The organism is Pseudomonas fluorescens (assembly GCF_000802965.1).
GTDB lineage: Bacteria > Pseudomonadota > Gammaproteobacteria > Pseudomonadales > Pseudomonadaceae > Aquipseudomonas > Aquipseudomonas fluorescens_A.
Genome location: NZ_JSAK01000005.1, coordinates 56,224 through 112,337, shown reverse-complemented (window position 1 = coordinate 112,337; position 56,114 = coordinate 56,224). Strand labels below are relative to the sequence as shown.

The 56,114-nt window shown below is 58.7% G+C and carries 56 protein-coding genes and 1 pseudogene (2 of these 57 only partly in view); 32 read left to right on the top strand and 25 right to left on the bottom strand.

From position 1 onward, the window contains the following. From NL64_RS05215 to hisC, 7 genes are all read left to right on the top strand, one after another. A protein-coding gene (locus tag NL64_RS05215) for an MlaC/ttg2D family ABC transporter substrate-binding protein (protein ID WP_034147090.1) crosses the window boundary here: on the top strand, positions 1-51 show its 3' end. It extends 603 nt beyond the left edge of the window; only the last 51 of its 654 coding nucleotides appear in the window; its start codon lies beyond the left edge, outside the window; it ends in the stop codon at positions 49-51. Beyond that, positions 48-353, top strand: coding sequence for an STAS domain-containing protein (locus NL64_RS05210; RefSeq protein WP_034147089.1), 306 nt, complete (start codon positions 48-50; stop codon positions 351-353). Before NL64_RS05215 ends, NL64_RS05210 begins: the two co-directional genes overlap by 4 nt. Positions 354-467: 114 nt before the next feature. Next, positions 468-707: a BolA family protein gene (locus NL64_RS05205; RefSeq protein ID WP_007901566.1), complete on the top strand. Its 240-nt coding sequence runs from the start codon at positions 468-470 to the stop codon at positions 705-707. Positions 708-729: 22 nt separating this feature from the next. Continuing rightward, on the top strand, positions 730-1,995 hold the full coding sequence (murA, locus tag NL64_RS05200) for a UDP-N-acetylglucosamine 1-carboxyvinyltransferase (protein ID WP_034147088.1): 1,266 nt from the start codon (positions 730-732) through the stop codon (positions 1,993-1,995). 128 nt (positions 1,996-2,123) lie between these two features. Then, positions 2,124-2,759: an ATP phosphoribosyltransferase gene (gene hisG / locus NL64_RS05195; protein WP_034147087.1), complete on the top strand. Its 636-nt coding sequence runs from the start codon at positions 2,124-2,126 to the stop codon at positions 2,757-2,759. 125 nt (positions 2,760-2,884) lie between these two features. Continuing rightward, the gene (hisD, locus tag NL64_RS05190) at positions 2,885-4,210 is read left to right on the top strand and encodes a histidinol dehydrogenase (RefSeq protein WP_034147086.1); all 1,326 of its coding nucleotides are present in this window, start codon (positions 2,885-2,887) and stop codon (positions 4,208-4,210) included. 1 nt (position 4,211) lies between these two features. Next, on the top strand, positions 4,212-5,264 hold the full coding sequence (gene hisC / locus NL64_RS05185) for a histidinol-phosphate transaminase (RefSeq protein WP_034147085.1): 1,053 nt from the start codon (positions 4,212-4,214) through the stop codon (positions 5,262-5,264). Between the two features lie 113 nt (positions 5,265-5,377). Here the strand turns inward: hisC and NL64_RS05180 are convergent, their stop codons facing one another. The 3 genes from NL64_RS05180 to algW all read right to left on the bottom strand — a co-directional run bounded on the left by NL64_RS05180 (position 5,378) and on the right by algW (position 9,506). Further along, on the bottom strand, positions 5,378-6,097 hold the full coding sequence (locus tag NL64_RS05180) for a DUF4198 domain-containing protein (protein WP_034147084.1): 720 nt from the start codon (positions 6,095-6,097) through the stop codon (positions 5,378-5,380). 12 nt (positions 6,098-6,109) lie between these two features. Then, on the bottom strand, positions 6,110-8,215 hold the full coding sequence (locus tag NL64_RS05175; protein WP_034147083.1) for a TonB-dependent siderophore receptor: 2,106 nt from the start codon (positions 8,213-8,215) through the stop codon (positions 6,110-6,112). A 130-nt stretch (positions 8,216-8,345) separates the two neighbouring features. Next, on the bottom strand, positions 8,346-9,506 hold the full coding sequence (gene algW / locus NL64_RS05170; protein ID WP_034147082.1) for a Do family serine endopeptidase AlgW: 1,161 nt from the start codon (positions 9,504-9,506) through the stop codon (positions 8,346-8,348). A gap of 103 nt (positions 9,507-9,609) precedes the next feature. Here algW and NL64_RS05165 point away from each other — a divergent pair, with 103 nt between their 5' ends. The 3 genes from NL64_RS05165 to cysN all read left to right on the top strand — a co-directional run bounded on the left by NL64_RS05165 (position 9,610) and on the right by cysN (position 13,456). Beyond that, positions 9,610-10,368, top strand: a complete 759-nt coding sequence (locus tag NL64_RS05165; RefSeq protein WP_034147081.1) for a Nif3-like dinuclear metal center hexameric protein — start codon at positions 9,610-9,612, stop codon at positions 10,366-10,368. A 262-nt stretch (positions 10,369-10,630) separates the two neighbouring features. Further along, positions 10,631-11,548 (top strand): sulfate adenylyltransferase subunit CysD, encoded by a 918-nt coding sequence (gene cysD, locus NL64_RS05160; protein ID WP_034147080.1) that lies wholly within the window; start codon positions 10,631-10,633, stop codon positions 11,546-11,548. Between the two features lie 9 nt (positions 11,549-11,557). After that, positions 11,558-13,456, top strand: coding sequence for a sulfate adenylyltransferase subunit CysN (cysN, locus tag NL64_RS05155; protein WP_034147079.1), 1,899 nt, complete (start codon positions 11,558-11,560; stop codon positions 13,454-13,456). A gap of 160 nt (positions 13,457-13,616) precedes the next feature. Here the strand turns inward: cysN and NL64_RS05150 are convergent, their stop codons facing one another. From NL64_RS05150 to NL64_RS05140, 3 genes are read right to left on the bottom strand one after another with little or no spacing between them, the layout of a single operon-like run. Continuing rightward, a complete protein-coding gene (locus NL64_RS05150; RefSeq protein ID WP_034147078.1) occupies positions 13,617-14,522 on the bottom strand; it encodes an acyltransferase in 906 nt (301 codons plus the stop codon). Next, complete coding sequence (gene pta / locus NL64_RS05145; protein ID WP_034147077.1) at positions 14,523-16,622, bottom strand: phosphate acetyltransferase; 2,100 nt, start codon at positions 16,620-16,622, stop codon at positions 14,523-14,525. Positions 16,623-16,682: 60 nt separating this feature from the next. Further along, a complete protein-coding gene (locus NL64_RS05140; protein ID WP_034147114.1) occupies positions 16,683-17,009 on the bottom strand; it encodes a DUF3565 domain-containing protein in 327 nt (108 codons plus the stop codon). On the opposite strand from NL64_RS05140, the gene NL64_RS05135 reads away from it, so the two are divergent. From NL64_RS05135 to NL64_RS05125, 3 genes are all read left to right on the top strand, one after another. Next, the gene (locus NL64_RS05135) at positions 16,978-17,463 is read left to right on the top strand and encodes an FKBP-type peptidyl-prolyl cis-trans isomerase (RefSeq protein ID WP_008054392.1); all 486 of its coding nucleotides are present in this window, start codon (positions 16,978-16,980) and stop codon (positions 17,461-17,463) included. The two genes, NL64_RS05140 and NL64_RS05135, sit on opposite strands and share 32 nt — an antisense overlap. A gap of 122 nt (positions 17,464-17,585) precedes the next feature. Further along, a complete protein-coding gene (locus NL64_RS05130) occupies positions 17,586-18,068 on the top strand; it encodes a glutathione peroxidase (protein WP_034147076.1) in 483 nt (160 codons plus the stop codon). A 202-nt stretch (positions 18,069-18,270) separates the two neighbouring features. Beyond that, a complete protein-coding gene (locus tag NL64_RS05125; RefSeq protein ID WP_034147075.1) occupies positions 18,271-19,374 on the top strand; it encodes an NADH:flavin oxidoreductase in 1,104 nt (367 codons plus the stop codon). Positions 19,375-19,488: 114 nt separating this feature from the next. On the opposite strand, the gene NL64_RS05120 is transcribed toward NL64_RS05125, so the two are convergent. Both NL64_RS05120 and cysZ read right to left on the bottom strand, forming a co-directional pair. Then, positions 19,489-20,688, bottom strand: coding sequence for a glycosyltransferase family 4 protein (locus NL64_RS05120; RefSeq protein ID WP_034147074.1), 1,200 nt, complete (start codon positions 20,686-20,688; stop codon positions 19,489-19,491). Between the two features lie 40 nt (positions 20,689-20,728). Next, the gene (cysZ, locus tag NL64_RS05115; protein WP_034147073.1) at positions 20,729-21,481 is read right to left on the bottom strand and encodes a sulfate transporter CysZ; all 753 of its coding nucleotides are present in this window, start codon (positions 21,479-21,481) and stop codon (positions 20,729-20,731) included. Positions 21,482-21,796: 315 nt separating this feature from the next. Between cysZ and trxB the strand changes: the two genes are divergently transcribed. Next, entirely contained in the window at positions 21,797-22,753 is a 957-nt protein-coding gene (gene trxB / locus NL64_RS05110; RefSeq protein ID WP_034147072.1) for a thioredoxin-disulfide reductase, read from the top strand. A gap of 141 nt (positions 22,754-22,894) precedes the next feature. Here trxB and NL64_RS05105 read toward each other — a convergent pair whose 3' ends face one another. The 7 genes from NL64_RS05105 to NL64_RS05075 all read right to left on the bottom strand — a co-directional run bounded on the left by NL64_RS05105 (position 22,895) and on the right by NL64_RS05075 (position 27,493). Further along, the gene (locus tag NL64_RS05105) at positions 22,895-24,148 is read right to left on the bottom strand and encodes a 2-aminoadipate transaminase (RefSeq protein ID WP_034147071.1); all 1,254 of its coding nucleotides are present in this window, start codon (positions 24,146-24,148) and stop codon (positions 22,895-22,897) included. A 237-nt stretch (positions 24,149-24,385) separates the two neighbouring features. Then, positions 24,386-24,724 (bottom strand): HopJ type III effector protein, encoded by a 339-nt coding sequence (locus tag NL64_RS05100; RefSeq protein WP_034147070.1) that lies wholly within the window; start codon positions 24,722-24,724, stop codon positions 24,386-24,388. Beyond that, complete coding sequence (locus tag NL64_RS05095) at positions 24,717-25,013, bottom strand: DUF1244 domain-containing protein (protein ID WP_034147069.1); 297 nt, start codon at positions 25,011-25,013, stop codon at positions 24,717-24,719. Before NL64_RS05095 ends, NL64_RS05100 begins: the two co-directional genes overlap by 8 nt. A gap of 94 nt (positions 25,014-25,107) precedes the next feature. Further along, positions 25,108-25,479, bottom strand: a complete 372-nt coding sequence (folX, locus tag NL64_RS05090) for a dihydroneopterin triphosphate 2'-epimerase (RefSeq protein ID WP_008026970.1) — start codon at positions 25,477-25,479, stop codon at positions 25,108-25,110. Beyond that, complete coding sequence (gene folE, locus NL64_RS05085; protein WP_034147068.1) at positions 25,479-26,057, bottom strand: GTP cyclohydrolase I FolE; 579 nt, start codon at positions 26,055-26,057, stop codon at positions 25,479-25,481. The genes folX and folE overlap by 1 nt, the downstream gene beginning before the upstream one ends. A gap of 20 nt (positions 26,058-26,077) precedes the next feature. After that, the gene (folM, locus tag NL64_RS05080) at positions 26,078-26,788 is read right to left on the bottom strand and encodes a dihydromonapterin reductase (protein WP_034147067.1); all 711 of its coding nucleotides are present in this window, start codon (positions 26,786-26,788) and stop codon (positions 26,078-26,080) included. Positions 26,789-26,923: 135 nt separating this feature from the next. Further along, a complete protein-coding gene (locus NL64_RS05075) occupies positions 26,924-27,493 on the bottom strand; it encodes an antibiotic biosynthesis monooxygenase (RefSeq protein ID WP_034147066.1) in 570 nt (189 codons plus the stop codon). Positions 27,494-27,713: 220 nt separating this feature from the next. Between NL64_RS05075 and NL64_RS05070 the strand changes: the two genes are divergently transcribed. Beyond that, positions 27,714-28,673, top strand: a complete 960-nt coding sequence (locus NL64_RS05070; RefSeq protein ID WP_034147113.1) for a MerR family transcriptional regulator — start codon at positions 27,714-27,716, stop codon at positions 28,671-28,673. Positions 28,674-28,676: 3 nt separating this feature from the next. Here NL64_RS05070 and NL64_RS05065 read toward each other — a convergent pair whose 3' ends face one another. Together NL64_RS05065 and NL64_RS05060 are read right to left on the bottom strand one after the other, a co-directional pair. Further along, on the bottom strand, positions 28,677-29,282 hold the full coding sequence (locus NL64_RS05065) for a hypothetical protein (protein ID WP_034147065.1): 606 nt from the start codon (positions 29,280-29,282) through the stop codon (positions 28,677-28,679). A gap of 54 nt (positions 29,283-29,336) precedes the next feature. Beyond that, on the bottom strand, positions 29,337-29,813 hold the full coding sequence (locus tag NL64_RS05060) for a PAS domain-containing protein (protein WP_034147064.1): 477 nt from the start codon (positions 29,811-29,813) through the stop codon (positions 29,337-29,339). 103 nt (positions 29,814-29,916) lie between these two features. On the opposite strand from NL64_RS05060, the gene NL64_RS05055 reads away from it, so the two are divergent. The 4 genes from NL64_RS05055 to NL64_RS05040 all read left to right on the top strand — a co-directional run bounded on the left by NL64_RS05055 (position 29,917) and on the right by NL64_RS05040 (position 33,451). After that, the gene (locus NL64_RS05055; protein WP_034147063.1) at positions 29,917-30,372 is read left to right on the top strand and encodes a flavodoxin; all 456 of its coding nucleotides are present in this window, start codon (positions 29,917-29,919) and stop codon (positions 30,370-30,372) included. A gap of 221 nt (positions 30,373-30,593) precedes the next feature. After that, the gene (locus tag NL64_RS05050) at positions 30,594-31,376 is read left to right on the top strand and encodes a class II aldolase/adducin family protein (protein ID WP_034147062.1); all 783 of its coding nucleotides are present in this window, start codon (positions 30,594-30,596) and stop codon (positions 31,374-31,376) included. Continuing rightward, the gene (locus tag NL64_RS05045) at positions 31,376-32,278 is read left to right on the top strand and encodes an alpha/beta fold hydrolase (protein ID WP_034147061.1); all 903 of its coding nucleotides are present in this window, start codon (positions 31,376-31,378) and stop codon (positions 32,276-32,278) included. The genes NL64_RS05050 and NL64_RS05045 overlap by 1 nt, the downstream gene beginning before the upstream one ends. A gap of 261 nt (positions 32,279-32,539) precedes the next feature. Then, positions 32,540-33,451, top strand: a complete 912-nt coding sequence (locus NL64_RS05040; RefSeq protein WP_034147060.1) for an SDR family oxidoreductase — start codon at positions 32,540-32,542, stop codon at positions 33,449-33,451. Between the two features lie 47 nt (positions 33,452-33,498). Here the strand turns inward: NL64_RS05040 and NL64_RS05035 are convergent, their stop codons facing one another. The 3 genes from NL64_RS05035 to NL64_RS05030 are packed head-to-tail and all read right to left on the bottom strand — an operon-like array spanning position 33,499 to position 35,957. Beyond that, positions 33,499-33,762 (bottom strand): bacteriocin immunity protein, encoded by a 264-nt coding sequence (locus tag NL64_RS05035; protein WP_034147059.1) that lies wholly within the window; start codon positions 33,760-33,762, stop codon positions 33,499-33,501. Positions 33,763-33,796: 34 nt separating this feature from the next. Then, positions 33,797-34,060, bottom strand: a complete 264-nt coding sequence (locus NL64_RS29350; protein WP_080757861.1) for a bacteriocin immunity protein — start codon at positions 34,058-34,060, stop codon at positions 33,797-33,799. Further along, entirely contained in the window at positions 34,044-35,957 is a 1,914-nt protein-coding gene (locus tag NL64_RS05030) for an S-type pyocin domain-containing protein (protein ID WP_253277056.1), read from the bottom strand. The genes NL64_RS29350 and NL64_RS05030 overlap by 17 nt, the downstream gene beginning before the upstream one ends. Before the next feature lie 1,045 nt (positions 35,958-37,002). Between NL64_RS05030 and NL64_RS05025 the strand changes: the two genes are divergently transcribed. From NL64_RS05025 to NL64_RS05010, 4 genes are all read left to right on the top strand, one after another. Continuing rightward, a complete protein-coding gene (locus tag NL64_RS05025; RefSeq protein WP_034147058.1) occupies positions 37,003-38,796 on the top strand; it encodes a DUF1302 domain-containing protein in 1,794 nt (597 codons plus the stop codon). A gap of 23 nt (positions 38,797-38,819) precedes the next feature. Further along, positions 38,820-40,190 (top strand): DUF1329 domain-containing protein, encoded by a 1,371-nt coding sequence (locus NL64_RS05020; RefSeq protein WP_034147057.1) that lies wholly within the window; start codon positions 38,820-38,822, stop codon positions 40,188-40,190. Positions 40,191-40,330: 140 nt separating this feature from the next. Further along, positions 40,331-42,877, top strand: coding sequence for a LuxR C-terminal-related transcriptional regulator (locus tag NL64_RS05015; protein ID WP_034147056.1), 2,547 nt, complete (start codon positions 40,331-40,333; stop codon positions 42,875-42,877). 236 nt (positions 42,878-43,113) lie between these two features. Continuing rightward, positions 43,114-43,803, top strand: a complete 690-nt coding sequence (locus NL64_RS05010) for a hypothetical protein (protein WP_034147055.1) — start codon at positions 43,114-43,116, stop codon at positions 43,801-43,803. A 3-nt stretch (positions 43,804-43,806) separates the two neighbouring features. Here the strand turns inward: NL64_RS05010 and NL64_RS05005 are convergent, their stop codons facing one another. Further along, positions 43,807-44,589 (bottom strand): IclR family transcriptional regulator, encoded by a 783-nt coding sequence (locus NL64_RS05005; protein ID WP_034147054.1) that lies wholly within the window; start codon positions 44,587-44,589, stop codon positions 43,807-43,809. Between the two features lie 165 nt (positions 44,590-44,754). Between NL64_RS05005 and hmgA the strand changes: the two genes are divergently transcribed. The 3 genes from hmgA to maiA are packed head-to-tail and all read left to right on the top strand — an operon-like array spanning position 44,755 to position 48,016. Further along, complete coding sequence (gene hmgA, locus NL64_RS05000) at positions 44,755-46,059, top strand: homogentisate 1,2-dioxygenase (RefSeq protein WP_034147053.1); 1,305 nt, start codon at positions 44,755-44,757, stop codon at positions 46,057-46,059. 3 nt (positions 46,060-46,062) lie between these two features. Then, positions 46,063-47,367 (top strand): fumarylacetoacetase, encoded by a 1,305-nt coding sequence (gene fahA, locus NL64_RS04995; protein ID WP_034147052.1) that lies wholly within the window; start codon positions 46,063-46,065, stop codon positions 47,365-47,367. Between the two features lie 13 nt (positions 47,368-47,380). Next, the gene (maiA, locus tag NL64_RS04990) at positions 47,381-48,016 is read left to right on the top strand and encodes a maleylacetoacetate isomerase (RefSeq protein ID WP_034147051.1); all 636 of its coding nucleotides are present in this window, start codon (positions 47,381-47,383) and stop codon (positions 48,014-48,016) included. A gap of 85 nt (positions 48,017-48,101) precedes the next feature. Here the strand turns inward: maiA and NL64_RS04985 are convergent, their stop codons facing one another. Next, entirely contained in the window at positions 48,102-48,905 is an 804-nt protein-coding gene (locus tag NL64_RS04985; protein ID WP_034147050.1) for a SirB1 family protein, read from the bottom strand. Positions 48,906-49,088: 183 nt separating this feature from the next. Between NL64_RS04985 and NL64_RS04980 the strand changes: the two genes are divergently transcribed. After that, positions 49,089-50,108, top strand: coding sequence for a Glu/Leu/Phe/Val dehydrogenase family protein (locus NL64_RS04980; protein WP_034147049.1), 1,020 nt, complete (start codon positions 49,089-49,091; stop codon positions 50,106-50,108). A gap of 235 nt (positions 50,109-50,343) precedes the next feature. Here the strand turns inward: NL64_RS04980 and NL64_RS04975 are convergent. Continuing rightward, positions 50,344-50,583: pseudogene (locus NL64_RS04975) on the bottom strand (YebG family protein); the annotation flags it as partial. Positions 50,584-50,874: 291 nt separating this feature from the next. Here NL64_RS04975 and NL64_RS04970 point away from each other — a divergent pair. Continuing rightward, positions 50,875-51,375, top strand: a complete 501-nt coding sequence (locus NL64_RS04970) for a phosphate-starvation-inducible protein PsiE (RefSeq protein ID WP_008054441.1) — start codon at positions 50,875-50,877, stop codon at positions 51,373-51,375. Here NL64_RS04970 and NL64_RS04965 read toward each other — a convergent pair. Both NL64_RS04965 and NL64_RS04960 read right to left on the bottom strand, forming a co-directional pair. Then, positions 51,372-51,686 carry a DUF3509 domain-containing protein gene (locus tag NL64_RS04965; RefSeq protein ID WP_034147047.1) on the bottom strand — a complete coding sequence of 105 codons (315 nt, stop codon included), beginning with the start codon at positions 51,684-51,686 and terminating at the stop codon, positions 51,372-51,374. The two genes, NL64_RS04970 and NL64_RS04965, sit on opposite strands and share 4 nt — an antisense overlap. A gap of 392 nt (positions 51,687-52,078) precedes the next feature. Beyond that, complete coding sequence (locus NL64_RS04960; RefSeq protein WP_034147046.1) at positions 52,079-53,455, bottom strand: L-serine ammonia-lyase; 1,377 nt, start codon at positions 53,453-53,455, stop codon at positions 52,079-52,081. A 135-nt stretch (positions 53,456-53,590) separates the two neighbouring features. Here NL64_RS04960 and NL64_RS04955 point away from each other — a divergent pair, with 135 nt between their 5' ends. The 4 genes from NL64_RS04955 to NL64_RS04940 all read left to right on the top strand — a co-directional run. Continuing rightward, the gene (locus tag NL64_RS04955; RefSeq protein ID WP_034147045.1) at positions 53,591-54,538 is read left to right on the top strand and encodes a LysR substrate-binding domain-containing protein; all 948 of its coding nucleotides are present in this window, start codon (positions 53,591-53,593) and stop codon (positions 54,536-54,538) included. Positions 54,539-54,752: 214 nt separating this feature from the next. Further along, positions 54,753-55,163 (top strand): HPF/RaiA family ribosome-associated protein, encoded by a 411-nt coding sequence (locus tag NL64_RS04950; protein WP_034147044.1) that lies wholly within the window; start codon positions 54,753-54,755, stop codon positions 55,161-55,163. Between the two features lie 322 nt (positions 55,164-55,485). Continuing rightward, complete coding sequence (locus tag NL64_RS04945) at positions 55,486-55,791, top strand: hypothetical protein (RefSeq protein WP_034147043.1); 306 nt, start codon at positions 55,486-55,488, stop codon at positions 55,789-55,791. Then, positions 55,788-56,114: the start of a PepSY-associated TM helix domain-containing protein gene (locus NL64_RS04940; protein ID WP_034147042.1), read on the top strand. Its footprint extends 1,254 nt past the window's final position; 327 of the gene's 1,581 nt are visible here — the first part of the coding sequence; its start codon is at positions 55,788-55,790; the stop codon falls past the right edge of the window. Before NL64_RS04945 ends, NL64_RS04940 begins: the two co-directional genes overlap by 4 nt.

Sequence of the window (56,114 nt, the reverse complement as noted above, 5' to 3'; positions counted from 1 at the left end):
GCCAAGGCCAAGGCCTCGACCGAAAACGCCGACGAGAAGTCAGCGCAATGAGTGAGTCGGCCATCCAGATGGACGAAGCCGGCGAGCTGCGGCTCAGCGGCGTGCTGGATTACCGCACCGGCCCTGGCTTGCGTGAGCAGGGTAAGGCCTTGATCAAGGCCAGCAAGGCAGCGGCATTGGTGGTCGATTGTTCGGCAGTGACGAAGTCCAGCAGCGTCGGGTTGTCCCTGCTGCTGTGCTTCATGCGGGATGCGCAGGCGGCCGGCAAGGCGCTGAGCATCCGTGCCATGCCAGAAGACATGCGCGAAATCGCTCAGGTCAGTGAGCTGACCGAGCTGTTGGCGCATCCCTAATCCACATCGATAAAGAAGCCCCCCGTCAGAGTCCTGCTTCGCGGGGTTCGCAGGCGCGGGGCTTTTTTGTATGATGTCCGACCCGCGCGCACAGGGCGCCGATTGAGGTTGAGCATGCAGGCCGTAGAAGTTAAAAGCTTCCTTGAAGGAAAGCTGCCGAATACCAAGGTGGAAGTTGAAGGCGAAGGCTGCAATTTCCAGCTGAACGTGATTAGCGATGAACTGGCGGCGTTGAGCCCGGTGAAGCGTCAGCAGCAGGTCTATGCCCATTTGAACCCATGGATCACCGATGGCAGCATCCATGCGGTCACTATGAAATTTTTCAGCAGCGCGGCCTGGGCCGAGCGCACCTGAGCCCAAGGGCGTCGAGATTCTTATGGATAAATTGATTATTACTGGCGGTGCTCGTCTTGACGGCGAGATCCGCATCTCCGGGGCAAAGAACTCTGCCCTGCCGATCCTGGCGGCAACCCTGCTGTGCGATGGCCCGGTAACCGTGGCCAACCTGCCGCACCTGCACGACATCACCACCATGATCGAGCTGTTCGGTCGCATGGGGATCGAGCCGGTGATCGACGAGAAGCTGGCCGTCGAAATCGACCCGCGTACCATCAAGACCCTGATCGCTCCGTACGAACTGGTTAAAACCATGCGTGCGTCGATCCTGGTACTGGGCCCGATGGTTGCCCGTTTCGGTGAAGCCGAAGTGGCGCTGCCTGGCGGTTGCGCCATCGGTTCGCGTCCGGTTGACCTGCACATCCGCGGCCTCGAAGCCATGGGTGCGGTCATCGACGTCGAAGGCGGCTACATCAAGGCCAAGGCGCCTGAAGGCGGCCTGCGCGGTGCGCACTTCTTCTTCGACACCGTCAGCGTGACCGGTACCGAAAACATCATGATGGCCGCTGCTCTGGCCAAAGGCCGCAGCGTTCTGGCTAACGCCGCGCGCGAGCCGGAAGTGGTCGACCTGGCGAACTTCCTGAACGCCATGGGTGCCAAGGTTTCCGGCGCTGGCACCGACACCATCACCATCGATGGCGTCGAGCGTCTGCACACCACCACTTATAAAGTGATGCCTGACCGTATCGAAACCGGCACCTACCTGGTCGCCGCTGCCGTAACTGGCGGTCGTGTGAAGGTCAAGGACACCGATCCGACCATCCTCGAAGCCGTCCTGGAAAAACTTCGGGAAGCGGGCGCGGAAATCACCTGCGGCAACGACTGGATCGAGCTGAACATGCATGGCAAGCGGCCGAAAGCCGTCAACGTGCGCACCGCTCCGTACCCGGCGTTCCCGACGGACATGCAAGCGCAGTTCATCTCCCTCAACGCCATTGCCGAAGGCACTGGTGCGGTGATCGAGACGATCTTCGAAAACCGCTTCATGCACGTTTACGAACTGCACCGCATGGGCGCCAAGATCCAGGTCGAAGGCAACACCGCCATCGTCACCGGTACCGAGAAGCTCAAGGGCGCGCCAGTGATGGCTACCGACCTGCGTGCTTCGGCCAGCCTGGTGATTTCGGCGCTGATCGCCGAAGGCGACACCCTGATCGACCGCATCTACCACATCGACCGTGGTTACGAGTGCATCGAAGAGAAACTGCAGATGCTGGGCGCCAAGATCCGTCGCGTTCCGGGCTAGTAGTTGCAGATGGGGCACAGGGACGTGCCCATTGGTTTTGTTTCAAGTCGAGCCGGTTTCCGGCTCGATGTGTGTCCGGCGCCGTTTGCGACCGGACATGAGTACCTTGATAAGGACTGACGTTTCCCATGTTGACCATCGCACTGTCCAAGGGCCGCATCCTTGACGACACCCTGCCGCTTCTGGCTGAAGCGGGCATCGTGCCGACCGAGAATCCGGACAAGAGCCGCAAGCTGATCATCCCCACGACCCAGGAAGATGTACGCCTGTTGATCGTGCGTGCCACCGACGTGCCGACCTATGTCGAGCATGGTGCCGCTGACCTTGGTGTCGCCGGTAAAGACGTGCTGATGGAATACGGCGGCCAGGGCTTGTACGAGCCACTGGACCTGCAAATTGCTCAGTGCAAGTTGATGACCGCCGGCAAGGTTGGCGCGGTCGAGCCCAAGGGCCGCCTGCGTATCGCTACCAAGTTCGTCAACGTTGCCAAGCGCTACTACGCCGAACAGGGCCGTCAGGTCGACATCATCAAGCTGTACGGTTCGATGGAGCTGGCACCGCTGATCGGCCTCGCTGACAAGATCATCGACGTGGTCGACACCGGTAACACGCTGCGGGCCAACGGCCTGGAGCCACAGGATTTCATTGCGGCCATCAGCTCCCGGCTGATCGTCAACAAAGCTTCGATGAAAATGCAGCACGCCCGTATCCAGGCGTTGATCGACACCCTGCGCACGGCAGTGGAGTCTCGACACCGCGGCTGATTCACCTGCGCGCCCGCAAGGCGCGCCGTCTATCCGCCTCATAGCCAGAATTCTCAGGTGCCCAAGCGGATCGAATGTTAGTTTCGGGCGCCTGAGTTTTTTGCCAATCCTATGAGGCTCTCGCTATGACCGCACCGACTGCAATTCGCCGACTCAACGCTGCTGACCCGGATTTCGCGCATCATCTGGATCATCTGCTGAGCTGGGAAAGTGTGTCTGACGACTCGGTCAATCAGCGGGTGCTGGACATCATCAAGGCTGTGCGTGAGCGTGGCGACGCGGCGCTGGTGGACTTCACCCGCCAGTTCGATGGTTTGGACGTCAAGTCCATGGCCGACCTGATCCTGCCGCGTGAGCGTCTGGAATTGGCACTGACGCGTATTACCGTGCCTCAGCGCGAAGCGCTGGAAGTCGCTGCCGCCCGTGTGCGCAGCTACCACGAAAAGCAGAAGCAGGATTCCTGGAGCTACACCGAGGCTGACGGCACCGTGCTGGGCCAGAAGGTCACGCCGCTGGACCGCGCCGGTCTTTATGTACCGGGCGGCAAGGCATCGTATCCGTCGTCTGTCCTCATGAATGCGATTCCGGCCAAGGTCGCCGGTGTGACCGAAGTGGTCATGGTCGTGCCGACTCCACGTGGTGAAATCAACGAACTGGTGCTGGCCGCAGCCTGCATCGCCGGCGTCGACCGCGTGTTCACCATCGGCGGCGCTCAAGCCGTCGCCGCGTTGGCCTATGGCACCGAAAGCGTGCCGAAGGTCGATAAAGTGGTCGGTCCCGGCAACATCTATGTCGCCACTGCCAAGCGCCACGTATTTGGCCAGGTCGGGATCGACATGATCGCCGGTCCGTCCGAGATCCTCGTGGTGTGTGACGGCAAGACCGATCCGGACTGGATCGCCATGGATCTGTTCTCCCAGGCTGAGCACGACGAAGACGCCCAGGCGATTTTGGTCAGCCCGGATGCCGAGTTCCTCGACCAAGTCGCCGCGAGTATCGCCAAACTGATGCCAACCATGGAACGCGCCGCGATTATCGAAACCTCGATCAATGGCCGTGGCGCACTGATCAAGGTCCGCGACATGGAGCAGGCCATGGAAGTGGCCAACCGCATTGCGCCGGAGCACCTGGAGTTGTCGGTCGCCGATCCGCAAGCCTGGCTGCCGCAGATTCGGCACGCCGGTGCGATCTTCATGGGCCGCCATACTTCCGAAGCGCTAGGCGATTATTGCGCTGGTCCGAACCACGTGTTGCCGACCTCCGGCACCGCGCGATTCTCCTCGCCGCTGGGTGTGTACGACTTCCAGAAACGCTCGTCGATCATCTACTGCTCCGAGCAGGGTGCTTCCGAACTGGGCAAAACCGCTTCCGTACTGGCCCGCGGCGAGTCGCTGACCGCCCACGCACGTAGCGCTGAATACCGTATCGTTGACGAACAAAAGGGGAACTGAGATGAGTAAATTCTGGAGCCCGTTCGTCAAGAATCTGGTGCCTTACGTGCCGGGCGAGCAGCCGAAACTGGCAAAACTGGTGAAGCTCAACACCAACGAAAACCCGTACGGGCCATCGCCGAAAGCCTTGGCCGCGATGCAGGCCGAGCTGAACGACAACCTGCGCCTGTACCCAGACCCGAACAGCGATCTGCTGAAGAACGCTGTCGCCAAATACTACGGCGTGCAGAGCAATCAGGTGTTCCTCGGCAACGGTTCCGATGAAGTCCTGGCGCACATTTTCCACGGTTTGCTGCAGCACGATCAGCCGCTGCTGTTCCCGGACATCAGCTACAGCTTCTATCCGGTTTACTGCGGTCTGTACGGTATCAAGTTCGATGCGGTGCCGCTGGACGAGCAGTTCCGCATCAACCCGGCGGACTACGCCAAACCAAACGGCGGGATCATCTTCCCCAACCCGAACGCGCCTACCGGTTGCCTGCTGGCACTGGAAGCGGTCGAGCAGATTCTCAAGGCGAGCCCGGACTCGGTGGTCGTGGTGGATGAGGCTTACATCGACTTCGGCGGCGAAACGGCGATCACCTTGGTGGACCGTTATCCGAACCTGCTGGTGACCCAGACCCTGTCCAAATCCCGTTCGCTGGCGGGTCTGCGGGTGGGTCTGGCGGTCGGACATCCGGACCTGATCGAGGCGCTGGAGCGGATCAAGAACAGCTTCAACTCCTATCCGCTGGATCGCATGGCGAATGTCGGCGCCGCGGCCGCATTCGAGGATCGCGAGTACTTCGACAAGACGTGCCGTTTGGTGATCGAGAGTCGTGAGAAGGTCGTTGCACAGTTGGAGGAGAAGGGCTTTGAAGTGTTGCCGTCGGCGGCGAACTTCATTTTCGCCCGTCACCCTAAGCATGACGCGGCAGGCCTTGCGGCGAAATTGCGTGAGCAAGGCGTGATCGTTCGGCACTTCAAGCAGGAGCGGATTGCGCAGTTCCTGCGGATCAGCATCGGTACGCCAGAACAAAATCAGGCGTTGATCGACGGCCTCGGCGATCTCTAAACCACCTGTAGGGGCCGGCTTGCTGGCGATTGCGATCTGACATTCAACATCTTTGCTGGATGTCACACCGCTATCGCGAGCAGGCTCGCTCCTACAGTGTTTTGTGGTGTGGCTTATTCGTGATGCGGCTCGCCCAGGAATGTCAGCGAACTGAACAGTCCGCGACTATTCACGTCAGCGCTGTCCTTCACCGGCACTTCCACCTGCGCCGAAATCACATTCAACCCTTCATTACGCACCAGCACCTGCGCCCGGCCGTCCGCATCGGTTTCAGTGCTTAGCGTATTCGGCGCGCTGCGATAATCGCCCACCAATTTCACGCCTGCAGCAGGTTTGCCATCCAGTAGCACGCGGACCGGCAGCGACTTGCCAGGCCCTACGGTCAGCGGATCGACCTCAGGCAGAATCAGCAATTTTATTTGATCCAGCTTGGGCAACTTTGCCCCCGGCTGATAAATCGCCAGGCTGTACTTGAACGTTTGAGTCGCCTCAATGGCGCCCGGTACTTTGCTGCGTCCTTCGTTGATCCACTTTTTGTCGGCAGTCTGCGACCACATGCCGTTGTCCAAAGCCACCGCCATCACCGCTGGCGGTTTCAGCGGTTGCAGGCGCGCGTGATCCGCCAGGCGCTGCACGGTCACCGGGATCATTTTTCCGCTGATGTCAAAAGCCCAGGCGCCGCTGATTTTCTGCGCCTTGAAGGCATTGTCCTCGGCGCCGTGCCCGTAAATGACCTCGATGTTGCCGCGACGTTGTTCGGTCCACAGGCCATGGGCCGAGACCTCGGTGGCAAACAGCAAGCCGAGCAGTGCCAGGGGTTTGAGTGGGTGCATGAGGACGTCCTTTTACAGAGTGAGTGTCAGGCTGACAGTGAAATTGCGCGGCTCGCCGGGGTTGACCCAGTAGTTGCTGTAGGAGCGCTCGAAGTATTTCTCGTCGAAAATGTTGTTCAGGTTGAGGCCCACCGTGATGTTGTCGCTGGCCTTGTAATGGGCCAGCAGATCGACGGTGTGATACGCCGGTAATTCAAAGTCGCTGCCCGCTTCGCCCGAGCGATCGCCGACATAAGTGAACGCGGCGCCAAGGTCCGAACCGCGCAGTCGACCGTCCTGGAACTCATAAACGCCCAACAGGCTGCCACTGCGTTTGGCCACGCCGAGAATGCGGCTGCCGGTGGGAATGAACTTGTCGCCCTCGGTGACTTCAGCGTCGATGTAGGCGAAAGCACCGATCACCCGCACGGCGTCGGTCACTTGCCCGGTGACTTGCAAGTCGAAACCCTGACTGCGTGCCTTGCCCATTGCGCGGCTGGTATCGGTGCCCGGGTCGAGAGCAAGGACGTTTTCCTTTTCGATGTGGAAAGCGGCGAGGGTGCTGCTCACGCGGTCGTCGAACAGCTCGCTCTTGATCCCGATTTCGTAGCCAACACCTTCTTCCGGATCGAAGGATTTGCCCGCTGCGTCCAGGCCGTTGTTCGGTTTGAACGAGGTCGAGGCGTTGGCGAATAGACCGACTTCAGGTATCAGCTGATAAAGCAAACCGGCCCGTTGGGTCAGCGCATCGTGACTCTGAGTGCTGGTGGCGCCACGGGTGTGATCGTCGATGCTCTGCTCGAAATGTTCGAAGCGCACACCGAGCATGCCCCGCAGCTTGTCGGTGAAGATGATCTGGTCCTGCAGGTTCAGTGCATGGCTTTCGACGTGTTCGAAGAAGTCCGTGCCAGAGCGTGCTCCGTCGGGTTTTGGCTGGCCGTAGACCGGTTGGTAGATGTCGATGGCGTAGGGGCTGCCGGCAATGGTCGTCACCCGTTCGTTTTTGCGGTAGTTCTCGTATTCGCTGCCGATCAACAGTTCATGCTGCAAACTGCCGGTGTCGAAAAAGCCGCGCAGTTCGAGTTGGGTAATGCTGTCGTGCCAATCGTTGTCACGCTCGCGATAGCGGCGGTTGACAGTATGACCGTCGGCATTCAGCGGGCGCGCCTCGGAAGCGAAGCCCCAGAGTTTGCCTTCCTTGTAATGGCTGGCCAGGCGCAACTTCCAGCTGTCGCTGAGCTGATACTCGAGGGCGGCCTGCAGCATGTTGTTGTGGTTGTCGATGTCGCCATCGTCGGGTTCGCCGAGGAACGTCGAACGGGAGACACCGCTCCAGGTGTTGTTGGGTGCGACGATGCCGCGATCGAAGGTCGAGCTGTGGCGAACGAATTCGCTCTCCACCAACAGGCTGGTGTCCGGGTTCAGTTGCCAACTGAAGGAGGGCGCGACAAACACACGCTGGCTGTCGACGTGATCGCGGAAGCTGTGGTTGTCCTCGACAGCCAGGTTGACCCGCGACAGCACGTTGCCTTGGTCATCCAGTGGCGTGTTGACGTCCAGCGCCGTGCGATAACGATCCCAACTGCCCGCGCTGGTGTTCAGGGTCGCGAAGGCCTCGGACTGGGGTTTCTTGGTGACGATGTTCACCGTACCGCCCGGATCACCTCGGCCATAGAGACTGGCGGCAGGGCCTTTGAGCACTTCGATGCGCTCGATATTGGCCACGTCCGGCGTGCTGGGATAACCGCGATTGGCGCTGAAGCCGTCCTTATAGAACTCCGACGTGGTGAAGCCGCGCACGCTGTATTCGTAAAGCGTCAGACCGCCGAAATTGTTCTGCTTCGACACACCGCCAGCAAAGTCCAGCGCGCGCTCGACGCTGGTACTGCCCAGGTCATTGAGCACACTGACGGGAATTACGCTGATCGATTGTGGGATATCGCGAATGGCGGTGTCGGTTTTGGTCGCGCTGGAAGAGCGGGTGGCGCGGTAGCCATCGACCGGGCCGGCAGGGGATTCGTAGTCGGAGGTGACGCTGATCGCGTCCAGTTCGAGGGTTCGAGGCTCATCGGCGAAGACTGGAATCCCCAGCAGACCGAGGGCAAGACTTGCCACGGAGGCCTTTGTTCGAGACGACATGTTATGTTGTTCCAATTGCTAGAATTGAAACAATATAACATGCCCAATGAGAATGTCTGCTGTTAAAGGCTTTGGCTTTGTGGGGCTGCCTATGCCGCGAAAAGATCGCAGCCTGCGGCAGCTCCTACAGCTAGTTTTCTTCTTTTTCCTTCACCGGCGCTGGTGGTGGACGCAAGCCGATTTCCGCGCTGAGTTTGAGTTCCTTGCCGTTGCGCATTACCTGGATCGAGATCTTGTCCGTCGGCTTGATCCGCGCAACCTGGTTCATCGAGCGGCGGCCATCGCCGGCCGGTTCGCCATCGATGGACAGGATCACGTCGCCCAGTTGCAAGCCAGCCTTTTGCGCCGGGCCGTCGCGGAAAATCCCTGCGACGACGATCCCCGGACGTCCGGACAGACCAAAGGATTCCGCCAGTTCCTGAGTCAACGGCTGCACTTCGATGCCCAGCCAGCCGCGAATCACCTGGCCGTGTTCGATGATCGACTTCATCACTTCCATCGCCAGTTTCACCGGAATTGCGAAACCGATGCCCTGGGAGCCGCCGGATTTGGAGAAGATTGCCGTGTTGATGCCGGTCAGGTTGCCATTTGCGTCCACCAGCGCACCGCCGGAGTTGCCGGGGTTGATCGCGGCGTCGGTCTGGATGAAGTCTTCGTAGTTGTTCAGGCCCAGCTGATTGCGCCCGGTGGCGCTGATGATGCCCATGGTCACGGTCTGGCCCACGCCGAACGGGTTGCCGATGGCCAGCGCGACGTCGCCGATGCGGATGTTGTCGGAACGGCCGACAGTAATCGATGGCAGGTTTTTCAGATCGATCTTCAGTACCGCGAGGTCGGTTTCCGGGTCGCTGCCGATCACCCGGGCCAGGGTTTCACGACCGTCCTTGAGCGCAACCACGATCTGGTCGGCACCGCTGGTCACGTGGTTGTTGGTCAGGATGTAGCCTTCCGGGCTCATGATCACGCCGGAACCGAGGCTCGACTCCATGCGCTTCTGCTTGGGCGAGTTGTCGCCGAAGAAGCGACGGAATTGCGGGTCTTCAAACAGCGGATGGCTGGGTTTGTTGATGACTTTGGTGGTGTACAGGTTCACCACGGACGGCGCGGCGGTGGTCACTGCGTCGGAATAAGACACCGGACCCTGCTGCATGGTGGTGGTTTGCGGGGCCTGCTGCAGATTGACGTCGAGGCTTGGAAGCCCGACCCACTGCGGGTAACGCTGGATTATCAACAGAGCGACAAGCACGCCGGCCAACAGCGGCCAGCCGGAAAAACGCAGCGCCTTGAGCATTAAGCACGTCCTGAGAGGGTTGCAGGCGGTATGAGACCGCCCATAATGTCGCGCATTATACGAGGCCGCGCGCGCCTCTGAACGGGATATTTAGGAGTCTTTTATGGCCGTCGCCCTGAGCACACTCGTCGAAGAAGCCGACCGTTACCTCAACAGTTCGAAAATCGCCGATTACTGCCCCAACGGCTTGCAGGTCGAAGGCCGGCCGCAGGTGATGCGCATTGTCAGTGGCGTCACTGCCAGCCAGGCTTTGCTTGATGCTGCGGTTGAAGCTAACGCTGATCTTGTCCTTGTGCACCACGGTTACTTCTGGAAGGGCGAAAACCCTTGCATCACCGGCATGAAACAGCGCCGGTTGAAGACTTTGCTCAAGCACGATATCAGCCTGCTGTCCTATCACCTGCCACTGGATCTGCACCCGGACGTCGGCAACAACGTGCAACTGGCGCGTCAGCTCGACATCACCGTCGAGGGGCCATTGGACCCGGACAACCTGAAGATCGTCGGTCTGGTCGGCTCGTTGAATGAGCCGGTCACCCCGCGTGATTTCGCCCGCCGTGTGCAGGAAGTCATGGGCCGCGAGCCGTTGCTCATTGAAGGCAGTGCGATGATTCGCCGGGTCGGCTGGTGCACTGGTGGCGGTCAAGGCTATATCGATCAAGCCGTGTTGGCGGGTGTCGATCTGTACCTCAGCGGCGAAGCATCCGAGCAAACCTTCCACAGCGCCCGTGAAAATGACATCAGCTTCATCGCCGCCGGTCACCACGCCACCGAGCGCTATGGCGTTCAGGCGCTGGGCGACTATCTGGCCCGGCGCTTTGCCCTCGAGCACATTTTCATCGATTGCCCAAACCCGATCTGACGAAACGCCACGCTTGTAGGAGCGAGCCTGCTCGCGATGGTCGTCAACGATAACGCTGGGAGCCTGACACCCCGCGGCGTTCTCAGGTTCATCGCGAGCAGGCTCGCTCCTACAGGGGGAACGCGTTTCGCCCAAACGCGGGGGCATATTCATATACCCTTTCGATCTAGCTGGCTTCCTGATTAGAAGAGGTCGCTGTGCTAGGATTCCCCGCTCGAACACGGCCCGCTGGCCGTTCATAAGAAAGATTTCGTGAGTAGCCATGGTCGACAAACTGACGCATCTGAAACAGCTGGAGGCGGAAAGCATCCACATCATCCGCGAGGTGGCCGCCGAGTTCGACAACCCGGTGATGCTGTACTCGATCGGTAAAGACTCCGCCGTGATGCTGCACCTGGCACGCAAGGCATTCTTCCCTGGCAAGCTGCCGTTTCCGGTGATGCACGTCGACACCCGGTGGAAATTCCAGGAGATGTACAAGTTCCGCGACAAGATGGTCGCCGAGCTGGGCCTGGACCTGATCACCCACGTCAATCCCGATGGCGTGGCGCAGGGCATCAACCCGTTCACCCACGGCAGTGCCAAGCACACCGACATCATGAAGACCGAAGGCCTGAAACAGGCACTCGACAAATATGGTTTCGATGCTGCTTTCGGCGGTGCCCGTCGCGATGAAGAGAAATCCCGCGCCAAAGAGCGCGTCTACTCGTTCCGCGACAGCAAGCACCGCTGGGATCCGAAAAACCAGCGCCCAGAGTTGTGGAACGTCTACAACGGCAAGGTCAACAAGGGCGAATCCATTCGTGTGTTCCCGTTGTCGAACTGGACCGAGCTGGACATCTGGCAGTACATCTACCTTGAAGGCATCCCGATCGTCCCGCTGTACTTCGCCGCCGAGCGTGAAGTCATCGAGAAGAACGGCACGCTGATCATGATCGACGACGAGCGCATCCTCGAACACCTGAGCGATGAAGACAAAGCCCGCATCGTCAAAAAGAAAGTGCGTTTCCGCACCCTTGGCTGCTACCCGTTGACGGGCGCGGTGGAGTCCGAGGCCGAAAGCCTCACAGACATCATTCAGGAAATGCTCCTGACGCGAACTTCCGAGCGCCAGGGCCGCGTCATCGACCACGATGGCGCCGGCTCGATGGAAGACAAAAAACGTCAAGGTTATTTCTAAGGGGCTGTCATGTCGCATCAATCTGATTTGATCAGCGAGGACATCCTCGCCTACCTGGGCCAGCACGAACGTAAAGAGCTGCTGCGCTTCCTGACCTGCGGTAACGTCGATGACGGCAAGAGCACCCTGATCGGGCGCCTGCTGCACGACTCCAAGATGATCTACGAAGATCACCTGGAAGCCATTACCCGCGACTCGAAAAAAGTCGGCACCACCGGCGAAGACATCGACCTGGCATTGCTGGTCGACGGCCTGCAGGCCGAGCGTGAGCAAGGCATCACCATCGATGTCGCTTACCGCTATTTCTCCACCGCCAAGCGCAAGTTCATCATCGCCGACACCCCCGGCCATGAGCAGTACACCCGCAACATGGCCACCGGTGCATCCACCTGTGACCTGGCGATCATCCTGGTCGACGCCCGTTACGGCGTTCAGACGCAGACCCGTCGCCACAGCTTCATTGCCTCGTTGCTGGGCATCAAGCACATCGTCGTTGCCATCAACAAGATGGACCTCAAGGACTTCGATGAGGGCGTGTTCGAGTCGATCAAGGCCGACTACCTGAAGTTCGCCGAAGGCCTGAAGCTCAAGCCGACCAGCATGCACTTCGTGCCGATGTCTGCCCTCAAGGGCGACAACGTCGTGAACAAGTCCGAGCGCTCGCCGTGGTACACCGGCCAGTCGTTGATGGAAATCCTCGAGACTGTGGAAGTGGCGGGCGACCGCAACTTCACCGACCTGCGTTTCCCGGTGCAGTACGTCAACCGTCCGAACCTGAACTTCCGTGGTTTCGCCGGCACCTTGGCCAGCGGCATCGTCAAGAAGGGCGACGAAGTCGTGGTCCTGCCGTCGGGCAAGAGCAGCCGCGTGAAATCCATCGTCACTTTCGAAGGTGAGCTGGAGCATGCCGGTCCTGGCCAAGCGGTAACGCTGACCATGGAAGACGAAATCGACATTTCCCGTGGCGACCTGTTGGTACATGCCGACAACGTGCCGCCGGTGACCGACAGCTTCGAAGCGATGCTGGTGTGGATGGCTGAAGAGCCGATGCTCCCAGGCAAGAAATACGACATCAAACGCGCCACCAGTTACGTGCCGGGCTCCATCGCCAGCATCGTCAACAAAGTCGACGTCAACACGCTTGAAGAAGGCCCGGCCAGCGCGTTGCAGCTGAACGAAATCGGCAAGGTCAAGATCGCGCTCGACGCGCCGATTGCCCTCGACGGTTACGAAAGCAACCGCACCACTGGCGCGTTCATCATCATCGACCGCTTGACCAACGGCACCGTCGGCGCCGGCATGATCGTCGCGCAACCACTGGCGCACGGCACCAGCACCCACCACGGCAAACTGGCTCACGTCGCCACCGAAGAGCGCGCTCAGCGCTTCGGCCAGCAACCGGCCACGGTGTTGTTCAGCGGCTTGTCGGGCGCGGGCAAAAGTACGCTGGCCTACGCCGTTGAACGCAAGTTGTTCGACCTGGGCCGTGCAGTGTTTGTGCTTGATGGCCAGAACCTGCGTCATGACCTCAACAAAGGTCTGCCACAGGATCGCGCCGGGCGTACCGAGAACTGGCGTCGTGCCGCGCACGTGGCGCGTCAGTTCAACGAGGCTGGCTTGCTAACCCTGGCGGCGTTCGTTGCGCCGAGTTCCGAAGGTCGTGAGCAGGCGAAGGAACTGATCGGCAAGGAGCGTCTGTTGACGGTCTACGTCCAGGCCTCGCCAACGGTCTGTGCCGAACGTGATCCGCAAGGCTTGTACGCGGCAGCCGGGGATAACATCCCGGGTGAATCCTTCCCGTACGACGTGCCGCTGGATGCCGATCTGGTGATCGACACCCAGTCCGTGTCGCTGGAAGAAGGTGTGAAGCAAGTGCTGGATCTGCTGCGTAAGCGTGGCGCGATCTAAGGCTTAGCCGTTAATGAAAAACCCGCCGATGAGTGATCATCGGCGGGTTTTTTTGTGCCTGTTGGGACGCCATCGCTGGCAAGCCAGCTCCCACAGGTTTTGTGAGCGCCCCTATCACTGTGGGAGCTGGCTTGCCAGCGATGAGGCCGGTACAGACACCTCAAAACTTTGCGGGATACTCGCGATGCATCTGCCCCAACAACGCATCCTTGTCTTCCCACAACTGATTGATCCAGCCCTGGAACTGCAAGCGGTACTCACCATCCTGATCGTAATTCTTGCCAATGAACTGCGGCGGAATCTTCAGCTCCTCAAAATGCACCACCGCATCTGTCACATTCCCACACAGCAAATCCCAGAAGCCGGGACGTCCGGCCGGGTAGTGAATGGTCACGTTGACGATGGATTCCAGTTGTTCCCCCATGGCGTCCAGCACAAACGCAATACCGCCAGCCTTGGGTTTGAGCAAATAACGGAACGGTGATTTCTGCTGGGCATGCTTGCCCTCGGTGAAACGCGTGCCTTCGACGAAATTGAAAATGCCCACCGGGTTGTTGCGAAATTTCGCGCAGGTCTTGCGGGTGGTTTCCAGGTCTTTACCTTTCTTTTCCGGGTGCTTTTCCAGGTACGCCTTGGAGTAGCGCTTCATGAACGGAAACCCCAGCGTCCACCACGCCAGGCCAATCACCGGGACCCAGATCAGCTCTTGCTTGAGGAAGAACTTCAGCGGCTGTATGCGCCGGTTGAGCACGTATTGCAGCACCAGAATGTCGACCCAGCTCTGGTGATTGCTGGTGATCAGGTACGAGTGTTGGTAGTCGAGGCCTTGCAGGCCGCTGATGTGCCAGCGGGTGCGCCTGACCAGATTCATCCAGCCTTTGTTGTTGCTGATCCAGGCTTCATGGATATGGTTCATCAGCCAAAGTGTGAAGCGCTGGGTGAGGGCGAACGGCAACACTTTGAGCAGCGCCACGCAGAACAGAAACGAGCAAAGCAAAATCGTGTTCAGGGCCAGCAATAGCGACGCAATCACACCGCGTACAGCGGCAGGTAGAAAATCCAGCATTTAAACATCCATAGGTCGGTTGGCTGCCTGGATCGCGGTCAACGCGATGGTGTAGACGATGTCATCGACTTGCGCGCCGCGCGGCAAATCGTTCACCGGTTTGCGCAGGCCTTGCAGCATCGGCCCGAGACTCACGCAGTCGGCACTACGCTGCACCGCTTTGTGCGTGGTGTTGCCAGTGTTGAGGTCGGGGAACACAAACACCGTGGCCCGACCCGCAACCTGGCTGTTCGGCGCCAGTTGCCGGGCCACGGTTTCGTTGGCGGCGGCGTCGTATTGCAACGGGCCGTCGATCAGCAGCGAGTTCTGTTGTTCATGGGCGAGCAACGTCGCCTCGCGCACCTTCTCGACTTCTTCGCCGCTGGCCGATTCACCGCTGGAGTAGCTGATCATCGCGACGCGCGGGGTGATGCCGAACGCGGCCGCCGAATCGGCGCTTTGCAGGGCGATCTCGGCCAGTTCGCTGGCGCTTGGGTGCGGGTTCATCACGCAGTCGCCGTAGACCAGCACTTCTTCCGGAAACAACATGAAGAACACCGACGACACCAGCGTGCAGCCTGGCGCGGTCTTGATCAGTTGCAGGGCCGGGCGGATGGTGTTGGCGGTGGAATGGATGACCCCGGACACGAGGCCGTCGACTTCATCCAGCGCCAGCATCATGGTGCCGATCACCACGGTGTCTTCCAGTTGCTGCTCGGCCATTGGCGCGTTGAGGCTTTTGCTTTTGCGCAGGGCGACCATCGGCTCGACATAGCGTTCGCGGATCAGGTCCGGGTCGAGGATTTCCAGGCCCGGTGGCAACTCGATGCCTTGGGCGCGGGCCACGGCTTCGACGTCCGCCGGTTTCGCCAGCAACACGCAACGGGCGATGCCGCGAGCCTGACAGATCGCCGCCGCTTGCACGGTCAACGGCTCGCTGCCCTCGGGCAGGACGATGCGCTTGTTGGCGACTTGCGCGCGCTGGATCAACTGATAACGGAACACCGCTGGCGACAGGCGCATTTCCCGAGGCGTGCCGCAGCGTTGGTGCAGCCAGTTGGCATCGAGATGGCTGGCGACGAAATCGGTGATGATCTCCGCGCGTTCGCGGTCGTCGATCGGGATTTCCTTGTTCAGGCCGTTCAACTGGTTGGCGGTGTCGTAGGAACCGGTGCTCACCGACAACACCGGCAGGCCGGCCTGCAAGGCGCCACGGCAGAGGTCCATGATGCGCGGGTCGGGCAGGGTGTCGCTGGTCAGCAGCAGGCCCGCCAGGGGCACGCCGTTCATGGCCGCAAGGCTGACGGCGAGGATGATGTCGTCGCGGTCGCCGGGGGTCACCACCAGCACGCCGGGCTTGAGCAGTTCCACGGTGTTGCGCATGGTGCGCGCGCAAATGATGATTTTGGTCATGCGCCGGGTTTCATAGTCGCCGGCGTTCAGGACTTGAGCGCCCATCAGATCGGCGACGTCGCGGGTGCGCGGCGCGTTCAGTTCAGGCTGGAAAGGAATGCAGCCGAGCAGGCGGAAATCGCCACTGCGCAACAGCGGTGAATGTTCCTTCAGGCGCGCGGCGAAGGCTTCCATGCTCTCGTCGGTCTTGACCTTGTTGAGGATCACACCGAGGACTTTCGGGTCTTTCGGGCCACCGAACAATTGCGCCTGCAACTCGACGCGACCGGAGAGCTCGGTCAGCACTTCGTTTTCCGGTGCCGAGACCAGGATCACCTCGGCGTCCAGACTCTTGGCCAGGTGCAGGTTGACCCGTGCGGCGTAACTGGCGCTGCGGGTCGGGACCATGCCTTCGACGATCAGCACGTCCTTGCCGATGGCGGCCTGCTGATAGAGGGTGATGATTTCTTCGAGCAGTTCGTCGAGCTGTCCATCGCCGAGCATGCGCTCGACATGGGCCAGGCCCAACGGCTGCGGCGGTTTCAAACCGTGGGTGCGGGCCACCAGTTCGGTGGAGCGCTCCGGGCCCGTGTCACCCGGATGCGGCTGGGCAATCGGTTTGAAAAAGCCGACTTTGAGACCGGCTCGCTCAAGGGTGCGCACCAGCCCGAGGCTGATGGAGGTCAGACCCACGCCAAAATCGGTGGGCGCGATAAAAAAAGTTTGCATGCGGATTCTCTGAAGGAGCATGGCAATGGTGAGGACCTATGGCTGGTCTTCTACCGAAATTCAGTCGCCAAGGTTAGCGCTAACCGAGCCTTGTGCGCACCAACCGCAATCAAAGGGCTGGCCTATTTTTTCAAGACGTTGCGCGGCATCCATGACCCAGGCACGCGACTGCCATGGCGGCTGGTGTCGCAGGTGTTGGGTATGGCCGCAGGAAAGCTCGGCCACCCAGTGTCCGTCCTCGTCCTGATGGAAGCCCGTGATCGTCACAACCCGTCTGTCCGGGTTGTGTTCGCTTTCAGGCGATTGCTTCGCTAAACTTGGCCTTTCAATATTCTTCTGCAAAAGGTCTCGCCCCATGCTGATCGCCGCCAATAAGGCTGTCTCCATCGACTATACCCTGACCAACGACGCTGGTGAGGTCATCGACAGCTCCGCCGGCGGCGCGCCGCTGGTTTACCTGCAAGGCGCAGGTAACATTATCCCTGGCCTGGAAAAGGCACTGGAAGGTAAAGCAGTCGGCGACGAGCTGACCGTAGCCGTTGAACCTGAAGATGCATACGGCGAATACGCTGCCGAACTGGTCAGCACCCTGAGCCGCAGCATGTTCGAAGGCGTCGATGAACTGGAAGTTGGCATGCAGTTCCACGCTTCCGCTCCGGACGGCCAGATGCAGATCGTGACCATCCGCGATCTGGACGGCGACGACGTTACCGTCGACGGCAACCACCCGTTGGCCGGTCAGCGCCTGAATTTCCAGGTCAAGATCATCAACATCCGTGACGCCAGTCAGGAAGAAATCGCTCATGGCCACGTCCATGGCGAAGGTGGCCATCACCACTGATTTTCTGCGCTAAGCTTCGATAACTGGAGAGGCGCCCCGAGGGCGCCTTTTTAGTTGCGGCTGTCCCGGTCGACACCGCCAAGCGGCTGTTTCGAGAAGAACACTGGAATCTGGAGTACGTCATGAGTGCTTTTCACGACCTTAATTTGACAGCCCTGGATGGGCAGGCGCTACCTCTGGCACCGTTCAAGGGGCACGTCGTGCTGGTGGTCAACGTTGCCTCCAAATGTGGCTTGACCCCACAGTACGCGGCCCTCGAAAACCTCTACCAGCAATACAAAGGTAAAGGCTTCAGCGTGCTGGGCCTGCCGTGCAACCAGTTTGCGGGGCAAGAGCCAGGCACCGAGCAAGAGATCATGGAGTTTTGCAGCCTCAACTATGGCGTGACGTTTCCGTTGTCCAGCAAGCTGGAAGTCAACGGGCACGAGCGTCACCAGCTGTATAAATTGCTGGCGGGCGAGGGTGCGGAGTTCCCCGGTGACATCACCTGGAACTTCGAAAAGTTCTTGCTGGGTAAAGACGGGCGTGTGCTGGCGCGATTCTCGCCACGTACGGCGCCGGATGATCCCTCTGTGATTCAGGCGATTGAAAAAGCCCTGAGCTGAAGCTTCCTGTGTAGGAGCCGGCAAGCTAGCGATCCAGGCGACGCGGTGTATCAGGAACACCGCGGTGCCTGGATCGCCAGCAAGCCGGCTCCTACAGACTCCCCACCTTTTGATCCTTAATCATTCAAATCAATAGTGCTTTTCAGCGCGCACGAACCTCCATATTATCGCCGTCATAAAGTCATCCTTCGTGGAGCGTCCCATGCCTGTAAAAGCCTTGTTCAAACCGTTCCACCTCGGCACCCTCGAATTGCCGACCCGCGTCGTCATGGCGCCGATGACCCGCTCCTTTTCGCCGGGCGGCGTACCGAATTCCAAAGTGATCGAATACTACCGTCGTCGCGCCGCGGCCGGCGTAGGCCTGATCATTACTGAAGGCACCACCGTCGGTCACCAGGCTTCCAACGGCTATCCGAACGTGCCGCATTTCTACGGTGAAGCTGCACTGGCCGGCTGGAAAAAAGTCGTCGATGCCGTTCACGCCGAAGGTGGCAAGATCGTTCCGCAGTTGTGGCATGTCGGCAGCGTGCGTCGTATCGGCACCGAGCCGGACGCCAGCGTACCGGGCTACGGTCCGTCGGAAAAAATCAAGGACGGCCAGGTCGTGGTTCACGGCATGACCCAACAAGATATTCAGGACGTAATCGCCGCGTTCGCCCAAGCCGCGAAGGATGCCCAGAGCATTGGCATGGACGGCGTGGAAATCCACGGCGCCCATGGCTATCTGGTCGACCAGTTTTTCTGGGAAGGCAGCAACCAGCGTAACGACGAATACGGCGGCAGCCTGGCCAACCGTTCACGTTTCGCCATCGAGCTGATTCAGGCGGTGCGTGCCGCCGTCGGTGAAGGCTTCCCGATCATCTTCCGCTTCTCGCAGTGGAAGCAGCAGGACTACACCGCACGCCTGGTGCAAACCCCGGAAGCCTTGGGCGAATTCCTCAAGCCGCTGTCTGACGCGGGCGTGGATATTTTCCACTGCTCGACACGTCGTTTCTGGGAGCCGGAGTTCGACGGCTCCGAGCTGAACCTGGCAGGCTGGACGCGCAAACTGACGGGCAAGCCGACCATCACCGTGGGCAGCGTTGGCCTGGATGGCGAGTTCTTGCAGTTCATGGTCAACACCGACAAGGTCGCGCAACCGGCCAGTCTGGAAAAACTGCTTGAGCGTTTGAACAATGACGAGTTCGACCTGGTAGCGGTCGGCCGTGCGCTGCTGGTGGACCCGGACTGGGCGCAGAAAGTGCGTGACGGTCGTGAGGAAGACATCTTGCCCTTCAGCCGTGAGGCGTTGATGACGCTGGTTTAAGTAGCGACTGGACTGACGCCATCGCCAGCAAGCCGGCTCCTACAGGTTCTGAGAAATCGCGACACCTGTAGGAGCCGGCTTGCTGGCGATGGCGATCTCATAAACACCAAAGACTCAAAGAATGGTCGGTGCATTTGGCGCCACCAACTCCCCAACACAAGCCCCGCGCAACTGCCCCTCAAACTGTTCAATGATCGTCGCCCAACCCTGCCGACTGGCATGCTGACGCGCATTGAGCCGCACACAGCGCAAGGTTTCGCGTTTCTCCAACAACCACACCGCGGCGTCGCAGAACGCTTCCTCATCCCCCGGCATCGCCAGCACGCCGTTGTAGCCATGACGAATATGCTGCGCCGCTGCCGCCTGATCGTAGGCCACCACGCCCAACCCTGAAGCCAATGCCTCCAACACGACATTGCCGAAGGTTTCAGTCAGGCTCGGAAACAGGAATACATCCCCGGAGGCATAGTGGCTGGCGAGAATTTCGCCCCGTTGTGAGCCACAGAAAATCGCCTCGGGCAGATCCTTTTCCAGGACAGCACGTTGTGGGCCGTCGCCGATTACGATCAGTTTCAGATTGCGCTGTGGATAAGTTGTTTTCAGCGTCTCGAAACAACGCTTGAGCAAGCCGAGATTTTTTTCCGGTGCCAGACGCCCTACATGAATGACGGCAATGTCTTTCTCGCCCAGGCCCCACTGTTCACGCAGCGCATTCACCCGTTTGGTCGGGTGAAACAATTGGCTGTCGACCCCTCGGGAGAGCAACGCCAGACGCTCGAAATGCCGGCGTTCCAGTTCCATTTGTTGGCTCACGCTTGGCACCAGCGTCAGCGTCGAACGATTGTGAAACCAGCGCAGGTAATGAGTGAGCAAACGCGTCAGCAAGCCGAGCCCATATTGACTGGAGTACTGCTGGAAATTGGTGTGAAAGCCGCTGACCACCGAAATCCCCAAACGCCGGGCCGCACGCAATGCCGACAATCCCAACGGTCCTTCGGTGGCGATGTACAGCACGTCCGGGCGATGACGCTTCCAGCGCCGCAGCAACTTGTGCATCGACGACTGGCCCCATTGCAAGCCGGGGTAGCCCGGCAGCGGCCAGCCGCGACACAACAGCAATTCGTTGTCACTGCAGTTCTGCTGATCACAGTCCTGACGCGGCCGCACCAATTCCACCTGATGCCCGCGCGCGCGCAAACCGTCGCACAAACGACCAAGGGTATTGGCCACGCCGTTGATTTCAGGTGGGAAAGTTTCGGTGATCAGGGTGATATGCAGAGCTGTCGTCATGACCTCAGTGTCGGCTGAGGCCATGTCGGCGTTGTGACGTTCAGATGATGGATTTGTGACCGGCTTAGCGTTGGGTCACCAGATTTTCCGCCCCGCGTTCGCGAACCCAGAACAAGGTCGCCCCAGCCACCGCTGCAGGCATCATCAAAATGTTGACCACCGGTATCAGCAACACCAGATAAACACTGCCGCCAAAACTCATGCTCTGCCAGCGCTTCTCGCGCAGCCAGGCGAGCATCTCGTTCCAGCCGAGTTTGTGGTTGTCCGCCGGGTAGTCGATGTACTGGATTGCCATCATCCACACCCCGAACAACAACCACAGCGGCGCGGCGATGATGTTCACCACGGGGATGAACGAGAGGATGAACAAGCCGATCGCACGTGGCAAAAAGTAGCCGAGTTTGCGCATTTCCCGGGCGAGGGTCCGCGGGATCATGGCAACGAGTTCGCCCCAACTGAAGGCCGGGAAGTCGTCGGTGCCGCGCACCACAACCTCGACTTTTTCCGCGAGGAAACCATTGAACGGTGCGGCGATGACGTTGGCGAGCATGGTGAAGGTGAAGAACACCATCAATACCACCAGCACCACAAAGATTGGCCACAGGATGTAACTGAGGAAACTCAGCCAGTCAGGCAGCGACGGCATCAGCGTATCGACCCACAGGCTGAACTGATGGCCGGCCAGATAGATCAATCCGACGAACAGCACCAGGTTAATCAGAAGTGGAAGTAATACAAAAAGGCGCAGGCTGGGGCTGAGTACCAGTTTCAGGCCTTCGCGCAGGTATTGCGGGCCTGACAGAACAGGGGCGGGCATAACGTGCTCCGAGCAGAGGGTAAACGCGCCGACCTTACCGGCTTTACCTAAGAGGTGAAAGCGCAGTAGCGGCATCGACATTAACTGTAACAAAGGTGTCCTGATAATCACGCTGACGGGATAGAGACCACCTATGAGCTGGATTGTTAATCCGTATTTCCTTAATCTTCGCCCCCTCGATACGCTGCACCCAATCTTTTTACAGGACGGTCGGGTTCAAGCCTTCCCCAAGTGCTTTACACCGTTCTTTTTTATTCCCGCCGGCAACCCGGCGTTCCGCGCCAGGTGTTCCGGGCCGGTCAACAGGAGCAGGTCATGTCTGAAGTCCGTCATTCGCGTGTGATTATTCTTGGTTCCGGCCCTGCCGGTTACAGCGCTGCGGTCTATGCCGCCCGTGCCAACCTCAAGCCACTGCTGATCACCGGCATGCAGGCCGGCGGTCAACTGACCACCACCACCGAAGTCGACAACTGGCCGGGCGACGTCCACGGCCTGACCGGCCCGGCGCTGATGGAACGCATGAAAGAGCACGCCGAGCGCTTTGAAACCGAGATCGTTTTCGATCACATCAACGCCGTGGACTTCGCTGCCAAGCCGTACACCCTGATCGGTGACAGCGCGACCTACACCTGCGACGCACTGATCATCGCTACCGGCGCCAGCGCTCGTTACCTGGGCCTGCCATCGGAAGAAGCGTTCATGGGCAAAGGCGTTTCGGCCTGCGCGACCTGCGACGGTTTCTTCTATCGCAACAAGCCAGTGGCTGTAGTCGGTGGCGGCAACACCGCTGTCGAAGAAGCCCTGTACCTGGCCAACATCGCCAGCACTGTGACCCTGATTCACCGTCGCGAAACCTTCCGCGCCGAGAAGATCCTGATCGACAAGCTCAATGCCCGCGTCGCCGAAGGCAAGATCATCCTGAAGCTCAACGCGACCCTGGACGAAGTCCTGGGCGACAACATGGGCGTGACCGGTGCGCGTCTGAAGAACAACGACGGCAGTTTCGACGAAGTGACAGTCGACGGCGTGTTCATCGCCATCGGCCACACCCCGAACACTTCGCTGTTCGAAGGCCAGTTGACGTTGAAAGACGGTTACCTGGTGGTGCAGGGCGGCCGTGACGGCAATGCCACTGCCACCAGCGTCGAAGGTATCTTCGCCGCCGGTGACGTGGCTGACCACGTTTACCGTCAGGCCATCACCTCGGCCGGCGCCGGTTGCATGGCAGCACTGGATACTGAGCGCTACCTCGACAATCTGAAAAACGCTTGATTCTGCGTTCATAAAAAAAACCGGCTTCGGCCGGTTTTTTTATGGTCAACGCAGACCTGTAGGAGCCGGCTTGCTGGCGATTGCGGTGGGTCGGCGACATCAATATTGATAGATACGCCGCCATCGCCAGCAAGTCGGCTCCTACAGGGACAGTTTGGCGAGGCACGCCTCAAGTATGTCCAGGCCTTCCTCCAGCACCGCGGCCTCAGTCGTCAGAGGCGCCAGGAGCCGAATGATGTTTCGCGATTTACCGCTTGGCATCAGCAGCAAACCCGCGTCCCGCGCCAAGGCTAGCAGTTGCGTCAACTGCGCCGAAGCCGGTGAGCCATCGGCCTTGATCAGCTCAATACCGCGCATCGCTCCGACACCGGTCAAGCGGCCCAGATAGGGCGACAGCTTGTTCGAGCGCCAGGTTTTATAGCGACTGACGATCGCTTCTTCCTGTTGCGAACCCCAGGCTTGCAGATTCGCGTCGGTCATTTCGTCGAGGGTCGCCAGTCCAGCAGCGCAAGCGATGGGATTGCCCGAATAGGTGCCACCGAGGCCGCCCTTTGGCAAGTTGTCGAGCAGTGCCTTGCGCCCGACCACCGCGCCCAGCGGAACCCCACCGGCGATGCTTTTACCGAGCAGAATCAGATCCGGCTCGATGCCCAGTCGCGAGAACGCAAAACGCTGGCCGGTACGACCGAAGCCGGACTGGATTTCATCGACGATCAGTACGATGCCTTTCTCATCGCAGAAGCGTCGCAGCGTTTGGGCAAACTCCACGTCCATGGCCAGGAAACCGCCTTCGCCCTGCACCGGTTCGACGATAAAACAGGCTACGTCGTCGACATCGATCTCGACGCTGAACAGCCGCTCCATGGCGTTCAGGGCGTCGGCGCAGGTTACGTCGTTGTCCTTGCTCGGGAAGGGCAGGTGATAGACCGGGCCAGGCAACACACCGACTTTCTGTTTGTACGGCGCGACTTTACCGTTGAGGTTGAGGGTCGCCAGTGTGCGGCCGTGGAAAGCGCCGTCGAAGGCGATGACGGCGGTGCGGCCGGTCGCTCCACGAACGATCTTCAGGGCGTTCTCCGCCGCTTCGGCACCGCTGTTGGTGAGCATGCCGCTGACCGGGTAATCCACCGGGATAAACGCGCTGAGGCGATCCATGAATGCGAGGTAGGGGGTATGAGGGGCGGCATTGAATGCGTAATGGGTCAGCCGGGTGGCCTGGTCGCGAATGGCGTCGACGATGCGTGGGTGGCAATGGCCGAGGTTCAGTACGCCGATGCCACCGACGAAATCGATGTAGCGTTTGCCATCGGTGTCCCAGACCTCGGCGTTTTTGCCGTGGCTGAGCGTGACGGGGTGAACGATGTTGATCGACTGACTGATGGATTCGCTGCTCATGGATGACCGACTCTGAAGAAGGGGACGCTTCTTTTATCTAAGCCGTGAGCAGGGGTGACGGGCAAACGAAATAAAGTTGCCGGGTCAATCTTAAAAGTCGGAATGTGCGGGGAAGATCAAAAGATCGCAGCCTTCGGCAGCTCCTACAGGTGCAGGATCACCGCAAATGTTGCTAATGAATGCCAACCTGTAGGAGCTGCCGAAGGCTGCGATCTTTTGCTTTTGATTATGGGTGAATCAGCGGCGAGTCAGGGGCTGCTCGGTGAACTTCACCCCTGCCAGGCCATGGGTGATCAACGCGCGGATGTTGCCATGATCGCTGCCTTCAGGCGTCGCCAGCACCGAACGATAATGCTCGCCGAAGGCCAGAAGGGCTTCTTCATCGCTCAAGCCTTCCAGCAGCGCCAGACCCAACGTCTTGCACGAACCTTCGTTCTGCCCGGCAGCGTTTTCCACACCGCCGTTGTTAAAAGCCTGAGGCTGGTACTCATAACCAGCGGCAATGAAAGCCAGGGTATCGGCGAAAGCGTGTTCGCCGCTCTTGAGGCTGGCGCGCAGGGTGTTCAAATCACTCATTGGGTTTTCCTTTGGCGAACGCCGCCTGTTGTTCGGCGCTGGCTTCTTGCTGGTATTGGGCTTTCCATTCGGCGTACGGCATGCCGTAAACCACTTCGCGGGCATCGTCGATGCTGACGTTGATCTGGCGCTCGTCGGCAGCGGCCTTGTACCACTTGGACAGGCAGTTGCGGCAGAAACCCGAGAGGTTCATCAGGTCGATGTTCTGCACATCCTTGCGGCTGTCCAGGTGCGCGACCAGCCGGCGAAAGGCGGCGGCTTCAAGTTCCAGGCGTTGTTGATCGGTCATAGGTCTCTCTGAGCCAGCTTCAAGCGGTGAGCTTCAAGCTGCAAGATGGATTGCGGTGCGGTGAAGTTTACAGCTTGCCGCTTGAAGCTTGAAGCTAACGGCTCGCTGCCAGCGTAATCGACACCGACTCGGCAAACCGCAGGGCGTGGGGTTTGTCCACTTCGACTTCGGCGTACAGCACCGACTCGTTGGCCATGACCAGGTCGAGTATTTCCTGGGTCAGGCGTTCGAGCAGGGCAAAGCGATTGCCCTCCACGTGGGCGATGATCGCCTTGGTGATGGTCCGGTAGTTCAGCGCGTGGTCGATGTCGTTATCACGCACCGCTTCCTGGGCCGCGTAGAGGATGGTCAGGTTGATCAACACATCCTGCTTGTTGAGGATTTCATCCTCGTTGATGCCGATGAAGGTGCGTAGGCACAGGTCCTTGACCCGAATGCGTGCCATGCCTGGTTGAAGTTGTGGCATTACTTCTTGCTCCGTCCAATCAATTGCAGGAACTCCTGGCGAGTGTTGCTCGATTCGCGGAAGGCGCCGAGCATCACCGAGGTGTTCATGGTCGAATTCTGTTTCTCGACGCCGCGCATCATCATGCACATGTGCTGGGCTTCGATAACCACGGCAACGCCTGCCGCGCCGGTCACTTGTTGTACCGCGTCGGCAATTTGCCGAGTGAGGTTTTCCTGGATTTGCAGGCGCCGGGCGAACATGTCCACCAACCTCGCAATCTTCGACAGGCCCAACACCTTGCCCGTTGGAATATAAGCCACATGCGCCTTGCCGATGAAGGGCAAAAGGTGATGTTCGCAGAGCGAGTACAGCTCTATGTTGTCGACGATCACCATTTCATCGTTGTCGGAGACGAACAGCGCGCCGTTGACGATTTCTTCGACACTCTGGTCGTAACCATGACAGAGGTACTGCATGGCTTTGGCTGCGCGCACCGGGGTGTCTAACAGCCCTTCGCGGTCCGGATTTTCCCCGAGACCGATGAGGATCTCGCGATAGCTCTCGGACAGGGCGTTCTGAGGCAGGGATAACGTCATGGAAGATCCTCGCGGGACACTTATTTGATGTGCCTTCCGCCGTTGACGGTCAGGGTCGTGCCGGTGACATAAGGGTTGTCGAGCAAATAGCGCAGGCTCTGATAGATCACTTCGCTGCCGGGTTCGATGCCCAGTGCGGATTTGGCCAGCGCCTTGGCGCGGTAGGCCGCGTCGTCATCAGGGTTGAACAGTAGCAGGGCTGGCGCGATCCCGTTGACCTTGATGGCCGGCGCATATTTCGCGGCGAAGGACAGGGTCAGGCTGTCGAGCCCGGCTTTGCTGGCGCAGTAGCCGATGTGCTTGCTGCTGCCCTTGCGAGTCACGTCATCACTGATGTGCACGATGTCGGCGGGGCTTGAGCGTTCGAGCAAATCGGCACAATGCAGGTTGATCAGGTATGGCGCCAGCATGTGCACGCTGAACATGCGGGTGAACGCTTCGGCGTCGGTGTCCGGGGTTTCGGCCAGCCATTCGGAAGCGTTGTGGATAATCGCCCGCAGGCTGTCGGTGTGGGTTTTCAGTTCGTTGATGAAGGCGAAAATTCCGGCCTCGCTGGCGAAATCGGCGAACACCGCAGTCGCCCCCAGATCGCGCAGGATCTGCACGCCGGGGCGTTCGCTGCGGTAGCTGAAGATCACGCGATGGCCGTCTTCGAGCAACCGCTGCGCACAGTGCAGGCCGACACGCTGGCCGGCACCGGTGATGAGGATCGGGGCGGAGGTAAAGGTCATGAACGGCTCGCGTCGCAGTGAGAGCAAAACTATAACAGCGAGGAGCCGTGCGATGCCTCTGAAAAAAGATCGCAGCCTTCGGCAGCTCCTACAGGATGGGATAGGTTCCCGCTTTCTGTTGGAGCCTGCGATCTTTTAGCGGTTTTGCGTGGAAGGCTCGGCGGGTATCGCTCGTGCAGGGGTGCTGTTCAGCCAATTGGCCAGCAATCGGGTTGATAAAGGAATGAAGAGATAAACCATCAACGGCGTCAGGCACAGGGTGCTGATCAGCACGCGCGGCAGCAGCGTCATCTCCCCCAGCAATGGCCCAAGCACGAAGTTGAACAGCAACGAAACCGGGAAGAATGCCAACCAGATCGCTACGGCCTGTTTCCAGCGTGGCGGGCGTTGGCCGGCAGCGCCGAACCAGCCTTCGATGCCACTGACCCGATGCTCCGTAGGGTGGGCAAACAAGTCGCTGCCACGGGCCAGCCAGGCAGTACGCGAGGCGGAGTGCTCCCAGGCGTGCAGGGTCTGCTCGTCGGCAAAGCGGAAGATAATCTGGAATTCGTCATCGTCGGGCGGCGGAGCGAGCACGCCGGAGCCGAGATAACCGGGGAAGTCGGTGGCCAGTTGTTCGCCTTCGCGCAACCAGGCGATCAGGTCCTGATAACGCCCATCGGCGACGCGGCGCGCAACCATCAGCGTGACGGGTGAGGTAGACATTATGTATCTCCGTATAACGATTGCGTCACTCCGGGTAGGAGTTTCGCCAGGCGCAACGCCGGGGTAGTGGGCTGCGTCTTGGGACAAGCAAGGATTATTCCTGATTCTGCCCCGAGCGTCTGTGACATTTTTTCCTGCTGGCGGTCTTGAATTTTTACGGAAATTTTACGGGGCGGGGGAGTTAGAATGGGGCTCGAACGATACAAGGATGTTTAACCAGATGCCCGTACTCACTGACATCGCTTCGGATTCCCGCCAGGGCGTCACACTAGAGCAGGATGAGCTCTTTCCCATTCGCGAGGTGTCGCGTCTAACCGGCGTCAACCCGGTGACCCTTCGTGCATGGGAGCGCCGGTACGGGCTGATCGTGCCAGCGCGCACCGAAAGTGGGCATCGCCTGTATTCGATGACCGATATCGAGCGCGTCCGCAGCATTCTTTCCTGGCTCGAACGCGGCGTTGCCGTCAGCAAGATCGGCAAGATACTGACCAAGTCCGAACCCCTGCAGGCCCTGTCGCACATCATTCCCAATGACCTGGTTCAAGCCGATTACGCTCAATGGCAGCAGCAGGTTCAGTCAGCTGTTTTTGCCTTTAACGATGCACAGCTGGATCAGGTCTACGGCCAGATATTTTCCACTTACTCGCAGTCGGTTGTGTTTCAGGACATCCTTATCCCGCTCTGGAAGCAACTCCTGCAACGCCAGGACTCATTCGGTGTGACCAGCGAGTGGTTGTTCCTGGACGGGTTTCTGCGTTCACGGGTATTGCAACGCCTGCTGCTGATCCGTGACAAGCCGCAACGGCGAGTCATCGTCAGCGCCCTGTCGGGGCAGTGCCGGGAACTTGAGTTGCTGATTGCCGCGTTGTTCCTGAGCAATGGGCAAACGGGGGTGCGCGTGCTGACTGTCGGCCAGCCGTTCGATGAGTTGACCCTGGTTTGCGAGAGGATCAAGCCCCAGGCGCTGGTGTTGTTTTCCAATCATGTGCCCACCCCCGAACTGCCGCGGCGCTTGAATCGCCTGGCGATGAGCCTGGAGTGTCCGTTGCTGTTGGCGGGAGACGCGTCCGATCTGGCGCAGGACAGCCTGGCGGGGTCATCGATCGGATGCCTGGGTAACGAGGGATTGCTGATGCGCCAGCGACTGCAACAATTTCTGGCCGGTGGCCTGGATACTTGAGCGTCAGAGGTGCAGGGCGGGATGCGTCAACCGATGCTGTTGCAGGATGAATTGGCGCAGACGCTCGGTTTCATCCGTGTCGCTCTGGCTCAGCTGATAAGCGTAGAAACCTTGCTCGGTTTCTTTCTCGAACGTGCCGCGCAGCGCAATTCGTTCATAGCCTGAAGGGCTGAACCACAAGGCAAAATGCTTCGGTGCCTTGGTTTTGTTGCGTACTTCGATCAAGGCACCTTTAAACGAAATTTCGTGCACCCACATCGTGCCGGGTTGGCCTTGTGCATTTTCCAGCGCTACGGGCTCGTCGAGCACCAGTCGCCAAGGACGGACCAGAGGCCCGTCTTCGTAAATGCTCGGTACGCCAAGGCGTAAATGCATCGCATGAAACTCGTCTTCCACCAAGTGCAGGGGGAAGGTCATTTGTTGATTTTCGAAGTTGGCTTGAATGGTGACCTGCTCATGCGCGGCGAGGCGCGTAAGCAGGTCACGGATTTGTGAACCACCGTTCACGAGCAGGCTCGACGTCGCATCCCGCACATTGAGCTGCGGGTTGTGCTGCATGGTTTGGATGAAATCAAGTTCATCCTGGGTCAGGAGCGCGTCGCGATGCATGGCTAGCTCGAAAGAAATAGTTACAAACTGTTCGGTGATTGTAGTTAATGACCTTTAATTCGCCGTTTTGTTTTGACCGTTCGTCGCTTTCAGTGCGGCAAGCTCTGACTGGACCTCCGCCAGTTGTGCTTCCAGCTGCGCCACTCGCTGCAACGCCTTGACCTGAACCGTGACGTCTTTCTGCACGCCAACAAAATAAACCTGGCCGTCGTTCGGGTTTTTCACCGTCGAAAGGGACAGTTCGTTCCAGAACGGTGTGCCGTCCTTGCGGTAGTTACGAAGAATTTCACGGCACGCGCCTTCACTGTTCAGCGCCGCTCGAATCTTCACCAGGGCTTCCTGATCGCGATCGCCCGATTGCAGGAAACGGCAATCCTGATAGAGGATTTCTTCGCTGGTATAGCCGGTCAGGCGTTCGAAGGCCGGGTTGACGTAAATCAGGATTTTGTCTTGATCGCCTTCCTTTTCGGCAATCACGATGCCGTCGTTGGAGGCATTGATAGCCAGTTGCAGCAGTTTTGCGTTGATCATCGGCGTAACCCTTCCTTGTTGGTTGTCTGCTGGATTCTAAAAGAACAATACGGACCGTGCTGTTAATATCCGGGTCTTTTACTCAGCTTCAGGATCAAGATTGATGAAAGTCGCCATCATTTCCGGCTCGGTGTACGGCACGGCTGAAGAAGTCGCCCGCCACGCCGCAAGCATTTTGAAAGCCGCCGGTTTCGAAACCTTCCATAACCCGCGTGCCAGCCTGGCCGATATTCAGGCCTTTGGTCCTGAAGCCTTTCTTGCAGTGACCTCGACCACTGGAATGGGCGAGCTGCCGGACAACCTGCAACCGCTGTATTTCTCGATTCGTGACGTTTTGCCTGCTGCCTGGCGTGGCTTGCAGGGCGCCGTGATCGGCCTGGGTGATGCGAGTTATGGCGATACCTTCTGCGGCGGCGGTGAGCTGATGCGTGAGTTGTTCGGTGAGCTGGGCATCCGCGAAGTCCTGCCGATGTTGCGCCTGGACGCCAGCGAAAGCGTGACGCCGGAAGCGGATGCCGAGCCTTGGCTGGCGGAATTGGTCGGCGCGTTGAAAGGCTGATTGGCACCTCTCAACGGGATCGCCATGGTTCTGACGGAGCGTTTAAATGCGCGCTCCGTCACCTGTCTGGCGGCGGCCGTTTGACACGGATCCAAACTTGTTCACCCCCTGACTCGTTAGGCCATCAAGCTGGCTGCCAATGCAACTACGCGAACGCAGGGGGTGACTAGACTCGGTAGTCATTGGAAACACTCCATAATAAAAAACCGAGGTTCCTGGTCGTGAGCGTAGCCCCCATCCAATCTCCACAGAGTGTCAAAGACCTGGTCAGTGCTGCCGAGTGGCAGACTCGTGTCGACCTCGCTGCCTGTTACCGCCTGGTCGCCCAACATGGCTGGGACGATCTGATTTTTACCCACATTTCAGCCAAGGTGCCGGGCACCGAAGATTTCCTGATCAATCCGTTCGGGCTGATGTTTCACGAAATCACTGCATCGAGCCTGGTCAAAGTCGATCAGGCCGGTAACAAGCTGATGGACAGCCCTTACGAGATCAACCCTGCGGGGTACACCATCCACAGCGCGGTGCACGAGGTTCGTCATGACGTCGTCTGCGTGTTGCACACCCACACGGCGTCCGGGGTGGCGGTGTCGGCGCAGAAACAAGGCATTTTGCCGATCAGCCAGCAGTCGTTGTTTGTCCTGTCCAGCCTCGCGTATCACGCCTATGAAGGCGTCGCGCTGAACCACGAAGAAAAGACGCGACTGCAAGCCGACCTCGGTGAAAACAATTTCCTGATGTTGCATAACCACGGACTTCTGACCTGCGGCAGCACCATTGCCGACACGTTCCTGATGATGTTCACCTTCCAGCGCGCCTGCGATATCCAGGTCATGGCGCAGACCGGGGGTGCCGAGTTGATCGCCATCGAACCGCAGATTCTGGCGGGTGCCAAGGCGATGATCGCCGGTGTTACCAAAAGTGCTCAAGGCATGGGCGGAGCGCTGGCCTGGCCGGCGCTGCTGCGCAAACTCGATAAACAAGACCCGGGTTATAAACTCTGATGGCACTCGCCGAGATCCCTCTGTGCATCTGGCGCAAGCGCGCCCAGACGTTCGACTTTCGTGGCCAGACCATCCGTTACTGGACGGCGGGGCAGGGTGAGCCGCTGATGCTCATTCATGGCTTCCCGAGCGCCAGTTGGGACTGGCATTACCTGTGGCAGCCGCTGGCTCAGCGCTACCGGGTGATTGCCTGCGACATGCTGGGTTTCGGCGACTCGGCCAAACCGGTGAACCATGAATACAGCTTGCTGGAGCAAGCCGATCTGCAACAGGCGTTGCTGGAACACCTGAACGTCACGCAGCCGGTTCACCTGCTGGCCCACGACTACGGCGACAGCGTGGCCCAGGAGCTGCTGGCCCGGCATTACGAATCAAGTATCCAGGTCGCCAGTTGTGTATTCCTCAATGGCGGGTTGTTCCCGGAAACCCACCGTCCAGTGCTGATCCAGAAGCTGCTGCTCAGCCCGTTGGGCTGGATGATTGGGCGCGCTTTCAGTCGGGATGGCCTGGTGAAGAGCTTCAACCAGATCTTCGGCCCAAAGACCCTTCCCACCGAAAGCGAGATGGATGATTTCTGGAGCCTGATCGAAAGCAATCACGGGCCACGGATCATGCACAAGTTGATCACCTACATTCCCGAACGCCGCGTACAGCGCGAGCGTTGGGTCGGCGCGATGCAGCGCGGCGAAATACCGCTGCGGGTGATCGATGGCGAGGTCGATCCGATCTCCGGTGCGCACATGGTTGCGCGCTATAGAGAGTTGATTCCCAACCCGGATGCGGTGTTGTTGAGCGGTATCGGTCATTACCCGCAGATCGAGGCGCCGTGCCAGGTGCTCAAGTATTACCTGGAATTTCGCGACCGGCAGATATCACCTTCGCTCAAGGTGGCCTGTTCCTGATATCTCCTGAACGCTGAACACCTGTGGCGAGGGAGCTTGCTCCCGCTGGGCCGCGAAGCGGACCTTGATTTATCCGGGATAGACGACTGCTGCGCAGCCGAGCGGGAGCAAGCTCCCTCGCCACAAAGTCCCGCCGATGTCCGATGCGTTCATCATCCCCCAGCCTTATCGCACACCATTCAGCCTCCCCCCTGTTCATTGTGACCCGCAGCCCCGTGCCTGAAACTCCAAGGCAATGTCCCTGGCCTGCTGGAGTTCCCCATGAATGAGTCTGTGCGCTTCGAAGATAAAGTCGTGATCATCACCGGTGCAGGTGGCGGCCTGGGACGGGCGCACGCACTGTTGTTCGCCAAGCAGGGCGCCAAAGTGCTGGTCAACGACCTCGGCGGCTCCGCCCAGGGCGAAGGCGCCAACGCATCGGCGGCAGACCGCGTGGTTGCGGAAATTCGTGAAGCCGGCGGCACCGCCGTGGCCAACCACGACTCGGTCACCGACGGTGACAAACTCGTTCAACACGCCCTCGACGTCTTCGGCCGTGTCGATGTGGTGGTCAACAACGCCGGTATCCTGCGCGACAAGACCTTCCACAAAATGGAGGACGGCGACTGGGATCTGGTTTACCGCGTCCACGTCGAAGGCGCCTACAAAGTCACCCGCGCCGCCTGGCCGCACATGCGCGAGCAAAACTACGGCCGGGTGATCTTCACCGCGTCCACCTCAGGCATCTACGGCAACTTCGGCCAGTCCAACTACGGCATGGCCAAACTCGGCCTCTACGGCCTGACCCGCACCCTGGCCATCGAAGGCCGCAAGAACAACATCCTGGTCAACGCCATCGCCCCCACCGGCGGCACCCGCATGACCGAAGGCCTGATCCCGCCACAAGTGTTCGAACAACTCAAACCGGAACTGGTGAGCCCGCTGGTGGTGTACCTGGCCAGCGAAAACTGCCAGGAAACCTCCGGCCTGTTCGAAGTGGGCGGCGGCTGGATGGGCAAAGTGCGCTGGGAGCGCAGCTTAGGCGCCGGGTTCGATCCACGGGTCGGTTTCTCCCCGGAAGACGTGGCGGCGCACTGGCAGCAGATCTGTGATTTCGAGGGCGCGGCGCATCCGAAGGACAACATTGAAGCGCTGAAGGAAATGATGGGGAATTTGCAGAAGTATTCGTTGTAAAAGCGAATGGAAGGAGGGAGCGAGCATGAAATGCTTGCCCCCTTTTTTTAACTTTCGGGTTTAAAGCCTGGCTTTCCGTTTGCGGCTCGCCAGGTTTTGATGGCTTCTAAGGCCCCTTCTGGACTGTCTTTTACACCCTCTTCTGGATAGTACAAAATGCCGGTGCCATTGGGATGTTCAGAGGTGCTCACGATGTTTTCGACAATGGCATCATGTTCTTTCTCGGAAGAGTAGTCTCCTTCAAATAGGCGGTTTATAAGGCTTATGAATTCAAATTCTGTGTATTCTTCAAATTTGCTCTTAAGGTTCATGTGATCGGTCTTTTAGTGAGAATTTGTCTTTGTTTTATTGTTCGCTTTTAAAGCCTGTTTTTCCGTTGGCCGCTCGCCATTGTTTAAATATTCTTACTGCGCCATGCGGACTGTCCTCAATTCCGTCTCCTGGGTGGCATAAAACATCGGAGGCAGTGGGGTGCTCAGAGGTGCTGATTATATTTTCAAAAATATTGTCCTGCTCTTCCTCTGATGAGTAGGTTCCCTCAAATAGCGAGCTTACAAGGGTGAGATACTCAAGTTCTGTGTAATCCTCGAATTTAGTCTTTAAGTTCATATTTAATCCCCTGTGCTTTTTTAGAGTGGGTTTGGATGTGCTGCTTTGGAGTTAATATGCGAAGATTATCTATGTCGTAGACTGCTCCTCCTTTCTCGATCGGTATTACATGGTGAATTTCGTATTTGCGCCTTTGGCCAACATGCTCATTTTGGAGAGATTTTGGCGACAATCCATGACTAATACTGGTTTTGTTTAAACGGCTGAATTGCTCAAAAAAGTATTCATCATTAGCAACTGCCTTCCAAAATGCTCTGCGAAACGCTCTGAAACTCGAAAACTCCCTCCCTCGAAGCGTATCTGCAATTTCCGCGGGAATCGGCGCGCCTTCCGGCTTTGAAGCTGCTCCCAACCAGTTTCCCGAAATCTCCTGTCCGATACCGCTAGCGACACCGGGATCTTGTCGCCGATCCCTGAGTAAAATGAAGAGCGGCGGAATGCCGGACTCAATGGGGAAGACAGTGATGAATCCATCAAAACCATACGTATCCAGTTGTGGGAATGTATCGATCCGCCCCTCGTTGGGGGAGAGGGTGGCACCTTCGTAGATTGGAAGATCCGTTTCGGTCACTGGAAAACCGATCGACGGATTCTGCGGTTCTAACAGTGGGGTCCAGGTGATAGTGGCGGGTTGAACATCGGTGCCGCCAGTAGCGTAAACATTTTTCTGTGAATCAAAGTGGGCAAGCCTTACGGGCACTTTTCCGGAAGATGTCATACCGTTTGTAGCAACGGCGACGATCTCTACCCGGTTGCCTATTGTCTTCGAGCCGAGTGTAACTGGCAGGTCGATCTCTCCACCGACGACTGCGAGTTCGTACAGATCGGCGTTCGAGACAGTCGTGAGTTCCGATAACGGAACGCTCAGGGAATACAAATCACCGTTGCCAAGTCTCGAGGGCGCCAGCAGGGCGGCGAATCCAACGAGGATTGGCGCGGCGGCAGTCGTGACAAATCCGGTGATTGTGGCTATCGCCGCGCGTAGCGCGGATCTCAGCGCCAGGGCGCCCGCCGGTCCAACATGGATGGTTCCGTGGGTACCGGAAGCTGCTACGCCGAATGCCGCCATCGAGCCGGCATGTGAAAATTCTGGACGTTGCCACCGTGCCTGAGTTTCTGCCCGCAACTGCGCGTCCAGGCGTGCTTGCTCTGCCTGCCACAAGGCTTCGGCCTGGGCTTGCAAGAGCGCTAATTGGCGCTTGTGTTCCCGCGCTTCTTCCTCTGCTTTCCGTTGATTTTCGAGGCGCAATCGCTCGGCTTGACGCTGCACTTCGGCCTCGGCTTCAAGACGAGCCTGTTCTGCAGCGATGTAACGTGCGGCGGCTTCAGCGGCAATCCGCGCTTGCTCGGCCGCCACTCGCTCGGCCTCTGCCAGCGCGGCTAACCGAACCTGCTCTTGTGCGTGGGCGAGAGCTTCAGCTTCTGCCTCTACGCGTATTTGTTCGGCGGCCACTCGCTCGGCTTCTGCCATTGCGGCTAACCGGGCCTGCTCTTGCGCGTGGGCTAGTGCTTCAGCTTCAGCCCGGATACGTGCCTGTTCAACCGCGACGCGTTGAGCTTCCTGTTCCGCTGCTAATCGTGCTTGTTCAGCGGCCTGCATGACATTGAAAGAGTGTTGCAGACTGACGGTTCTCTGGTGGAGCGACTGTAAGGTTTGAGACAGCAATCTGGTGTCGATTGCGGCTCTAAGTGAGTCATTTAAAGCCTGCATGGCTATGCCATGGGGTCCTGGCCATTTCTCCATCTTCGTGGCTTTCAACATAAACTCGTTGATATGCCGATTAAATGGGTCTCCTCCATAAAACGCATTGGCAGCTGCGGTTTTTGTATGGAGTTCTGCAGTTTTACGTTGTGTAAGTTTATTAAGTACGTCTAATTCACGGGCAATTGATTGCAATGGAGGGACTGGATTTTTTGGCCCCTCATAACGGGTCGCTGCCAGTTCTTCCTCGATGGTTTTGGGTAATTGGATGGATCTGGCCTGGTATTCCTCTTCAAGAACCCGAATTGTATTTTTTACGGTTCCTTGATTCTGCTAATAAGTCGAAACTCCGCGTCCAAAGGGGCCGGGTTGTAAGTTAGGGTTTGTACGAGGCGGGGGAATGTAATGATCGGGTGCGGCTCCTATCGTCTCGATAGGCGTATCTATTTCAAGAAATCCAGGTCTTGTGTTCTTTTTTTGCGGTGGTTTCGGAGGGTTTTGCATATTCGTATCCTTATGAATTTGCGTAGTGCTTCCGCTTATTGCCAGCCATGGATTTGGCCGAAAACTATTGCTACTTGCCATTTCAAGTTACAGCGAAACGCAAAAGGAATGATCCGAAGCGCGTGTGGGTCTTTACATATGGGAGTGAGAGAGGATTCTGCGGGGAGGGCAATGGGTCAAAGTTATCCTTTGTAAAAGAAAGAGATTTCTTACGAAATTACAGGAAACTTCTTGTAGGACTTTGTTAAACATCTAACTGAGCGCGAAGTCGACAAATATCCCGCCCATAAAAAAGGCCGCTGCAAACGCAGCGGCCAAGTAGACGTTGGATCCAGGAGCTACAAATCAACGTCGGTGTACACGGGGCGACGAGTCGAAGTCTTCAATCTCATCTGAAATCTGTCGCGAGCGGCACGGTGAATCACGCGCCGTTGCTTCGTGCTTACAAGCTGTTTTCCTTGAAAGCCAGGCAAGGATAAGTGGTTGCCGGCAAAGGAAAAACAGTGATTCGCGACATGCAGTGTTACAGCCTGCGCAACAGTCCTTGAAATCATGCACGCACAACATGCGCATCGCTGATAGCACCCAATCCAGCCCATTCATGCCTTGCGCAATCCCCCGTTCCAAGTCCCCGGTAATCCTTAAGAGGTACACCACGAATACCTCCTTGGTGCGCTTATCACCCCCGGTAGGCGGCAGTAGGGTGAGGCCTTCTGTCACTCACCGGGGAAGACGCATGACAAAAACAACAATGCGCGCCATCTTCACACCGCAGGCGCTGGCCGCTGCGGTTGCCTTGGGTTGCTGTGCCCAGGCGCAGGCTGTTTCATTCAACATTGGCGAGATCGAGGGGACGTTCGATTCATCGCTTTCAGTGGGCGCAAGTTGGGGCATGCGCGATGCCGATGATGCACTGGTAGGCACCGTCAACGGCGGTAGCGGGCAGGCTTCGACCGGTGACGACGGGCGTCAGAATTTCAAGAAGGGCGAAACCTTCTCGAAGATCTTCAAGGGCATTCACGACCTCGAACTGAAGTACGGCGACACCGGTGTGTTTGTCCGTGGCAAGTATTGGTACGACTTCGAATTGAAGGACGAAGACCGGCCGTTCAAGCCGATCAGCGATCACAATCGCAAGGAGGGCGCCAAGTCGTCCGGCGGGCAGATCCTCGATGCCTTCGTCTATCACAACTATTCCATCGCTGATCTGCCAGGGACCGCGCGTGCCGGTAAGCAGGTCGTGAGCTGGGGTGAAAGTACCTTCATCGGCAACTCGATCAACAGCATCAACCCGGTCGACGTTTCCGCGTTCCGCCGTCCTGGCGCCGAGATCAAGGAAGGCCTGATTCCGGTGAACATGCTGTTTGCTTCCCAAGGGCTGACCGACAAGTTGACCGTGGAAGGCTTCTATCAACTGGAGTGGGATCAGACCGTCGTCGATAACTGCGGCACCTTCTTCGGTGTCGACGTGGTGGCGGACGGTTGCAACAAGGGTTACACCGTTGCCAACCCGGCCATTGCACCGTTGCAGCCGATTGCCGCTGCGTTCGGCCAGGGTTTCGAAGTCACCAGCGAAGGTGTGGTGGTTCCCCGTGGTGGCGACCGCGATGCCCGGGATTCGGGCCAGTGGGGCACCGCGCTGCGCTGGCTGGGGGACGATACCGAGTACGGCCTGTATTTCATGAATTACCACAGCCGCACGCCGACGGTCGGCACCACCACTGCCGGTCTCAGTACGCTGGCGAGCATTCCGGGAATCGTGACCACGGCCAACCGCATCGCACCGGGTAGCGGCGCAGGTCTGGCACAAAGTGTGATGCTCGGGCGTGGCCAGTATTACCTGGAATATCCGGAAGACATTCGTCTCTACGGCGCCAGTTTCTCCACCACGTTGTCCACTGGCACCGCGTGGACCGGTGAGATCAGCTACCGCCCCAACGCACCGGTGCAGGTCAACACCAACGACCTGACGCTGGCGCTGCTCAACCCGATTGCCGGTGGCGCAGCATCGCCAATTGCGACCTCACCCGGCGCGGACAACAAAGGCTATCGGCGCAAGGAAGTGACCCAGATCCAGAGCACCCTGACGCACTTCTTCGATCAGGTCGCCGGCGCTGATCGCCTGACCCTGGTGGGCGAAGCAGGGGTGGTTCGCGTCGGTGGCCTGGAGTCTCGCAGCAAGCTGCGTTATGGCCGCGACTCGGTGTACGGGCAGTATGGCTTCGGTGGCGATACCGACGGTTTCGTGACCTCGACTTCATGGGGTTATCGTGCCCGCGCGATCCTCGATTACAACAACGTCATCGCCGGGATCAACTTCAAACCCAACTTGTCGTGGTCCCACGACGTCGCCGGTTATGGCCCCAACGGGCTGTTCAACGAAGGCGCCAAGGCCGTCAGCCTCGGCGTCGATGCGGACTACCGCAACACCTACAACGCAAGCCTCAGTTACACCGATTTCTTCGGCGGTGACTACAACGTGCTCGAAGACCGTGACTTCGTGGCGCTGAGCTTCGGCGTGAACTTCTGATCTGGCTGAAAAGGATGAATTCAATGCGCAAGATGATTCTGCAATTTGGCACCGCCCTGGCCCTGAGTCTGCTCGCTGTCAACGTGATGGCAGCTGTTTCGGCGGAAGAGGCGAACAAGCTCGGCACCAGCCTCACGCCTTTGGGTGGGGAGAAGGCCGGTAACGCCGATGGCTCGATACCGGCCTGGACCGGTGGTATCCCGAAAAATGCCGGGGCGGTGGACAGCAAAGGCTTCCTGGCCGATCCGTTCGCCAATGAAAAACCGCTGTTCATCATCACGGCGGCAAACGTCGACAAGTACAAGGACAAGCTCTCCGACGGACAGCTGGCGATGTTCAAGCGTTACCCGGAGACCTACAAAATCCCGGTCTATCCGACGCACCGCACCGCGGCTCTGCCGGCGGAAATCTATGAGTCGGCCAAACGCAGTGCGCTGAACGTAACACCGATCAACGACGGTAACGGTCTGGCCAATTTCACCGGCAATCGTTACTACGCTTTTCCGATTCCGAAGAACGGTGTCGAGGTGATCTGGAACCACATCACCCGTTACCACGGCGGCAATCTGCGGCGCACCATCACCCAGGCAACCCCTCAATCCAATGGCGATTTCACCGTCATCCGCTTCAAGGATGAGGTGGCCGTGCCGTCCCTGCTGGGGGATTTGAAACCGGGCAGCGATGACAACGTCCTCAGCTATTTCAAACAGGAAGTGACGGCGCCGGCGCGACTGGCGGGCAACGTGCTGCTGGTGCACGAGACCCTCGACCAGGTCCAGGAACCGCGCAAGGCCTGGATATACAACGCCGGCCAGCGCCGTGTGCGGCGTGCTCCGCAAGTAGCGTACGACGGCGTCGGCACTTCGTCCGATGGTCTGCGCACCACCGACAACTTCGACATGTTTTCCGGCGCACCGGATCGCTACGACTGGAAACTGATCGGCAAGAAGGAAATGTACATCCCGTACAACAGCTACAAACTCGATTCGCCCGACCTGAAGTACACCGACGTGATCAAGGCCGGGCACATCAATCAGGACCTGACACGCTATGAGTTGCACCGGGTCTGGGAGGTTGTCGCCACGGTCAAGCCCAACGAGCGGCACGTGTACGCAAAGCGCCACATGTACATCGACGAAGACACCTGGCAGGTGGCGCTGGCCGATCACTATGACGGTCGCGGCCAACTCTGGCGTGTGGCCGAAGGGCATGCGCAGTTCTACTACGATCACCAGGTGCCGGCCTATACCGTCGAAGCGCTGTACGACCTGATTGCCGGTCGTTACATCGCACTGGGTATGAAGAACGAAGAGAAGCGCAGCTTCGAATTCAACATCGCGGCAAAAGCCGGGGACTACACGCCAGCAGCCCTGCGGAGTACGGGTGTGAGGTAATCGTCCTACAGGCTCTTACACAAAAAGGTGACTTTATGGTCACCTTTTTTATGGCTGTAAATCAGCCTGCTGAATACTTCTTCAACAAGCCCTCGGGAGAGGACTAGGGTGGCGCCACAACTATAAAAAGGCGCATCACTATGACTGCCATGACGCTGTGTCTGGACCGTCCTGGACTCCTGCCTCGTTTGTCGCCGCATCACTTGTCCCGCGAGCGCTTGATCGAGCCATTGCTGGCCTCGGCGGCGCGGGTGAAGTTGCTTTGTGCGCCGGCCGGCAGCGGCAAAAGTGCGTTGCTCACTGAGTGCCTGTTGCGTGCGCCCACGGACTGTCGGGCGTACTGGCTGCCCTTGTTGGGTGAGTCGTTGGGTGTGGCTGAATTCCAGCGGCGACTGGCGCATACGCTCGGGTTGTCTTCATCGGATGAGCAAACGTTGCTGGAATCACTGGCCCTGTTACAGGTGCCGACCTGGCTGTTTCTCGATGATTACTGTCGCGTGCCCAATCCTGAACTCGATCGCTTGCTGGACCGTTTACTGGCTGTAAGAAACCCGTTGTTGAATTGGTGGCTGGGTACGCGTCGGCGCCCGCAATGCAACTGGCCCCGGTTGTTGCTCGATGATGAGTTGTACGAATGCGAGGGGCGTTCGCTGGCGTTTAATGAACACGACATCGAACTGCTGCTCGTCCATGTCGCGCCGTCGCAGGCCGCGGGTACGGCCCGGCGGATCATTCAGCGCAGCGGTGGTTGGTGCGCCGGTGTGCGTATTGCCTTGCTCGATGGATGTCAGTGGGCGGCCGGGGAAGACAAACAGGAACGTTCGGCGACGCTGCTCGATTATTTGCAGCATGAACTGTTCAACACGTTGTCGCCGGAATTGGTTGAAGCCTGGCAGGTACTGGCCCATCTTCCGCGATTCAATGCCAGCCTGTGCGAGCATCTTTTCGGTGCTGGCGAAGGCGCGAAGTGCTTGCACGACTTGCAGGACATGGGGTGTTTCATCGAACCGTGGGAGGACTCCGCCGATTGGTTGCGAGTCTTCGTGCCACTGGCCCGCGCCATGCGTGATGAACAAGGTTCGGCGGGGCGTTCCTGGCACCGCCGCGCCTGCCAATGGTTCACCGCCGAGGAGGACTGGCAGGGCGCGTTCGAGCAGGCGTTGTTAGCCGAAGAGTTCGAGGTTGCGGTCAGTTTGTTGCAGCACTTCAGCTTTGAGCATTTGTTCCGTCGGGAGAATGTGCGCTTGTTGCTGAACCTGCATGAGCGCCAGGGTGAAGAGTTGACCCTCGGATCGTCGCAATTGGTGGGGTTAATTACCGCGGCTTTATTATTTGCCGGACGTTTCGATCAGGCCGCCGTGTGCATTGAGCAAATGGTCCGGTTCACCCCGCAGCCGACGGCGATCCTGCAGCGTCAACTGCTGGCTCGCTGGCAGGCGCAGCAAGGTTGGCTGCTGCATCTGCAGGGGCGCATGGAAGCGGCACGAGCGCACTTTCTCGAAGCGCTGGCCGAACTGGGGAACGACGCTTGGGCAGCGCGCTTGTTGTGTCTGTCCGGCCTGACGCAACAAGCGCTGCTTACTGCCGATTGCGACGCCGCGCTGGCGCTCAATCGCGAGGCACTGTGCCTGGCGCGCGCGCAAGGTTCGCTGCTGTTCGAAGGATTGCTCGAACTCGATCATGCGCAGTTGCTGGAGCAGCGCGGCGCCCCCCGGCGCGCCGAGAGTTTGCTGGCCGATATCCATGAGTTGCTGTGTCGGCAGGCGGATCGCCCGACGCCGCTGCTGGGGCGAATTGCCTTGCGGCGTGGACGTCTGGCGCTCTCGCAGGGACAGGATGAGGCGGCCAGCGAATTCTTTCAGAGCGGCCTGCGCGATTGCCTGCACAGTCAGGACAAACGTGCGTTGTATGGTTTTCTCGGACAGGCGCAGGTGGCGGCCAATCAGCATGATTACGCACTCGCGTTCGACCGGTTGCGCGACGCCGAGCGGCTGATGCAGCAGCGGCAAATTCCCGACACGGTTTATCGCGGTGTACTGCTGCAAGTCAGCAGTCATTTCTGGTTGCAACAAGGTCGGCCGCAACTCGCCCGTGAAGCGCTGACCCGTGTGCTGCGTCATTACCGCGGGCCAAATGCCCGTCAAGCACCCCCGGCCACGCTGGAACTGATCGCACGGATCGAATACTTGTTGGTGCTCGCAGAGACTCATCTGCAACAGGCGAAACAACCGCTGGAACGACTCAATGCCTTGCTCGATCACGCGCAACAGCACGGGATGCTGGCGTTGGAAGCGGAGCTTCAGTTGGCCATCTGCGAAGTGGCAGACCTGACCGGCGATCCAGCACTGGCAAAGTCGGCCTTGCAGGCGGGGCTGGAGTTGGTGCGGCGTTGCCATTTGCAACAAGCCTTAAGCGAACTGCGCCTGCGCCAGCCGACATTGCTCAGTCGTTTGGGTGAAGAGGACCACCTGACGCCGTCGACCCTGGAGGCCAACCCGTTGAGTGTGCGAGAACTGGAGGTGCTTGGACTGATCGCCCAAGGCAACTCAAATCAACAGATCGCGGAGCAGTTGTTTATTTCATTGCATACGGTAAAAACCCACGCCCGGCGAATTCATAGCAAGTTGGGTGTGGAGCGTCGTACCCAGGCCGTGGCTAAAGCTAAAGCAATGGGAGTGGTTAATTAAATCGCTGGGATGTTGCGGTGCTTTACGAATGTATACATGTTCGTTGTGGTCTTTTTTGTTGTTCGCTGTCAATTTGAATTGGCGTGCGGCGCATTATTTATGAGAGCACGTTTTATAAGTTTAAGTACTGTGTGTGGTGTTAGGTTTAGTTGGTGATGTTAAGTTGTTTTGTTACTTTAAATTAATCTAAAGCTCGGGCGGGATGCCCGGGTTTAATCATGTGACAGGAAGTTTTTATGAGCGACAGTTTTTTTAATTACAGTAAAATTCAAGTGTTGAAGGGTGTCCGTGCGGACTTTGCGGTAGAAGTGTTGTTGACGGAGCGCCTGCACAAGTTAGGGGTCAGTCCGTTCACAGCCTACATAAATACCGTGATTGATATAGTGGGTAAAGAGGTTGAATCCTCCAGGACTTTGTTTGAAGAAACGCTGGAGTGGGTGGAGAGTGAGGGGTTGCCGAACTACGTTCAGGGCATTAATGATATTTTCAAACGCCGTTTTTCTTTTGATCCGAAAGATAAGGTGATAGGTCTTGATCTACTGGATTTCGAGCGAATTGTAATTGATGTAGTAAAGGCGCTGACGACTGAGCCGTCCATCAATCTTGCCAAGCGCTCGATCAGATCGCTGAGCCTTGATGATGTCAATGCGGCGTTGGCGCGAAGTGTCCCTGATATCAATTTTGATGAGGTTTATCTCACCAGTGTTGTTGTTGAAGATGGTGAGCGCAAAGTATTTAAGTCACGACGTCTGGCCGAAGATTTATTTGAGTCGCTACAACATAATGAAATTCCTTACTACCATGGCGCCAATGCCGGTGTTTATTCGGTAGCTCACAGCCTGGAGGAACATCACCTGCATTCGCAGCTCACCCTGCAGGACGTCAGCTATTTAGTGATCGAAATTGTTCCGGATTTCCTGATCTGATCTTCACTGTTCCTCGTAGCCCATCCGCCAACTGACGGCCCGCGTTGCCGCGAGTAATCGCTGCGCCGCCGGGCCGTCTTCATCGGCATGAAACAACGATGTCGGGCCGACCACCGTCAGCACGGCCACCACATTGCCCATGGCGTTGAACACCGGTGCCGACAACGCATCAACGCCGGGCATCAGCAAACCATGCACATGATGCAGGCCCCGTGCGCGGATTTGCTCGCAGATGGCCGCATAGACTTGATCGTCCGCCAGCGCGTGGGCTGCATGACCTTGTAATTCCTGCTCGCGCAGATCCACGGTTTCGCGCTTGGGAAGGTACGCACCAAAGACCAGCCCGGTCGAGGAACTGAGCAACGGCAACACCGAGCCCAATTGCGTGACCACCGTCACCGCTCGCACCGCCGGTTCGATATGCACCACGGTCGCACCCTGGTTACCCCACACCGCCAAAAAACAGGTTTCGTTCAAATCGTCGCGTAGTTCGGCCAGCGGCAGGGCGGATACTTTCAGCACGTCCATACTGTTGAGTGCTGCCAGGCCCACGCGCAAGGCCTCGCGACCCAGGCCGTAATGGTTGGTCGCGGCATTTTGTTCGGCAAAACCACTGGCGATCAGCGCCTGCAAATAGCGGTGAACCTTGCTCGCCGGCATCTGCACGTGTTCGGCCAGGCGCGAGAGCGAAGTCGAGGGTGACAACTGCGCCAAAGCCTTGAGGATGTCAGTACCCACCTCGGCCGAGCGGACTTTCTGTTTACCGTTGCTTTCAGGCTTTTCCATGGAGGCAGTGTGATCCCGGGACGAATGGGCGTCTTTATAGCTTGACGGTCAATACCAATCAAATTACGTTATGCGTAATCGAATTACGATAAAAATAACCCCGGCGTGCCACGAACTCTGCAACAGAGCGACGGGCCACTGTCGACTCCCTGTTCAGGAGGCTCCATGAACTCCGATTCAACGACGCCAGCACTGGCCTATCAGTCAGGCTTCGGCAATGAATTCAGCAGTGAAGCGCTGCCCGGCGCATTGCCCATCGGCCAGAACTCCCCGCAAAAAGCCCCTTACGGTCTCTACACCGAACTGTTCTCCGGCACAGCGTTCACAATGGCCCGCAGTGAAGCGCGGCGGACGTGGATGTACCGCATTCAGCCGTCAGCCAATCATCCGGCGTTCGTAAAACTCGATCGGCAATTGGCCGGCGGTCCATTGGGTGAAGTGACCCCCAATCGCCTGCGCTGGAACGCGCTGGATATTCCCGCCGAACCGACTGATTTCATCGACGGCCTGGTGAGCATGGCGGCCAACTCCGGCGCGGATAAGCCGGCGGGGATCAGCATCTACCAATACCGCGCCAATCGCTCCATGGAGCGCGTGCTTTTCAACGCTGACGGCGAAATGCTGCTGGTGCCGCAACAGGGCCGTCTGCGCATCGCCACCGAACTGGGCGTGCTGGAAGTCGCGCCGCTGGAGATTGTCGTGTTACCTCGCGGGCTGAAATTCCGCGTTGAACTGCTCGACTCGCAAGCCCGCGGTTACATCGCCGAGAACCATGGTGCGCCATTGCGGCTGCCGGATCTGGGGCCGATTGGCAGCAACGGCCTGGCTAATCCGCGGGACTTCCTGACCCCGGTGGCGTCTTACGAAAACCTCCAGCAACCGACGACCCTGGTGCAGAAATTCCTTGGCCAATTGTGGGGCTGCGAGCTCAACCATTCGCCATTGAACGTGGTCGCCTGGCACGGTAATAACGTGCCCTACAAGTATGATCTGCGCCGTTTCAACACCATCGGCACGGTCAGCTTCGATCACCCGGACCCATCGATCTTTACTGTTCTGACCTCGCCGACCAGCGTCCACGGCCTGGCCAACCTCGACTTCGTGATCTTCCCGCCACGCTGGATGGTGGCCGAGAACACTTTCCGTCCACCGTGGTTCCACCGCAACCTGATGAACGAATTCATGGGCCTGATCCAGGGCGAATACGACGCCAAGGCCGAAGGCTTTGTGCCCGGCGGCGCGTCCTTGCACAGCTGCATGAGCGCTCACGGGCCGGACGGCGAGACTTGCACCAAAGCGATCAACGCCGAGCTCAAACCAGCGAAAATCGACAACACCATGGCCTTCATGTTCGAGACCAGCCAAGTGCTGCGACCGAGCCGCTACGCCCTCGATTGCCCGCAGCTGCAAACCAACTACGATGCTTGCTGGGCCACGCTGCCCGCCACTTTCGACCCGACCCGGAGATAACCCATGACGCAGACTTCCATCCCTCGCAGCTGGGTTGCTTCCGCCAACGACCACGCGGATTTCCCGCTGCAAAACCTGCCGCTGGGCGTGTTCAGCATGAAGGGTTGCGCACCTCGCAGTGGCGTGGCGATTGGCGAACATATCTTTGATCTTGAAGCGGCGCTTGAGGCCGGCCTGTTCGATGGCGCTGCAAAAACCGCCGTCGAAGCCACCCGTAACGGCCAGTTGAACGCGTTCTTCGAACTGGGCCGCGAGGCTCGCGTTGCCCTTCGTGAACGTTTGATCGAACTGCTCAAGGAAGGCAGCACCCTGCACGGCAAGATCGAAGCCCAAGGCGCAAAATTGCTGCCACTGGCGGCGGATTGTGAAATGCACCTGCCGGCGAAAATCAACGACTACACCGACTTCTACGTCGGCATCGAGCACGCGCAAAACGTCGGCAAACTGTTCCGCCCGGACAATCCGCTGCTGCCGAACTACAAATACGTACCGATCGGCTACCACGGCCGCGCTTCGACCATACGCCCGTCCGGCACCGACGTGCGCCGCCCGAAAGGCCAGACCCTGCCGGCCGGTCAGACCGAGCCGACGTTCGGGCCGTGCGCACGCCTGGACTACGAACTGGAACTGGGCATCTGGATCGGTCAGGGCAATGACATGGGCGACTCGATCGCCATTGGCGACGCCGCCGATCATATCGCCGGTTTCTGCCTGCTCAATGACTGGTCGGCGCGCGATATCCAGGCCTGGGAATACCAGCCACTGGGGCCGTTCCTGTCGAAGAGTTTCATCACCAGCATTTCGCCTTGGGTGGTAACGGCTGAAGCGTTGGAGCCGTTCCGTCGCGCCCAGCCTGTACGCCCGGAAGGCGATCCACAACCGCTGCCGTACCTGTTTGATAAACGCGATCAAGCTGCGGGCGCATTCGATATCGAACTGGAAGTGCTGCTGCTCACCGAAACGATGCGCGAGCAGAACCTGCCAGCCCATCGCCTGACCCTGAGCAACTCGAAACACATGTACTGGACCGTGGCGCAAATGGTCGCGCACCACAGCGTCAACGGCTGCCAGTTGCAGGCCGGTGACCTGTTCGGTTCGGGTACGTTGTCCGGGCCGGAAAACGGTCAGTTCGGCAGCCTGCTGGAAATCACCGAGGGCGGTAAAAAACCGATTGAACTGGCATCGGGCGAGGTGCGCAAGTTCCTCGAAGACGGTGATGAAATCATTCTGCGTGGCCGTTGCAGCCGCGACGGTTTTGCCTCCATCGGTTTCGGCGAATGCCGTGGCAAAGTCGTGTCGGCGCGTTAAGAGGATCCGGGTCATGGAGCTCTATACCTATTACCGTTCGACCTCGTCCTATCGGGTGCGGATCGCGTTGGCGTTGAAGGGGCTGGATTGCCAGGCGCTGCCGATCAACCTGATTGCGCCGCCAAGTGGTGAACATCGTCAGCCGCCGTACCTGGCGATCAACCCGCAAGGTCGCGTACCGGCCTTGCGCACCGAGGACGGCGAGTTGCTGATCCAGTCACCGGCGATCATCGAGTACCTGGAGGAGCGTTATCCACAGGTGCCGCTGCTGTCCAAAGACTTCGCTGCTCGCGCCCATGAGCGTGGCGTAGCGGCGGTGATTGGCTGCGATGTGCACCCGCTGCACAACGTCAGTGTGCTAAACAAACTGCGTGTGCTGGGTCACGATGAGGCACAGGTGGTGGAGTGGATCGGGCACTGGATCGGCCAGGGTCTGGCGACCGTTGAACAGTTGATTGGTGATGAAGGATATTGCTTCGGACCTGAGCCAGGTTTGGCGGATGTCTACTTGATCCCGCAGTTGTACGCGGCCGAGCGTTTCAATATTTCTCTTGAGGGCTATCCGCGAATCCGGCGGGTGGCGGCGCTGGCGGCGACGCATCCGGCGTTCATCGAGGCGCATCCGGCGAATCAGCCAGATACGCCTTGATAAGAGCAGGATCAAAAATCGCAGCCTGCGGCAGCTCCTACAGGGAATCAATGTAGGAGCTGCCGCAGGCTGCGATCTTTTGCTTTTAATGGACGATGGAATTGGGCGGCAAATGCCCCAGTCGTTCCGTCAACCGAAGCCGCTGGATCGGGTCGTCGCTCAGCAGCAGGGCATGTTCCAGGTCGAAACGCTCGGCATTGGGGCATTCCAGTCGTTGGTAGAGGCTGGCCCGGGCCAGGTAATCGGCGGCATTGGCGTTGCCCAGTTCCAGCACGCGTTCGGCGTCGATCAAGGCGCCGATGTAGTCGTCATGGGACAGGTGCAGCTGACGCAGGTTGCGCGACAGGCGTTGGAGCATTTGCACAGGCTCGGCGGTGACCAGGTGTTCGGCGCTGAGCTTCATGTTCGGGCCGTACTGGCGATGCAGAAGCTCACGGCAATCATTGGGGTACAGCCGCCGGCCGCCGCACGGGTCAAGCAGGTGATCGGCGCCCGGCACCCGCAACAGAAAATGGCCTGGGAAGTTGACTCCGACCATGGGGATTTCCAGGCCTCTGGCCAACTCCAGTGCAATCATCCCCAACGCCAGTGGCTGACCACGCCGGCGTTCAAGGACTTTATCGATTAACGCCGCTTGCGGGCGCAAGGGCGTGAAGTCGTCCTGGGCGAAACCCAGATCATTCAAGCGCCGTAACAACGGTTGCGCCAATTCGCTCACCGGCAGCATTGGCAAACCGCTACTGATCCGCTGTTGCAGATCCTTGAAGTCGTTCAATACCGTTTCGACGTTCACGTCCTTGTCGTGTTCGACTGCAATGTATAGCGCCGCCTCGAACAGTGCGGGCGGTGAACGTTGTACACAGGCGAAAAACGATTGGCGCGGTGTCATCAAAATCTCCGGGCAATGCCTCGTTTTAGCCCCGTCTCCAGCATTCGTCCAGTGCCATAAAGGCGAGTACCGGAGTTATTTCCGAAAGCCTGATTGGCGGCGCCGCTTATTCCGGTGTGCTTCTGCAATTTTCGGGCGCAAGCCTATACTGGCGACTACAAGAAGTGATTCGGGAGCCTTACGATGTTCGCTCTCATGCAAAGCACTCGCCTTGAATCGCTGCATCTGAGCGTCGACCCGGTCACCGGGTTGAAGGCGGTCATTGCCATTCATAACAGCCGTTTGGGGCCTGCCCTGGGCGGGTGTCGTTACCTTGCCTATCCCAGCGACGAGTCCGCGGTCGAGGATGCAGTGCGCCTTGCCCAAGGCATGAGTTACAAGGCGGCACTGGCCGGTCTGGCCCAGGGTGGCGGTGTGGCGGTGATTGTTCGACCCGTTCACGTGGCCAATCGTGCTGCGTTGTTCGAAGCCTTCGGGCGCTGCATCAATCAGCTCGACGGGCGCTACATCACCGCTATCGACAGTGGCACCTCGGTGGCGGACATGGATTGCATCGCCCAACAGACCCAACACGTCACCAGCACCACCTCGGCGGGCGACCCTGCGCCGCATGCGGCGATGGGCGTGTTCACCGGTATTCGTGCCACGGCGATGGCACGGCTGGGCAGCGATAACCTTGAAGGCTTGCGTGTGGCTATCCAGGGCTTGGGCAACGTCGGTTTTGCCTTGGCCGAACAGTTGCACGCCGCTGGCGCTGAACTGCTGGTCAGCGATATCGATCACGGCAAGGTGCAATTGGCGATGGAGCAACTCGGCGCGCACCCGATTGCCAACGACGCTCTGCTCAGCACGCCATGTGACATTCTCGCGCCATGCGGTCTGGGCGGGGTGCTGAACAGTCACAGCGTGACGCAACTGCGCTGCTCGGCAGTGGCCGGTTCGGCGAACAATCAGCTGACTCATCTGGACGTTGCCGATCAGTTGGAACGGCGGGGTATCCTTTATGCGCCGGACTACGTGATCAATGCCGGCGGGTTGATCTACGTTTCGCTCAAGCACCGGGGCGAAGAGCTGGGGACTATCACCGCGCACCTGTCGAAAATCAGTTCGCGACTCACCGAGGTTTTCGCCCACGCCCAGGCGGAAAAACGGTCGCCGGCGCGGGTGGCGGATGAGTTGGCGGAGAAAGTGTTGTACCGATAGCGAGATCAAAAGATCGCAGCCTGCGGCAGCTCCTACAGAGGCTGGGATCTTGTGAATTCCATAAATGAAAAAGGCCCTGAGTCCAATGGACTCAGGGCCTATTCAATTCGGGCGTTGCCTACTTTGCTGCTTTGGCGGCCTTCGCAGGCTTGGCCGGAGCAACTGGCTCAACGTTTGCCTCTTCCACAAGTGCGGCTACTGCAACCGGCTCCGCGACCTCAACAGGGGCGGCGAGCAATTCGGACAAGGCGTCCGGCTGGCTCTTGAATGCCTTGGCAAACACATCACGGTTTTTCGCCATGTAGATCCCGGCTTCTTCCACTTGCTGCTCGGTCAGGGACGGAACGGCTTTTTGCAACACTTCAGCCAGCAACTCGGCCAGTTCGAGCATTTTGTCATGACGGTCAGCTTCGGCTTTATCCATGAACAAGCGCTCCAGATCTCGGCTGCTGCGGTATACCACTTCGACGGCCATTCACCACCTCACATGCCTTCACATTTGGTTGTCTGATTCGACTACTGTATTTATATACAGCTAAAAGGATAAGCGAATCCTTGGGGTTTGGGTAGTGGCTTTTTAATGTAGACCGGATTCAGGGTTTGTCAGGTGAATCCATCGCGAGCAGCCTCGCTCGGGTGCGACCAAACGCCACGGAGCGCATTTTGCGGCGGCTCGCCATCATGGCGTGGCCTTGTTTCTGCATGCAGAACAATCGTCACGTCCACCCTGCATTATCCGGTCGAGCCGACCTAAGGAAGCATCATCGTGAAAATCAACTGGGCCGAAAAGCTGCGGCAGAACGTGCATGAGCTGGCCGAATCCCTCGGCAACCTGTTCGTCGAAACCTTCCACTACCTGGCGCTGTTCGCCATTGGTGCGGTGACTGCGTGGGCGGCGGTGATGGAGTTTCTCGGGATGCTCGAACAGGGGCACATCAAGATCGATGACATCTTGTTGCTGTTCATCTACCTGGAACTGGGTGCGATGGTCGGGATTTATTTCAAGACCAACCACATGCCGGTGCGGTTCCTGATCTACGTAGCGATCACCGCGCTGACACGCCTGCTGATCTCCAACGTATCGCACCACAATCCGCCTGACTTGGGGATCATCTACCTGTGCGGCGGAATCTTGCTGTTGGCGTTTGCAATCCTGGTGGTGCGTTACGCCTCGTCGCAATTCCCGTCGGTGAAGATCGAACACCCGCACCGTAAGACCGGTGCGGGTTCAGGTGAACACCCGGAAGTGGAGAAGGGCGAGCTTTAAAGCCCCATGGCCGGTCGTGGCCGGCCTTTGACAGGTGGCGGCAGGTTGCGGGTGCTGCCATCGGTCATGGCTTCAAGGATGGCCACGGCGCTGTGGCCCTGTTCGATGGCAATGCCGAACTGAATGCTTTGCACCAGGCGTTTGAGGCGCTCGGGGTCATTACGTTGTTCGCTGCTAATCATCCGCTTGGCTACTACGCGGCCACTGTTGGACAGGGTCAGCATGATGCTGCCATCCAGACCCTGAATGCTCAGGTTGATCTGATAATCCGCTGCAAAAGCATCGGTAATGAGCTGAAAAGGGTTGTCCATGATGCGTCACCGCCTGATTGAACGTGCAGTTGTTGACGGCCGTGATCGGGATTAGTTCGCAACTCCAGACCATCGGCCTTTTCCTGGCCACATCGCCATCATCGTTTTTGCGCAATCGATTTCGTGCAGGAGCTGCCGCAGGCTGCGGCAGCTCCTGCAGGAGGTGTAGCAAGGGACATGCCGGAAAGATTGTCGGACAATCAAGGGCGTGAAAATAACGTGGGCGCTATATCGGATTCGCGTGCGCTTACCCCTGTAGGAGCCGGTTTGCTGGCGATAGCGCATTAATAGTCGATACAAATTTCAACTGATGAACCGCCATCGCCTGCAAGCCGGCTCCTACAAGTTTTGCCCGTTCCAGGGCAATTCGCTTGGGCGTGCCTCCTAAGCGATCAGCACTCCACCCAGTTCACTGCCAGGCCGCCCCGTGACGTTTCCTTGTATTTGTCGTGCATGTCGGCGCCGGTATCGCGCATGGTGCGGATCACCCGATCCAGCGAAATAAAGTGTTTGCCGTCGCCACGCAGGGCCATTTGCGTGGCATTGATCGCCTTCACGGCGGCAATCGCGTTGCGCTCGATGCAGGGCACTTGCACCAGGCCGCCGACAGGGTCGCAGGTCAGGCCGAGGTTGTGTTCAAGTCCGATTTCAGCGGCGTTCTCCAATTGCTCCGGCGTTGCGCCGAGCACGTCCGCCAATCCGGCGGCGGCCATGGCGCAGGCCGAGCCAACTTCGCCCTGACAGCCGACTTCAGCACCGGAGATCGAAGCATTTTTCTTGCAGAGAATGCCGACGGCTGCCGCGCCGAGGAAGAACGCCACGACGTCATCGTCCGACGCGTCCGGGTTGAATTTCATGTAGTAGTGCAGCACCGCCGGAATGATCCCTGCCGCGCCGTTGGTCGGTGCCGTCACCATGCGCCCGCCGGCGGCGTTTTCTTCGTTGACGGCGAGGGCGAACAAGTTCACCCACTCCATGGCCGACAGGGTCGATGTGATGACGTTCGGCTTGCCGATTTCCAACAGGCTGCGGTGCAATTTCGCCGCGCGGCGCGGCACATTCAGACCGCCGGGCAAGATCCCTTCGTGTTCCAGTCCTTGCTCGACGCATTCGCGCATTACCGACCAGATGTTCAGCAGGCCCTGGCGGATTTCTTCGTCACTGCGCCAGGCCCGTTCGTTGGCCATCATCAGTTCGGAAACCCGTAGTCCGTGCTGATTGCAGAGCTTGAGGAGTTCGGCGGCGCTGGAAAAATCGTACGGCAGCACAACGTCGCTGGCGGGTGCAACACCGGATTCGGCCTCGGCGGCTTCGATGATGAAACCCCCGCCGACCGAGTAGTACGTCTGCTCGAACAGTTCGCCGGTTTCGCCAAAGGCCGTCAGGGACATGGCGTTGGGGTGGTAGGGCAAACTCTCGTCGAGCAGCAGGAGATCGCGCGACCAGTTGAAGGCAATGGTTACTTGGCCTGCCAGAGACAGTTCACCGGTTTCACGCAGGGTTTGGATACGGCTGTCGATGGTGCTTGGATCGATACGATCCGGCCATTCGCCCATCAAGCCCATGACACAGGCGCGGTCGGTGGCGTGACCGACACCCGTGGCCGACAGGGAGCCGTAGAGGCGGATTTCTACTCGTCGAACGTCAATGACCAACCGCTGGTCAACCAGCGCTTGGGCGAAGGTCGCAGCGGCACGCATCGGACCAACTGTATGGGAGCTGGATGGACCGATGCCGACTTTGAAGAGATCGAAAACACTGATAGCCATGCTAAAGCCTATTCCTGCAATGGAAGATAAATCGCTGCCATTTCTGTAGGACAAGCGCACTTTCAGCGATACTGCCTCTCTCGGTCCTACGTGACCAACGAAACTTCCTAAGACAGCCTTTAGCAGGACTAAACGATGAGCCGTCAATTGCACGCCCAGACTTATGTGTGGCTGCAGGTGTTTTCCTGCGCCGCGCGGCACTTGTCGTTCACCCGTTGCGCTGAAGAGCTGCACATCACGCCCGGAGCGGTCAGCCAGCAGATCCGCCAACTGGAAGAGCGCTTGGGTTTTCGCTTGTTTCATCGGCGGGCGCGGGGAGTGGAGCTGAGTGCCGAAGGCCAGCGGTTGGCCGTTACCGTCAACGAGGCCTATGGCAGCATCGATGCGGAGTTGCGCCGGCTGGATGCCGGCATGATCAGCGGCACGTTGCGGGTGCGGTCGATTCCGTCGTTCCTGAGCAAGTGGCTGACTCCGCGCCTGCCGCGTTTGCAGCAGCGTTTCCCGGACATTCAACTGCGCCTGGTGGCCGAGGACAGCAGCGTGCCGTTGCACGAGGGCGACTTCGATCTGGCCATCGACCTGAACGACGGCAGCTACCCCGGATTGTTATCCACAGCCTTGCTCGACGAGCAGATTTTCCCAGTGTGTGCGCCGGGGCTGTTGCGCGGTCGTCCGCCCTTGCATGGGCCGGCGGACCTGATGCATTTCCCGCTGCTGCACGACATCACCGCCTGGCGCGGCAGTTACGAATACGCGGAATGGGAGTTCTATCTGAATGCCATCGGCTTCGAAGGCGCGGATGTTCGGCGTGGACACACCTTCAATCGCAATCACTTGACCATCGAAGCGGCCATCGCCGGGATGGGCGTGGCGATTGCGCGGCGAACGCTGCTCAACGATGAGCTGGAGCGCGGGGCGTTGATCGTGCCGTTTGGTTTGGCGGTACCCAATCACAAGCGCTACATGGTGCTTTATGCGCCGGGTGCGCTGAGCCATCCGGGCGTGCGTGCGGTGCATGACTGGCTGGTGGAAGAAGCGGGGATTTTTCGTGGCTTGCACCCGCTGGCGGACCAGCAGATGTGAGAATTTGTGACAGAGAAGCTGGGCGACTCAACTCCCGACCTTAACAGCGCTTTTGCCGGTTGTCCGGCTTTTTTTGCGATTACAAATTTATCTTTTTTTAGGGGTTGAATTGTTCAGCGTACAGACCGATTGTGTAAACAAGAGGTCACGGTGATGACGCCCAAGGGCTTAGCTGACCGGCCTCTCGCGAGCTAGCTGAAATAAGGGATGAACTATGCAAATCCAAGTCAATAGCGATAACCATATTCAAAGCAGCATCCGACTGGAGGAGTGGGTACGTACTACCATTGAGAGCACGCTCGAACGATACGAAGAAGACCTGACTCGTGTCGAGGTACACCTGAGGGACGAGAACGGCGACAAGCCCGGTCCCCACGATTTGCGCTGCCAACTGGAAGCGCGGCCAAAAGGCCACCAACCGATTTCTGTCACCCATAAAGCCGCCAGCCTGGAACTGGCGATCGATGGAGCCGCCGAGAAACTCGAGCATGCGCTGGAACATCTGTTCGGCAAATTGCGAGGCAAACCACGCGCCGCCGTGGTGCCGTTCGAGCGCAGGGCTCATGCCGATGTGCTACTGGAAGAAGAGTTTCTTGAAAACGAACAGGCTGCGCAAAACGGCTGAAGCCTGATTCACTTTTTACCTTCCCACTCAAACGGGCCTGCATTGCAGGCCCGTTTTGTTTCTGAAGTTCGTTGATACCCCTGAGGGAGCTTGCTCCCGCTCGACTGCGCAGCAGTCGCAAGCCCGGCTAATCAGATTTACCTGACACAACGCGCTGGATGTTTTTGGGGGGCGCTCGCACCCCCAGCGGGAGCGAGCTCCCTCACCACTGATTTAGCGATCAATCATCCGCTTCTTTTGCGTATGAGAATATTTATCATTAATATTGCGCCTTGCTGGCCCGTGACGTTCATGCGGCCTCACCCGGTTTCAAGGTCGCGACATGAAAGCCAAAAGCGCCACGCTCCCCGTTTCCTATCGACTGGCGGTCACTTCGCGGGTGCTGGCGGCTGTGTTCGGCGGGTACTTCGTGACGGCGTTGGCCAGCGTTTGCCTGACGCTTTGGGTACCCATGGCCCGCACCGAAGCGGTAGTGACCGGAATGATGAGCTCGTTCTTGGTCTATCTGGTGGCGGTGATCTGGTGTTTCGCCTGTCGCACGGCTTGGCGGGCCTGGTTCGGGTTGATCGCGACGAGCCTGGTATTGACGGCGGCAGCGGGGCTGGCGTACTGGATGGAACGGTCATGAAAGAGGGCTTTCGCCAGGCGATGGCCTGGTTGCACACCTGGGCCGGTTTGACCTTCGGCTGGTTGCTGTTTGCGATTTTTCTGACTGGCACGCTCGCCTATTTCAAGGACGAGACCAATCACTGGATGCAGCCGGAAATCCCTGCGCGTTCGGTGACTTCCGAAGCCAGCCTGACGCTGGCTCAAGGCTATCTCCAGCAAAACGCCCCAAATGCCTCGCGCTGGATCATCGATTTGCCCGACTCCCGTGAGCCCGGTCTTTCGGTGCGCTGGCAGCAAACCCCGGCCAAACCCGGCGAGCGCGGCCAGCTCACGGAAAAACTC

Bases quoted from the DNA above. Each gene is read 5' to 3' on its own strand.
- NL64_RS05210 (WP_034147089.1), top strand. From the start codon at position 48: ATGAGTGAGTCGGCCATCCAGATGGACGAAGCCGGCGAGCTGCGGCTC.
- NL64_RS05205 (WP_007901566.1), top strand. From the start codon at position 468: ATGCAGGCCGTAGAAGTTAAAAGCTTCCTTGAAGGAAAGCTGCCGAAT.
- murA (WP_034147088.1), top strand. From the start codon at position 730: ATGGATAAATTGATTATTACTGGCGGTGCTCGTCTTGACGGCGAGATC.
- hisG (WP_034147087.1), top strand. From the start codon at position 2,124: ATGTTGACCATCGCACTGTCCAAGGGCCGCATCCTTGACGACACCCTG.
- hisD (WP_034147086.1), top strand. From the start codon at position 2,885: ATGACCGCACCGACTGCAATTCGCCGACTCAACGCTGCTGACCCGGAT.
- hisC (WP_034147085.1), top strand. From the start codon at position 4,212: ATGAGTAAATTCTGGAGCCCGTTCGTCAAGAATCTGGTGCCTTACGTG.
- NL64_RS05180 (WP_034147084.1), bottom strand. From the start codon at position 6,097: ATGCACCCACTCAAACCCCTGGCACTGCTCGGCTTGCTGTTTGCCACC.
- NL64_RS05175 (WP_034147083.1), bottom strand. From the start codon at position 8,215: ATGTCGTCTCGAACAAAGGCCTCCGTGGCAAGTCTTGCCCTCGGTCTG.
- algW (WP_034147082.1), bottom strand. From the start codon at position 9,506: ATGCTCAAGGCGCTGCGTTTTTCCGGCTGGCCGCTGTTGGCCGGCGTG.
- NL64_RS05165 (WP_034147081.1), top strand. From the start codon at position 9,610: ATGGCCGTCGCCCTGAGCACACTCGTCGAAGAAGCCGACCGTTACCTC.
- cysD (WP_034147080.1), top strand. From the start codon at position 10,631: ATGGTCGACAAACTGACGCATCTGAAACAGCTGGAGGCGGAAAGCATC.
- cysN (WP_034147079.1), top strand. From the start codon at position 11,558: ATGTCGCATCAATCTGATTTGATCAGCGAGGACATCCTCGCCTACCTG.
- NL64_RS05150 (WP_034147078.1), bottom strand. From the start codon at position 14,522: ATGCTGGATTTTCTACCTGCCGCTGTACGCGGTGTGATTGCGTCGCTA.
- pta (WP_034147077.1), bottom strand. From the start codon at position 16,622: ATGCAAACTTTTTTTATCGCGCCCACCGATTTTGGCGTGGGTCTGACC.
- NL64_RS05135 (WP_008054392.1), top strand. From the start codon at position 16,978: ATGCTGATCGCCGCCAATAAGGCTGTCTCCATCGACTATACCCTGACC.
- NL64_RS05140 (WP_034147114.1), bottom strand. From the start codon at position 17,009: ATGGAGACAGCCTTATTGGCGGCGATCAGCATGGGGCGAGACCTTTTG.
- NL64_RS05130 (WP_034147076.1), top strand. From the start codon at position 17,586: ATGAGTGCTTTTCACGACCTTAATTTGACAGCCCTGGATGGGCAGGCG.
- NL64_RS05125 (WP_034147075.1), top strand. From the start codon at position 18,271: ATGCCTGTAAAAGCCTTGTTCAAACCGTTCCACCTCGGCACCCTCGAA.
- NL64_RS05120 (WP_034147074.1), bottom strand. From the start codon at position 20,688: ATGGCCTCAGCCGACACTGAGGTCATGACGACAGCTCTGCATATCACC.
- cysZ (WP_034147073.1), bottom strand. From the start codon at position 21,481: ATGCCCGCCCCTGTTCTGTCAGGCCCGCAATACCTGCGCGAAGGCCTG.
- trxB (WP_034147072.1), top strand. From the start codon at position 21,797: ATGTCTGAAGTCCGTCATTCGCGTGTGATTATTCTTGGTTCCGGCCCT.
- NL64_RS05105 (WP_034147071.1), bottom strand. From the start codon at position 24,148: ATGAGCAGCGAATCCATCAGTCAGTCGATCAACATCGTTCACCCCGTC.
- NL64_RS05100 (WP_034147070.1), bottom strand. From the start codon at position 24,724: ATGAGTGATTTGAACACCCTGCGCGCCAGCCTCAAGAGCGGCGAACAC.
- NL64_RS05095 (WP_034147069.1), bottom strand. From the start codon at position 25,013: ATGACCGATCAACAACGCCTGGAACTTGAAGCCGCCGCCTTTCGCCGG.
- folX (WP_008026970.1), bottom strand. From the start codon at position 25,479: ATGCCACAACTTCAACCAGGCATGGCACGCATTCGGGTCAAGGACCTG.
- folE (WP_034147068.1), bottom strand. From the start codon at position 26,057: ATGACGTTATCCCTGCCTCAGAACGCCCTGTCCGAGAGCTATCGCGAG.
- folM (WP_034147067.1), bottom strand. From the start codon at position 26,788: ATGACCTTTACCTCCGCCCCGATCCTCATCACCGGTGCCGGCCAGCGT.
- NL64_RS05075 (WP_034147066.1), bottom strand. From the start codon at position 27,493: ATGTCTACCTCACCCGTCACGCTGATGGTTGCGCGCCGCGTCGCCGAT.
- NL64_RS05070 (WP_034147113.1), top strand. From the start codon at position 27,714: ATGCCCGTACTCACTGACATCGCTTCGGATTCCCGCCAGGGCGTCACA.
- NL64_RS05065 (WP_034147065.1), bottom strand. From the start codon at position 29,282: ATGCATCGCGACGCGCTCCTGACCCAGGATGAACTTGATTTCATCCAA.
- NL64_RS05060 (WP_034147064.1), bottom strand. From the start codon at position 29,813: ATGATCAACGCAAAACTGCTGCAACTGGCTATCAATGCCTCCAACGAC.
- NL64_RS05055 (WP_034147063.1), top strand. From the start codon at position 29,917: ATGAAAGTCGCCATCATTTCCGGCTCGGTGTACGGCACGGCTGAAGAA.
- NL64_RS05045 (WP_034147061.1), top strand. From the start codon at position 31,376: ATGGCACTCGCCGAGATCCCTCTGTGCATCTGGCGCAAGCGCGCCCAG.
- NL64_RS05040 (WP_034147060.1), top strand. From the start codon at position 32,540: ATGAATGAGTCTGTGCGCTTCGAAGATAAAGTCGTGATCATCACCGGT.
- NL64_RS05035 (WP_034147059.1), bottom strand. From the start codon at position 33,762: ATGAACCTTAAGAGCAAATTTGAAGAATACACAGAATTTGAATTCATA.
- NL64_RS29350 (WP_080757861.1), bottom strand. From the start codon at position 34,060: ATGAACTTAAAGACTAAATTCGAGGATTACACAGAACTTGAGTATCTC.
- NL64_RS05025 (WP_034147058.1), top strand. From the start codon at position 37,003: ATGACAAAAACAACAATGCGCGCCATCTTCACACCGCAGGCGCTGGCC.
- NL64_RS05020 (WP_034147057.1), top strand. From the start codon at position 38,820: ATGCGCAAGATGATTCTGCAATTTGGCACCGCCCTGGCCCTGAGTCTG.
- NL64_RS05015 (WP_034147056.1), top strand. From the start codon at position 40,331: ATGACTGCCATGACGCTGTGTCTGGACCGTCCTGGACTCCTGCCTCGT.
- NL64_RS05010 (WP_034147055.1), top strand. From the start codon at position 43,114: ATGAGCGACAGTTTTTTTAATTACAGTAAAATTCAAGTGTTGAAGGGT.
- NL64_RS05005 (WP_034147054.1), bottom strand. From the start codon at position 44,589: ATGGAAAAGCCTGAAAGCAACGGTAAACAGAAAGTCCGCTCGGCCGAG.
- hmgA (WP_034147053.1), top strand. From the start codon at position 44,755: ATGAACTCCGATTCAACGACGCCAGCACTGGCCTATCAGTCAGGCTTC.
- fahA (WP_034147052.1), top strand. From the start codon at position 46,063: ATGACGCAGACTTCCATCCCTCGCAGCTGGGTTGCTTCCGCCAACGAC.
- maiA (WP_034147051.1), top strand. From the start codon at position 47,381: ATGGAGCTCTATACCTATTACCGTTCGACCTCGTCCTATCGGGTGCGG.
- NL64_RS04985 (WP_034147050.1), bottom strand. From the start codon at position 48,905: ATGACACCGCGCCAATCGTTTTTCGCCTGTGTACAACGTTCACCGCCC.
- NL64_RS04980 (WP_034147049.1), top strand. From the start codon at position 49,089: ATGTTCGCTCTCATGCAAAGCACTCGCCTTGAATCGCTGCATCTGAGC.
- NL64_RS04965 (WP_034147047.1), bottom strand. From the start codon at position 51,686: ATGGACAACCCTTTTCAGCTCATTACCGATGCTTTTGCAGCGGATTAT.
- NL64_RS04960 (WP_034147046.1), bottom strand. From the start codon at position 53,455: ATGGCTATCAGTGTTTTCGATCTCTTCAAAGTCGGCATCGGTCCATCC.
- NL64_RS04955 (WP_034147045.1), top strand. From the start codon at position 53,591: ATGAGCCGTCAATTGCACGCCCAGACTTATGTGTGGCTGCAGGTGTTT.
- NL64_RS04950 (WP_034147044.1), top strand. From the start codon at position 54,753: ATGCAAATCCAAGTCAATAGCGATAACCATATTCAAAGCAGCATCCGA.
- NL64_RS04945 (WP_034147043.1), top strand. From the start codon at position 55,486: ATGAAAGCCAAAAGCGCCACGCTCCCCGTTTCCTATCGACTGGCGGTC.